The following is a 57,671-nucleotide window of genomic DNA, read 5'->3' on the forward strand; positions in this document are numbered from 1 at the left end:
AGAGCTAATAGGTTACCTAGAAAACGCGCTTAATAGCGGTCAGTCTGTATTTATCCCTGGCTGTGGCGCTGCTTATGAACTTAGCTCTTTTATTCAATATGGGCATGACGTGATCGCGATGGATTACAGTGAACAAGCGGTGAAAATGGCGCAATCGACATTAGGTAAGCACAAAGATAAAGTCGTGTTGGGGGATGTATTTAACGCCGACTTTACGCACTCATTTGATGTGATTTACGAGCGTGCCTTTATCGCTGCCCTGCCGAGAGACAAATGGCCAGCATACTTTGCGATGGTGAATAAATTGCTGCCAAGAGGCGGTTTGTTAATTGGTTATTTCGTTATAGATGATGACTACTGTTCTCGTTTCCCACCATTTTGTTTGCGAAGTGGGGAGTTGGCGCAACATTTTGAACCAACGTTTACACTTATTGAATCTTCACCAGTTACAAATAGTGTGGATGTATTTAAAGGTAAGGAGTATTGGATGGTGTGGCAGAAGTGTTAGTCGCTTTTAATCTTTTTGAAGAAGTATTCGCGGAAACTTTCTGGCTCTTTTTTAATCGCTGAAAAGTAAGTCACAAATGTATGATATTTGGTCGATGCCATGAGCCAGAGAGCGATAATAGGAAAAAGTACAAAACTAACAAAAAAAATTTATGTTCATCTTCAAGAAGGAATAGGCCAAGAGCGTAAACAAGGAGCTGAAAGTAAATATTGATTAAGTTGATTTCTGCCGCTTTAGGTTTGCCTCTAACAATCATCATGTTTGGGATAACAAGCAGTAGAGTCATGATCCCAGCAAAAGAAAAGTTTAGAGCCAAGAAAGCATCAGTTGTTAAGTGCTCAGACGACTGGTCAATCAATATTGCCAGCAACGTTACTGCCATGCCGCCTCCCATCATAATCAAGGTAATGACTGCCACGCCAACAAGAAAAACCCAAATAGAAAGGTAATGGTTGTCAAAAAACTCTTCTGCCTTCAATCTCTTAAACCTCATCGATACGTGCTGTGAAATAACAGAGGCTACTTCACTCTATTCTTGTAGAGGGGATGCTCACATAGAAAGAATACGTATGTAAAATATCAATAAGCGTTAGTTTTAAAGGCGGGAGTTACCCCCATAATAGGTCGAAAGGTATTTCAGAATGGCTTCGCGATCATCACCCGGCAGTTCATCCATCCCTTGCTCTTCAATCATCCAGTCTAAGGTTTCATCCCATCGTTGGCGGCTTAGTCCTTGTTGTGTGACCATGTGTAACGAATGACAGGCTGAGCAGATTGCCGCGACGAGCTCCATATTCTCTCCCGGCCTTAATATCCCATCACCTGGCGATTTAACCTCCAATCCTGATGACGTCATATTCCAATTGGGTGGTGTCGGGTTTTTCGTTGCAAGCCATGCAATGATAGCCGCGCGCGCACCGGGATCTGTTACGCTAGGGAAGATCATGTTGGTCCCTGGCGCGAAGTCATTCGGAGCGGATAAAAATGCGTCCAACTTTTCTGCGTCCGATTTTCCTTGATGTTGTCTAATTCCGTTGCTGTAATTGAAGCCCTCAAAACTGGCGATATTGCGCTCTGCTAGCCCCCATAAGGGCGGGCCAACCACCGTTACGCCATTCGGCTCAAACTGATAGTAAGCTTTACAAACCATGGCTTGCTGCTCGCCTGCTGCAATCAACTCGTCGTTACTCGCAAGGACAGGGTCGCTCAACAAAGCCAAAAGGGTGAAAGCGAGCGGGAGTACCCGCTCTGATGGTTGTTTTGTTCTCACCTTGTTATGTCCCCTAAGTTCTCACTATTCTGCTACTGACTCTTTAGCTTCGTACAATCAATGCGATGCGGTGGAAAGTGTTGTTGAGGTAACCTTTCGGATTCCATGCGATGGTAAAGGCTGGCTGACACCTTGATCGTCAGTTGCTTTCGCCCACACTTCGTAGTAACCCGCTTGAGGGCACTTCACCTTAGCATTGAACGTTTGCCAAGCACCGTCATTGGTAGGAGCTGCGAGGTCGGCATCCATCCATGTTGCGCCAAAATCAATCCTTTCTCGCTGCACTACCGAGAGACCAGTGGCCAGATTACTTTGCTATGGTGGATAAATTGCTGCCAAGAGACGGTTTGTTAATTGGTTATTTCGTTATAGATGATGATTACCACTCTCGCTTCCCTCCATTTTGTTTGCGAAGTGGGGAGTTGGAGGGTTATCTAGAACCGACGTTTAAGCTTGTGGAATCCTCAGTGGTGGCAAACAGTGTTGAGGTTTTTAAAGGTAGAGAGCGCTGGATGGTGTGGCAGAAAAGTTGCCGTATTTAAACGCTATGGCATCGAATAATGAATACAAAATCAGCGTCACATAATGCATATTTTAAAGACAATTATTCTTGTGGTAACGATAAGTGTTGTGAATTGGCGAAGTTGTGAGAAATGTAGATCATGTCCTTTGAAAACATAAGGATATATAATATGGACAAATCATTTTCTCTCATCGATAAGCCTACCTTCTTAGGCTCACTCTTTCTTTTACTCAGCGTCGTTATACCTTTAATTTTATTTCCCACACAAGGTGCGGATTGGATAGCTTCGGCCAAATTTTTCATGACCGATAAGCTTGGTGTGTTATACCTCGCACTGGGTATCGCAGCAATGTGTTTTATGATTTACACGGTGTTCAGCGATCTTGGCCAAATCAAACTTGGTGAAGCCGACGAGCAACCAGAATTTGGTAACGCCTCATGGGCTGCAATGCTATTTTGTGGAGGTATTGGTGCAAGTATTCTGTATTGGGGGTGTATCGAGTGGGCATACTACTATCAATCACCACCATTTCAGTTGGAAGCAGGCAGTGAAGAAGCCATTCGCTGGGCCGCGACGTATGGTCTGTTTCACTGGGGACCGATCGCTTGGTCAATTTACCTTATTCCTGCTCTGCCTATCGCTTACTTCTTTTATGTACGCAAACAACCTGTTTTGAAAATCTCTAGTGCGTTAATGCCTGTATTAGGAGAAAAGCGCGCAAACGGTGGTATTGGCAAGTTTATCGATGTGCTGTTTATTTTTGGTATGTTGGGTGGCGCGGCGACTACGCTTGGCTTAGCGGCGCCTCTTATCAACGGTGGTCTACATCATATCTTCGGTCTTCCAAACAATACCTTCAGCCAAGTGGCTGTATTACTTCTCTGTACTGCGATTTTTGGTTACTCCGCGTATGCAGGGCTTGAGAAGGGGATCAAATTCCTTAGTAACATTAACTTCTGGGGGGCGATGGGCTTGTTACTCTTTGTACTTGCCGTTGGGCCAACCGTGTTCATGTTAGAAACGGGCTTAGATTCTATTGGTCGTATGTTGTCTAACTTCTTTGTTATGGCAACCTGGGCGGAGCCGTTTGGTGGTTATGGTGAGTTTACAGATACACACTTCCCGCAAGACTGGACTATTTTCTACTGGGCATGGTGGTTGGTCTTTGCTCCTTGCATGGGATTGTTTGTTGCGCGTATCTCGCGTGGAAGAACGATCAAACAGATGGTCGTAGGTTCGATATTTTACGGTTCTTTAGGTTGTTTCTTATTCTTCATTGTTTTAGGTAACTACGGGTTATCGTTGCAATTGACGGGTGAGCTTGATGTCATCGCAATCCTCAACGAATCAGGCGCACCAGCGGCTATTTTTGCAACGTTAGACACATTACCGTTAGGGCCAATCGTTATTGGTGTTTTTACACTATTGTGTATCATTTTTACGGCGACGTCGTTTGACTCTATCTCGTACATTCTTGCGTCTGTGGTTCAAAATGATGTCACGGAAGAACCGATGCGCTGGAACCGTTTGTTCTGGGCGTTTACTTTGTCTTTTCTGCCAACCGTCCTAATGTTCATGGGAGGTTTATCGACATTACAAACCGCTGCGATCGTGGGAGGTTTACCGTTGTTAGTTATCTCGGTGATGTTGATGGTGTCCTTTGTCCGCGCGGCGAGCCTAGATATTAAACATCAAGCAGAATACGAAGAGCCAACCATTAACATTGAAGAACTGCCGGAAATTGACCCTTGGTCAACAGAGGGAATGGCTTTGGCGAAATTTGAGCGCTTTAAAGACTTAGCTCAACAGGCGGCTGAAGAAGAGCGCGAAGCAATGGCGGCCCTGATGAGCATGCGTAAGAGAATTCGCGCATTCGCCTTAGAACACAGCTGTGAATCTGGGTTTTCGGACCATCATTTACCAGAAGATATGCAAACAGAGCTACAGCAACTAACCGAAGCGCTTGAGTTGGCTCAACAGAAGAAACAAGAACTGTCTGAACAAGCCCAAGAATCTCGAATGGAATTTAATCATGTGTTATTAGGCGGCGCGTCGGCAGGTTTAGCAACGTCTCAGGCTTAAGAACAGACACACAAGAGCCGAGTACAAACTCGGCTCTTTTTTTGCGTGGATACCTTACAGTTAAAGATTCTGCTCAGTCAGTGTTAATGCTTATACTATTTTAGGTTGACCATCTGATGCGGTGGCACCGCCGTCTACAGGTAGGTTTACGCCATTAATGAAAGATGCGTCATCACTTGCCAAGAAAGTCACGACAGACGCAATTTCTTCAGGTTCTGCTGCTCGGCCAAGCGCAATGCGCTCATTGAATTTATCGCGGATTTCCTGCGGCCAGCCGTTCGTCATGTTGGTTTTTACTAAGCTTGGGCATACGGCGTTAATTCTTACACCCTCCGCACCATGGTCCAATGCCATCGCTCTAGTCAGGTTGACCACAGCGCCTTTACTCGCGCAATAGAATGCGGCACCCCAGTCACCACCCAAACCAGAAACGGACGCGGTATTCACCATACAACCTTTCGTTTTTAAGAGTTCAGGTAACGCAAACTTCGCGCAATAAACGACGCCGTCAATGTTTACACCAGAGATCTTCTTCCAGTCTTCCACACTACCTTCAATCACTGAACCTGGTACATGTACGCCAGCATTGTTTACTAAAATATCCAGTTTACCGAAACGGGTAACAACATCAGAAATCAGTGCTGCGACTTTGTCTGGATCAGAAACATCAATGGAATGCGCAGACACACGTTGTTTATCAAAGCCCTCAACGGCGTTTGCCAACTGCTCTTCATTCCAATCGGCAAGAGCGACGTTTGCGCCTTCTTCATACAAACGTTTTGCGATGGCCAAACCAATACCATTGGCAGAACCAGTGACGAGTGCGACTTTATTTTTTAATCCTCTCATGCGATTTCTCCTTCGAAACTTACAAAAACGGGATCTTGATTTTTCTCTGTGCGCGGCAACATCAGTTTGTCGTTGTCGCTGTAATCTACGGGGATAGCCACCACTGCTGGTCCTTCAACGTCCATGGCTTTATTCAATGTCGGTAGCAATTCGTGTTGACTAGTCACTGCGAAGCCTTTCGCGCCAAATGCTTCGGCGTACGCCTTGAAATCAATTGGTCCAAATTTCACACCAGAGCAGCGCTGATATTTGTTGATCTCTTGCATTTCTACCATGTTGTAGGCGTTATCAACCCACACAATATGGACGATATTGCAGTTCAGTCTAACCGCGGTTTCTAACTCCATGCTCGATTGCATAAAACCGCCGTCTCCCGATATCGATACCACTTTGCTACCAGGTTTTAGTAGGCTGGCACCAATGGCCCATGGCAGTGCAACGCCCATCGTTTGTTGGCCGTTAGACACCAGCATTTGGCGAGCTCGAAAACAACTTAAGTAACGAGCGATCCAGATGTGGAAGCTCCCCATATCAAGACATAGCGTGGTATCTGGTGTGATGATAGATTGCATGGCTTTAATCAGTGCCAGCGGATGAAACCCTTGCTTGTTATAGACATTGGGATAGGTCTTGATCACTTGCCGTTGCAGTGCTACCTCTTCCAGTACTGAAAGTGCCGTTGGGGAAAGGCGAGCATATTCAGAGATATAGCTGCCCATTTTGTCTAATGACTGCGCAATGTTTCCGACGATTTCAACACAAGGCTGATAATTAAGTTGGTACTCAGCCGGTTCAATATCGAGGTGAATCACTGGGTTACGGTGGCTGTTCCAAAGCTCAGGGTCATACTCTATTGGGCTAAAGCCGATGGTGAGAATTAAATCGGCATCACGCAGTAAAACATCGCCGGGTTGGTTGTTAAATAAACCAACACGACCAGCAAAGTGGTGATAGTAGTTGATGTCTACCGTGCCGGCGGCTTGGTAAGTGCCGACAACGGGTAGCTGCGTATTTTGAAGAAATCGGGCGATAGCAGCAGCGTTTTGGCTGCGGCTCGCGTGAAGGCCAAGTAAAACCACACAGCGCTTTGCTTTACTGATTCGACTGACCGCTTCTTCGATTGCTGCGATGTCTGCGCAACCAGGCTGTGTGTAAGGCGAGGGGACAATAATGTCCGTTTGGGTTTGCTCGGATAAAACATCTTGGGGGAGACTCAAAAAGCAAGCCCCAGGACGACCTGACTCTGCGATACGAAATGCGTTCGCCATGATCTCGCTTGCGGCGTCCACATGCTGCACTTCAGCACTGAACTTGGTTATAGAGCGAAAAATACTGACGGTATCCATGCTCTGGTGTGTTTGTTTTTGCTGGTCAGTTCGTTTCACCGCACCACCGATAGCAATCAGCGGATCGCCTTCGGAGTTTGCTGTTGCAACCCCCGTAACTAGATTGCCACAGCCTGGACCTGACGTAACCATTGTGACGCCTGCTTTGCCGGTTAGTCTTCCCATAACGCCCGCCATAAATGCGCCGTTAGCCTCGTGGCGTACCGGAATCATTTGGATGTTAGTGTCTTCAATCGCATCGAACAGTCGATCGATTTTTGCACCGGGAATACCGAATATGTACTTAATGCCGAGAGACTCTAGCTGTTGAGCGATCAACTGAGCTCCATTCTTATTTGAAGGTTTGGATTGCATTTGTTGTCCTTATTATTTGCCTGACTTTGTTACTTTTCCGCCTTTTCTATGGCGGTATTTATATCTTCCGGAGCCAAATTGGCACTGAGGAAGTCTGTCGATACCGGGGTATCAATTACTAGCCGCGAGACTTTGCCAATCTGGAGGAACCCTGACGAAATGCTGTAATCCTGAATATGACCACCTCCTTGGCGGTCATCGGTAATAAAGTGTTCGTGATAGCCGGGCACATTGATGCCAGTCGTATATTTAGGACTGCGAAAGCCGGCGACCACGCCTTGCTTATGCGTGAAGCGGAACGTTGGTTGTTCTTTAACCACTTCAAGCATTGGTCGATAAGGGCGTGTTTGTTTAGGTACGGTGCGAGTACGAACTGAATCGAAAACGCCATCAATGCGCACTGCGCAAAATAGGTTATCGCTTGGAACCATGTCGTCTATGAGGCTATGGACTTCATGACGTGACATGCGCGATGTTAGTGGCAGCTCGATATCAGGCTTAAAAAAAGTCATGACAGCAAAGGGCGTTTTTTGCGCCAGGTCTGCCGGGTTTGCGGAGCCATCCGACTTGAGTTGAAAAACTTCCTTATCAAAAGCAATCAACTCACCATCCAATTCATTGAACGTACCTAAACCAAAATCCCCATGTTTCAGCAGTTCTTCTATGGTTGTTGAGCCTTCGTAAACACCAGCGATCAAAGCACTCATCAACGAAGTCTGATAAATCTCACCATCTCCGGTAACGTGATGGTATTCAGAAAATTCTTTCGCTACTTCAAGCGAACAAGCACATAGAGGGTTATAAAATCCACGCATGAGTAAGACCAGTTATGCAATGAAGAGTATATTTAGATTGACTTCTACACGGTGCTAAATCCAATATAAAAAAGATTTATTTTGATATGGAAAATATATGGAATTTCGCTACCTGAAGTATTTTGTCGCGGTCGCCGAGACTCGTCACTTTACCCGAGCCGCTGAACAGTTAGGGATTGCGCAACCTCCTTTAAGTCAACAAATCAAAAAGTTAGAGCACGAGCTTGGTGTGGACCTATTTAAGCGCTTGTCTAGAGGGGTAGAACTGACCCATGCTGGGCAAGTCTTCTATACGGAAGCGGTAAATATTCTTGCTGATGTGGAACGCGCTAAAGCAAAAGCCCGACAGATTGCCCGTGGTGAAAATACGCAGGTTAAAATCGGGTTCGCAACGTCAACATCAACCTGCATTAAGGTATTAGAGAGGGTGGGGCGTATTCAAGAGAATGGGGTTCATTTACAGGCGGCGGAACTGTCAATGCCAGAGCTTGCCGCTCAGTTAAAAAGCAAACAACTTGATCTCGCAATCATGCGGCTACCCTGCTACGCCAGTGAGCCTTTTGAGCACAAGGTGTTGTTTAACGACCCGTTTGTCGCGGTGATTCCGGCGGGGCACGAGCTGGCAAAGTATCCCTGTATCCAGATGAAACAGTTGAGAGACCATAAAATTTTACTGTTTCCACGAGAGACTGGACCTGCATTGTTTGATGGCATGAGCACACTTTTTGCCGACGCAGGAGTAAGACTCGAACCACAGTTCGCAGCACCGCAACTTCGTACGACGATTGCCATGGCGCAGGCTGGGTTAGGTATTGCTCTCGTTCCGCGTTCACTGGCTGAACATCTCGATGATTCTGCGACAGTCGCCGAGATTGATGATATCCCTCTCACTAGTCGTGTTGTTGTTGCTTGGGAGGCATCTAATCTCAATAAACAAGCGTTGAAAGTAGCCATGAACATCGGTCATGTTGAGGTCTAAAGATGAGTCATCGAACTGGCTCTGATAGCCACAGGCAAATGTGATACTCTCCCTCGTTATATGCAAAGCTATGCTTTGGTTGAATAGACAAATCTTACTCAACGAATAGAACTTACTGAGGATGTACCAATGATATACGCTGCGGTCTTTGATATGGACGGGTTGCTGATTGATTCAGAACCTTTGTGGAAGGAAGCGGAAAAGCAGGTGTTTTCATCAGTTGGCGTCCAGGTGACCGAAGTACTGTCAAAGCAGACTGCAACGATGACGACAGATGAAGTAACAAGGTTTTGGTATGAACGTAATCCTTGGCAAGAAAAGAGCCTAGAGGAAGTAGAGAATGCTGTTGTGGATAAAGTGGAGGCATTAATAATTGAAAAAGGATGCGAATTAGAGGGTGTTACAGAAACACTCAAATTGCTTAAGGAAAAAGGGTTTAAGATAGGGCTGTCTACTAATTCACCTTATCAACTCATTCCCACCATTTTGAACAAACTCGGTATTGCCAGTTACTTTGACGCGATATCATCGTCAGACGATGTAGAACAGGGCAAGCCAGAGCCAGATGTCTACCTTTCAACAATCAATAAACTAGGTGTAGATTCAAGTAACTGTATTGCCTTTGAAGACTCTTATTCGGGTATGCTTGCGGCAACACGAGCAAACATAAAAACAGTCGTGATACCTCAACCTGATAAGTTCTACCAAGAGTTTAATGAAGCCAGTCTAAAGCTGCAAAAGCTATCAGAGTTTAATGAAAGCCATTTAGTGGATTTAATAGGGTAAAGCTATTCATTACGATTAGTAATATTTATGACAGATGTCATACCATATGGAGAACTTTGATGAGATATTAGTTGCTTATGTGTGGGAGTGGTGAGGGATGAAATGAAGCTTAATGTCGTTGCATATTTAATCAAAGAAGGCTACGAAGAGGCCGATGTAATCAACCCTAAGAAACAGAAGAAAGGTGAAGTGCACTTGCCATTTTTTCAAAAGTCAACCTGCGTCATCACAGTAGACGGTTACAAAACATGGGTTTTACGGTTGAACTAGCCAAGATAGATGCATAAAAAGACTAACAAAGCATTTAAGAGGGACTCCCGAGGCTTGTCATTTTTTGGTTTCGGGTTAATGATAGCGTTGTTCACAACTTAGTGCAGCGTTAAACCGCAAGGATGATGGATGATTAAAGCGCAAGTATATGATGTATTTTGTGATGAATTGGCTCAAGGTAACCCTTGTGGTGTTGTCGAACTAAATCACTGGCTGAGTGATTCTGAGTTACTTCAAATCACTCATCAGGTCGCTCAACCTGTCACATCATTTGTGGTTCAGTCTGGCAGCGACTACCACATTCGTTGGTTTACTCTAGCAGGGGAAATCAACTTATGCGGACATGGGAGTTTAGGCGCAGGAGCCGCGCTCATTTCTAAATATCATCGAAATGAGGTCATTCTTCAAAGTTCGCATGGTCATATTACGGTTTCTGAACTGGATGGAATGTACAGGATTGTGATGCCAAGTTGGCAAGCCAAGCCTCATGCCATCCCCTTGGATATTTCAGGCTTTTCCAATCACCCCGTAGATGCTTTTACAACGCGTGATTTGGTTGTTGTTCTCGAATCCGAAGATGATGTTGTTCGCTATCAACCTAACTTTGATGAGCTGATTAAAATTGATGAGTTTCATGCTGTCATCGTGACGGCTCAAAGTTCTGATAGTGGCTATGTGTTGCGTTACTTTGCACCTAAAATCGGTATTTCAGAAGATCTTGCCACAGGCTCGGCTCAGTGCTCATTGGCACCTTATTGGTTTGAAAAGCTGGGCAAAGAAAAACTGATGGCTCGCCAGCTATCTCGCGCTGGTGGCTATTTTGAAGTGGCTCGCGGTTTAGAATCTACGATCGTATTGTCTGCACACGTGAAAAGTCGGACTTGAATGTAAACACCTCTAGCTCTTACACAAGATCTAGAGGCATCTATTTTTTATTGACTTAAAAGTGCCGAGTTAAGATTTTAATCCTGCAGCGGTCATCATGACGCGAAATAACATAGACACTAACCCTAATGCAGCGACGCTAACGACCCAAATTCCAACCATCCACGCCCATTGGCGGCACCAATTTTTGATTTTCATACTCACTCCTCATCAACTCGTTAATGGTACGCTTCGCCTTCTTTTACTTTTCCGGAGAAGACGTAGTAACTCCAAAAGGTGTAAGCCAGAATGATCGGGATGATGATCACCGCTCCAACGAGCATAAAGCGCTGACTGCTTGCAGGAGCCGCTGCTTCCCATATAGATATGCTAGGAGGAATGATATTAGGCCAGATACTGATGCCAAGCCCAGCGAACCCGAGAATCACGATCACCAATGCCATCACGAAAGGGCTGCGATCTTTACGCTTTTTAACGGAGTCGGCAATCTTCAAACATACCAGTCCAGTAATGACAGGTACGGGCAGTAAGTAGAACAAATTAGGCAGAGAAAACCATCTTTCCGCAATGGCAGGGTAAGCAAGTGGAGTCCAAGCGCTCACAATGACTAATGCGGAGATCATCGCCAGTAGTGTTTTGTTAGTGAAGCGGTACATCGTGTTTTGCAGTTCACCTTCCGTCTTCATGATGAGCCATGTGCTACCGAGCAGCGCGTACGTTGCGACTAAACCCAAACCGCAAAAGATGGGAAAAGGGGTAAGCCAGTCTAGTTGGCTACCCACGAAAACGCGGTTTTCCACCGTAAAGCCCTGAATTACCGCGCCAACAACGATGCCTTGGAAAAACGTGGTTAAAATCGAGCCGACCATAAAAGAGCGATCCCAGAACTTTAAGTGGTTTTCCAATGCTTTAAAGCGAAACTCAAATGCGACGCCACGAAAGATCAAAGCAATCAACATCAACGTCAAAGGGATGGTTAGCGCTTCAATAATTACCGCGTAAGCCATGGGAAAAGCGCCAAATAGAGATGCGCCTCCAAGCACAATCCAAGTTTCGTTGCCGTCCCAAACTGGCGCGACACTGTTAACCATGACGTCTTTTTGTTTTTCATCCTTGATGAAGGGCATCAGTATTCCAATACCTAAATCGAAGCCATCCATGATGATGTACATCAAAGTGGCAAAAACGATGATCGCGAACCAAATCACGGATAAATCAAAATGCATATTCTTTACCTTCACTTTGTGACAAATTCTAAATGCGACCTGAAACGGTCGTCATGTCGTGCTCATCGTGCTCGATTGCATCGGGGCCTTTCTTGATTTGGTGGATCATGTAGTAATAACCAAAACCAAATACCAAGCTGTATACAACAAGGAAACACAGCAGGCTGATGCTCATTTGTAGGTCTCCATGTGCAGAAACCGCATCACGCGTTTTTTGTACGCCATACACGACCCAAGGTTGCCGACCAACCTCTGTCGTAAACCAGCCAGCAAGTATTGCGATAAGACCAGATGGCCCCATAAACAATGAAAACTTGAGGAACCAACGCGAGGTATAAAGCGTGTTCTTTTTTCGTAACCACATGCTGTAGAAGCTTTGAAAAATCATCAGAAGTCCTAGTCCGACCATGATTCGAAATGACCAAAAGACGATAGGTGAGTTCGGTCGTTCCTCTTTCGGGAAGTCTTTCAGCGCCGGGATTGGCTCAGTTAAACTGTGGCGTAGGATCAAACTTCCTAGAACAGGAACTTCTATGGCATAGTCTGTGCGTTCTTGTTCCATGTTTGGCATGCCGAACAATATCAATGGGGTTGGTTTGCCATCGCTGTTATCCCAATGTCCTTCGATGGCGGCGATTTTGGCAGGCTGGTATTCCAAGGTGTTTAGCCCGTGCACATCGCCAATCACGGCTTGGAGTGGCGCAAGGAACACTAAGATCCCGAGCGACATCGAAAACATGGTTTTTACCGCAGTCGATTGATTGCCTCTCAATAAATGCCAAGCGGCTGACGCGCCTACAAAGAGTGCTGAACTGACGAAAGCCGCGACGCTCATGTGCGCCAAACGATAAGGAAATGAAGGATTGAAAACGATAGCAAACCAGTCGGTTGGCACCACACGTCCGTCGACAATTTCATAGCCTTGTGGCGTTTGCATCCAACTGTTGGAGGCGAGAATCCAGAACGTCGAAATGATCGTGCCTAACGCCACCATCGAGGTTGCAAAAAAGTGCAGCTTTTCGCCGACGCGACGCCACCCAAACAGCATTACGCCAAGAAATCCGGCTTCGAGAAAGAAAGCCGTTAACACTTCATAAGTCAGTAATGGGCCAGTGATAGAACCAGCGAAGTCGGAGAAACCACTCCAGTTGGTGCCGAATTGATAGGCCATGACAAGACCAGATACAACACCCATTCCAAAGTTAACCGCAAAAATTTTCGACCAGAAGTGATAGAGCTTTTGGTAATCGGGATTACGTGTTTTTAGCCATAAGCCTTCCAGCACGGCGAGATAGGTGGCCAAACCTATGGTGATAGCGGGGAAAATAATATGAAAGGATACCGTAAAGGCGAACTGTATCCGTGCAAGCATAAATGCGTCGAGGCCAAACATTAAACTTCCTTTGATCTTTTAAGTTTTATGAGAGAGCTATTTTAAAAGGAGCGGAATGAGGGAAGTAGGTACAGACAGTGACCATAAACCTATAACAGATTAAATATTGAAGTGTTATTATTTGAATTCAGCTTTATGGAGGGGGATCCGCGTGTGGCGAAGTATCAAGAGTTAGTGGAACAGCTTAAAAGGCAGATAAAATCGGGGATATGGCATCCGGGTGACAAGCTGCCTTCTCTGCGTCGCCAATCTGAACACTCGGGTTTAAGTTTGATGACGGTGTTGCATGCCTATCAAATTCTGGAATCTCAAGGCTGGGTGACGTCACAGCCGCGCTCTGGTTATCGAGTCGCTCCCAATATTAAGAGTTCAAATGAACCCCAAGCGCCAGCCGCGGTTTCGTGGACAGAGCAGGTAGACATCAATGAGTTTATCTTTGATGTGCTGCAGGCGAGTAAAAATCCATCCATGATCAATTTTGGCTTTGCCTATCCAGATCCAAGTTTATACCCACGATATCACGTGAATCGGGCGATGGGCGCAGCCGCTCGCAATATGCCGATTTCCACCACCTTTGATAACTTACCGCCGGGAAACGAACAATTACGCACCATCATCGCGAAGCGTTATGCTGCGAAAGGCATTGAAATTTCACCCGATGAAATTATCATTACGGCAGGCGCGCTGGAGGCGTTAACGCTCAGTTTGCAAGCCTGCACAAGACCGGGAGATTGGGTGGTTGTGGAGTCGCCTGCATTCTATGGCGCATTGCAATCCTTAGAGCGGTTAGGTTTGAAAGCGCTCTCAGTAAGAACAGACCCAGTCACGGGTATTGACCTAGATTCATTGGAACGAGCGCTGCAAACACACGATGTGAAAGCATGTTGGCTGATGTCGAACTTCCAAAATCCTCTGGGTTTTACGCTCTCCAACGAGAAAAAACAAAAGCTGATTGAGCTGACACAGCGATATAACGTGCCAGTGATTGAAGATGATGTGTACAGCGAACTGCATGCAGGGAATGACTCGGTTTACCCACTAAGAATGTTTGATGACACGGGCAATACCATGTTGTGCTCCTCGTTTTCAAAATCATTAATCGCAGGGCTACGTATTGGTTGGGTTGCGGCGGGAAAGCGGGCGCTAGAGGTACAAAAGTTACAGTTAATGAGTACATTAGCGACGAGTGCACCAGTGCAAATGACATTGGTGCACTATTTAACAAGCCGCAATTATGAATCGCATTTGAAGCAGTTACGAAAAAAGTTGTTTGAACGTAAAAGTAAGATGACGGATCTGCTTAGTGAGCTGTTACCTGGAGAAGTCAAAGTGTTAAGCCAAAGCGGCGGGTACTTTATTTGGTTAGAGCTTCCCAAGCATATCGACGCCTTGCAGATATATCGAGAAGCGCTAAAAGACAATATCAGTATCGCACCGGGAAAGATGTTCAGCCTGACAGAACAATACGATCACTGTATTCGTCTTAACGCTTCTTTTGAGCTCAATGACAAATACGTCCATGCTCTCAATCTGCTTGCCAACATTATTCGCGAACATTTGGCAAAATAGCGACTTTCTTCAGTTTTTGGGTTTAATGGAGCGCGCCGGATTTCCAGCAACTCGATCGCCTGGCGCAACATCTTTGGTTACGACAGAGCCAGCGCCGACGACGGCCTCATCGCAAATGGTCACGCCTGGCAGTATGATTGCGCCCCCACCAATCCAAACGTTATTGCCGATTTTGACCAGTTTGGCGATCTCATCTCCGGCTAAGCGTCTTTGTGTATCGAGTGAATGAGCGGCTGTGTAAATTTGCACTCTAGGCCCAATCATGACGTTCGCACCAATCTCAACCTGTCCATTGTCCAGAATAATGGCATCCCAGTTGATGTAGGTGTTTTCCCCGATGGACAAGTGGCAACCGTAGGTAAGTTGAAGCGGTGGCTCTATACAGGCGCTGTTTTCTAATTGGACGCCCATTTCCGCCAGCAGTTGCCTACGGATAATTGGGTTTGGCTCGTGATTAAACTGGAAGACAAGCTGCGCGGTTTTGGCGCGCATTAGCTTTAGTTCTTCATCCAGACAATTATAGGTTTTTCCAGAGCGCATCCGAGTCAGTTCTGACATAACAATCATTCCATTAATGGTTTTGCAGTTGAGGCCACAATGATAAGTGAGTGTTTCAGTCAATAGGAGATTTTTATTATTAAATCAGATGTTTATCACTGATTTATATTCAATAGGTTAGTTTTGAGTAAGCACTCGTTAAGAGCCATTCAAATAGAGAAGTGAAGTGAATTGGGTAAGTTCCTTTTAGCAGGGGAGGAAAGTATAGATTGGATGTTGCTTTCCTCTCCACAGCTTGATTTGGAGCATTTATTGGCTGTCCCACATCACTTCGCACTCTTCTTTAATAGCCGATTTTAAAAGCTCAATAAGTGGAAATGCTCTGCGTCCTAAACTGACCGTTTGTTCCTCTTGCTCTTCATCTTCTTCCGTTGCTTGACTGTTGTTCTTCTCTATCGCTTCTTGTGCTGCGAGAGCGGAGGTCAATCTAGATAGAGCATCAGGGATGTCTTGAGCGGAAATTGACCCTGGTACTGAGCCACTATGCCCCATCATTTTGATCATCTTTATCGCAATATCGCCAAACATAGTGACGTTCGAGTGGCTATGGCAACGAAATATAATAAGCATTTACCTGCTCCTGTTGTAGGTGTTCATTTGAGTATAAATGGTATCTGAGACACGAGGCAATTTAATCCGATAATTCGCAATCTTTCAGATAGCTATCTATCTTTAACGAAAGACAAACATAAGGAGATGATTTTGTTGAACTCCCAATTAAAGACGTTGATTTGGCGGCTTCACAAGCGAATATTTACGTTGCTTATGGTGTTATGCATATGGTCACCTTCTGTCGTTGCTCAACCTTCCATTGTTTTTGGTGTCGTACCGCAACAGTCGGCGACCAAACTAGTGCAACAATGGCAGCCATTACTGCAACGCTGGGGAGATCTTGCTGGCGTTGAGATTAAGTTTGCCACGGCACGTGATATTCCCACATTCGAAGCTCGCTTGATGGCTGGAGCCTACGACATTGCATACATGAACCCATATCACTTTACGTTGGTGAATCAAAACCCAGGTTATACGGCGTTAGCAAGAGCGAAAAATAAGCGGATCACAGGCATTATTGTAGCAAGGCGAGGGAAGTCGGTTTCCCTTGATGAGCTGCAAGAAAAGACCATCGCTTTTCCTGCTCCACGAGCATTTGCTGCTTCTATCATCACACAATCAGAGTTGGCGCAGAAAGGCATCAAGTTTACGCCTAAATACGTCGGCTCGCACGACTCAGTTTATTTGGGGGTACTTAAAGGTTTGTACATTGCTGGTGGTGGCGTGAAGCGTACCTTTGAGAGCTTACCGAGTGAAATAAAAGACCAACTTAGCATCATTTATACAACTGCTGGTTATACGCCTCATGCTATTGCGGTTTCAAATAATGTCGATGAAGAGATTACTCTTGCCTTACGGAAGGCAATTTCGCAACTTAATGATGATCCAAAAGCACAGGAGAGTTTTACTTTACTCAACATTGACGGGTTACAGCTTGCACAAGACCAAGATTGGCAAGATGTTGTTCAATTGGGAATCTCAAGATAAATGGTTGTCCTATGACGCTGCGTTCGAAAACGATACTTGGCATTGCTCTTATTGAGGCCCTTGCGCTCGGTGTACTCATCATTAGTGGGCTTAATTGGTTGGAAAGTTCCAACGAGACTAGCCTCGAGGTTGGGAGCCAACACTTGGTGAGTGTATTTGCTCAGGCGTCGAGAGATGCGGTGATTGCGACGGACTTAGCCTACCTAGACAGTTTTGCTCGTTCTGTCGTGAGTGAGCACGAGCTGGCTTATATTCGTATTGTTAATCAAGATGGCGTCGAGTTGACGCTACAAGGGGATTACAGCGATGTTGATACTGGTGTGAGACCGTTTGATGTGACCGATGGAGTTTACGATGTTGCGCAAGAGATTACTCTTGGAGAGCAGGCTTTCGGTAAGGTTGAAATGGGTGTGAATGTTGAACATGTACATCAAGTACTTTCATTTGCGGCTCATGCAAGTTTGGTTATCGCCTTTATTGAAATGTCGCTGGTGGCCATGTTTTCGTATGCTCTCGGTAGCTATTTGATGAAGCGGCTCGATCTTCTTCGTACTGGGGTAATCAAGGTTTCACAGCAAGGTCCAGGTTCGCAAATTTCGATTTCAGGCAATGACGAAGTTACACGTGTTGGCGAAGCGTTTAACCAAATGTCACGCTCTTTAGCGCAAGCGCAAACTAAACTTCAGCAAGAGCATCAAACCCAGCAACAGTTATCGGCCAAAATATCGCAGCTTGCTGAGGTTGCTGAACATGCGCGTGATACCATCATCATTACTCACCCTGACGGCACTATTGCATGGGTAAACCCTGCGTTTGAACAGCTAACCGAATATACGTTGGAAGAAGTTATTGGCAAATCGCCGGGCGAGTTACTCCAAGGGCCAGACACAGACCCAAATACGGTGGCATTGCTCTCAAAAAGTGTCCGTAAGCACTCTCCTATTAGGGTTGAAATACTCAACTATACCAAGTCGAAGCACCCGTATTGGGTCGAGTTGGAGCTCTCTCCTGTGTTTGATGAAGATGGCGGGCTGTTACGTTTTATTGCGGTAGAGCGTGACATCACCGACAGGCGCAGGATGGAGAGGCGTCTGTCGTCTGCTTTAGATAAATCGAAAAAGGCGATGCAAGCCAAATCGGAATTTTTGGCGAACATGAGCCATGAGATTCGCACCCCAATGAACGCGATCATGGGGATCAGCGAGATATTGCTTGAGAACGAAAACCGTCGAGAGCCAAGGGAGTTATTACTCTTGCTGCACAAATCTGCCAACAACCTTGTGACGATTATTAACGACATCCTCGACTACAGCAAAGTAGAAGCGGGCAAGTTGACGTTAGTTGAAGAGGAGTTTGACTTGCGTTCACTCGTCGAGAGCTGCACCGCTTTGTGTGCCTATCAGGCGGATAAAAAGAACCTTAAGTTGTTGGTTGATATGCCATTGTCTATGAATACGGTCGTGGTCGGCGATAAAGGTCGGATTAATCAAATCTTGCTTAACTTGATCGGTAATGCGGTGAAATTCACGGACGAAGGTCATGTGCTACTCAAAGTCAGAGAAAGTGAGCACGGTTTTGATTTTTCCGTGAGTGATACGGGCATTGGTATCCCCGAAGATCGATTGGCTCATATTATGGATAAGTTTGAGCAGGTCGATACCTCCGCGACAAGACGCCATGAAGGTACAGGCTTGGGGTTGGCAATCTCAAAACGTTTGATCAGCATGTACAACGGCGAGCTTTGTGTGCATTCGGATTTTGGCAAAGGGTCGTGTTTTAGCTTTAGTTTGCAGTTGCCTAAGCAAAGTCAGCTTCTTTCCGAACCGATAGAGCTGAGTGCAAATCGACTATTGTTGATTGATGATTATCAACCGCGCGTGCAACACTTGATACATTTAGCTCAAGAGATTGGCATTGAAGTTACTCATGCCAGCGATTGGTCAACTGCGCAGTCTTTGGGTAAAAAATTGGATGGTTTTGATCGTATCCTCGCGAGTGTAAACAATGCTCAAGATAGAGATGCGCTCTATGAGCTTGATGCGACAGAATCCGCCGCCAAACGGGTAATGTTTCTTGCACCTTGCGTGATGGAGGAAGGGCATGCTTGGTCGTGCGAGCGGGATCGTTTATTGCCGCAACCGGTCACGCAGCATAAACTGCAAGCTCTGTTTTCTACTAAGACACAAAAGCGTCGAGAACTTTCCTCAGATGAGAACCCTGACTTTTCTAGCCTGCACCTATTAGTCGCAGAAGACAGCCATATCAATCGAATATTGATTGAAAAAATGTTGCAAGACACAGGCGTTAAACTGACGTTGGCGGAAGATGGTGTTGAAGCCGTTGAACTTTATAAACAGCTTTCTCCGGACTTGGTGATTACCGATATTTCTATGCCAAACAAAGATGGTTTTGGCGTGACAAAAGACATTCGTGAGTTACAGGAAAGTGGTGCGTTTCCTTGGTGTCCAATCGTTGCGTTTTCCGCACATGCGATGCAAGAGCAGCAACAAAAAAGTATCGCATTAGGTATGGATGATTACCTGACAAAACCAGTTCAGAAAAGTGATTTGCTTAATATGATCGCGAAGTGGGGGGCCACACCCTTGCAGAGGAAAAGCACGCTTCTGTTTAGTGTTTCGGTTAGATTAAATCGGCTCAAAGAAAACGAGCATGTTATTAAACATGCTCGTTTGTAGTTGTTTATCGCGGGTTGAGCAATTTACAAGCTGTTTGGGTCACCCAAAGCGAGTGCTACTTTGGAAGACGGACGTTTACCTAATGCATGGCAAATTTGCCAACCCGCTTCATTGATGATGTTGAGATCAATCCCCGTTTCAATCCCAAGTTGCTCACAAAGATAAAGCACATCTTCCGTTGCAACATTGCCACTGGCACCTTTGGCGTAAGGGCAGCCGCCCAAACCAGCAACCGCACTATCAATGGTGTTGATGCCCATTAACAAGGCTTGGTAAATATTGGCCAAAGCTTGTCCATAGGTGTCATGAAAATGTACCGCGAGCGCGTCTTTTGGCAGTTGCGTTAACAGCGAATCCAGCATGGCGATAACGCGATTAGGCGTTGCTTTACCGGCAGTATCGCCCAGAGATATTTCATAGCATCCCATATCAAAAAGCGCATTTGCGACCTTGGTAGTTTGCTCTGGTTTTATTTCTCCCTCGTAGGGACAAACCATAGTGCAAGACAAGTACCCGCGCACAGGTATGTTGTGCTGGTTCGCTAGTTGGATAACGGGTTCAAAGCGGGCTAGGCTTTCCGCAATACTGCAGTTGATGTTTTTTTGGCTGAACGCCTCCGAAGCCGAACCAAACACCGCAATTTGCTTTACGCCACTTTCCAGCGCACGCTCTAACCCTGCGAGATTTGGTGTGAGCGCGCTGTAAACCACGTCAGGCTTTTGCGTGATACCAGCAAACACCTGATCAGAGTCTGCCATTTGAGGCACCCATTTGGGCGAGACGAAAGAACCCGCTTCAATGTGCTTTAAGCCACTGCTGCTTAACTGGTTGATCAAACGGATTTTATCAACCAGCGTCACCGCCGTCTCATTTTGTAAGCCATCACGCGCGCCAACTTCGACGATATTAACCTTCGCTGGTAGCATATTCTCGCTCCTTATCGACATAACCACTCTCTGGCGCAGAAGCCAAATGCAGCAGTATTGAACCGTGCTGAATTTGGTCTCCGTGTTGATAAAACACTTCATCAACGATCGCTGCTACTGGAGCTGTGATGGTGTATTCCATTTTCATCGCTTCAAGAACTAACAGCGGATCGCCAGCCGCTACTTCGTCTCCCTTATTCACCATGACCGCCGAGATCACGCCGTTCAGTGGCGCGGTTGGGCTAAGTTCATCGTCTTGACCTTTTGAGGATTCAAAACTTGGTTGGTGAGCAAAGGTACGTTGCTGACCAAGATAAAATAGCGTTGTCTTTTGTTTGTCGTTGAGCGCGTTAAAGATGTAACGCACTCTATCGATATCGACGATAAACTGATTGCCACTTTTAAGCAGGATGACCTGATGTGAATCCTCACCACATCGGACAGTGAATTGGTTCAAATGCTGAGGTCCTGTTTCCTGAGAGGATTGCTGCAGGCATATCTGATGATTGGCATTGGCATCCGTGAAGTTAAATCGATAAACGTTGTCAACCGACAGCCTAAAACCTTGTGCGGTTGGGGCGGGTAACGTTGAGCTGCCTGATTTAGCAGTGGGAGCATTCCAGCGAGCGACCGCTGCCAACGTTAGCCAGATAGAATCTGACACATTTTGCTGCGCGCTAATGCCTTGCTGATGTTTAACCAGGAAGTCGGTATCAAGTTCGATATTGGCAAAGGCTGGCTGCGAAATAATGCTGTGCAGATAACCAATGTTTGTCGTTACTCCACGTACGTGATATTGAGTTAACGCCTGTTTAAGCTGTTTGAGCGCGATATCACGTGTTTGGCCCCAGACGATCAGTTTGCTGATCATCGGATCGTAGTATTCGCTAATGGTATCGCCCTGGGTAACACCGCTATCAACGCGCACGCACGCTAAGCGGACATTACTGTCTGATACGGGTTCTTTTAAATAATCAATGCGGCCAGTCGACGGCATAAAGTCGTTGTCGGCATCTTCGGCGTAAATTCGCAGCTCGATTGAATGGCCGTTATGAGTGATTTCGGATTGCGAGATCGGTAAACACTCACCAGCTGCGATTTTGAATTGCCATTCAACCAAATCAACGCCAGTGATCAACTCGGTGACAGGGTGTTCAACTTGCAGACGGGTATTCATTTCCATGAAGTAGAACTCACCGCGGCTATCGAGTAAGAATTCAACCGTACCAGCGCCAACATAATCGATCGCTTGAGCGGCCTGAACAGCGGCTTCACCCATTTGTTTTCGCAGTTCATCACTAAGACCGGGGGCAGGTGCTTCTTCCACAACTTTTTGGTGACGACGTTGAATGGAACAATCGCGATCAGACAGATAAACACAGTTGCCATGTTGGTCAGCAAATACCTGAACTTCAACGTGGCGAGGCTGCAATATGCATTTTTCGACAAGAAGCTGCTTATCACCAAAGCTTGAAAGTGCTTCACGCTGCGCACCGTCGATGGCCAGCGGCATTTCGGCTGCGCTGTTGACCACTCGCATGCCTTTACCGCCGCCACCTTGAGTCGCTTTTAGCATCACCGGATAACCAATTTTTTCCGCTTCAACTAATAAGTGCTCAACGCTGTTGTCTGTACCGTGATAGCCCGGAACCAAAGGCACGTTCACCTCTGACATGATTGCTTTGGCTTGCGATTTCGAACCCATCGCTTCAATTGCGCTGGTGGAAGGGCCAATAAAAACGATGCCATTTTCGCTGCACGCTTTAGCCAGTTTTGGGTTCTCGGAGAGAAAACCATACCCAGGGTGGATAGCATCAGCTTGCCATTTTTTTGCAGCATTGATAATTGCATCGATATCGAGGTACGACTCACTCGCCGGAGCAGGGCCGATAAATTCAGCGAAATCTGCTTGTTTAACATGTAAGCTGCTGCGATCCGCTTCGGAATAGACGGCAACCGTCTCTATAGCCATGCTTTTTGCGGTTTTAATAATTCGGCATGCAATTTCACCGCGGTTTGCGATCAGTATTCTTTTAAACATGATTCCTCCAATTGGCGGCGCGCTTTTCAAAAAATGCACTCAGTCCTTCCTGTCCTTCGCTGGACACGCGGGCGGTTGCAATCGCTTGGCTGGTGTATTCAATTAATGAGTGATCGATAGGTTGGCTATCACAACGTAAGCAGAGCGTTTTTGCTGCCTGCATGGCTTGTGGACCGTTGTTGAGCAGGTGATCAATGGTGCGATTGACAGCTTCACGTGGTTGAGAGTCGATCTGATGAAGAATATTCATCGATAGCGCGGTTTCGGCATCGATCAGTTCCGCGGTTAAAAAGTAGCGTCGGCTTTGTCGTTGTCCAATCGCTCGGATTACGTAAGGTCCGATGGTAGCGGGTAATAAACCGAGCTTCACTTCACTCAAACAGAAGCGACTTTCAGGTGTACCGATTGCGATATCGCAGCAGCAGATAAGCCCAAGTGCGCCGCCAAATGCAGCGCCGTGCACCATAGCAATGGTTGGTTTGCTAAAGGTATCCAGCGTATGCAAAAGTTTTGCTAGTTGCTGTGCATCTTGCAGGTTTTCACTTTCGGTTTTGGTTGCCATTGATTGCATCCAGCCCAGATCTGCTCCCGCAGAAAAGTGTTTTCCCTGTGCAGTTAACACCAGTGCACGGAGAGAATCTTCCTTTTCGAGTTGTTCTAGTGTCTCAATCAGTGAGGCAATCAATTCGTCATTAAACGCGTTGTGTTTTTCTGGCCGATTCAGGCTCAACCAGGCAACGCCATTGCTGTCTTTTTCAAGCAGTAGTCCGGTCATGTGACTTCCTTTGTCTGACATTTCAGTCTCTATTCCAATACTCGCTAGCCGTTATTTGTATAAACATCGGTATTCGCGAGGAGTTAAGGGTTGCTTTGTATCCGACTACATACGGAAGATGCCAAACTTACTGTCTGGTATTGGCGCATTGAGTGCAGCAGACAGAGCAATGCCGACAACATCGCGAGTTTTAGCGGGATCAATAATGCCGTCGTCCCACAGTCGCGCACTGGCGTAATAAGCGTGGCTTTGGACTTGATATTGCTCCGCAATTGGACGTTTGAACGCTTCTTCTTCCTCTACGCTCCAGCTTTCACCTTTGCGCGTTTTGATATCGCGGGTCACTTGCGCCATCACGCCAGCCGCTTGCTCTCCACCCATTACGGAGATGCGTGCGTTTGGCCACATCCACATCATTGTTGGGTCATAAGCTCGGCCACACATACCGTAGTTACCTGCACCATACGATCCACCTATAACCACGGTAAACTTCGGTACGTCTGCACACGCAACAGCGGTCACCATTTTCGCGCCATGCTTGGCGATGCCTTCGGCTTCGTACTTCTGGCCGACCATAAAGCCAGTGATGTTCTGCAAAAATAGCAGAGGAATTTTGCGCTGTGCGCACAGCTCAATAAAATGCGCACCTTTCTGCGCCGATTCCGAAAATAGAATGCCGTTGTTAGCGACAATGCCAATCGGCATTCCGTGAATATGAGCAAAGCCACAGACCAAGGTTTCACCGAACAAGGCTTTAAATTCATCAAATTGTGAATCATCAACAATTCGGGCAATGACCTCTTTGACATCAAACGGCTTTTTAAGATCGGTTCCGACGATGCCGTACAGCTCTTGCGCAGTAAAGCGTGGTTCCTGTGGCGCTTTTTGCTTGAGTTGGACGGGTTTCAAGTGGTTGATTTGAGAGACAGCTTGTCTTGTCAGTTCTAACGCGTGGTGATCATTTTCAGCATAGTAATCGGCTACGCCAGACGTACGGCAGTGAACGTCTGCGCCACCAAGATCTTCCGCGCTGACTTCTTCGCCTGTTGCTGCTTTTACCAGAGGAGGGCCAGCTAAGAAGATCGTACCTTGTTCTTTGACGATGATGGAAACGTCACACATGGCAGGAACGTAAGCACCGCCAGCGGTACATAGCCCCATGACCACCGCAATTTGCGGGATACCCTTGGCTGACATTCGAGCTTGGTTATAGAAAATACGGCCAAAATGGTCTTTGTCTGGAAATACTTCATCTTGGCGGGGTAGGTTAGCACCGCCAGAGTCGACCAAGTAAACACAAGGCAACTGACACTTCTCTGCGATTTCCTGTGCGCGTAAGTGCTTTTTAACCGTGAGCGGGTAGTAACTACCGCCTTTTACCGTCACGTCGTTGGCAACGATCATACACTCGGTGCCGTCTATTACACCCACGCCAGCAACCACGCCAGCGCATGGAACGTAATCTGGATACACATCCCAGCCAGCAAACTGACCGACTTCTAAAAAGGATGAGCCAGGGTCGAGTAGGGCAAGAATACGCTCACGAACCGGAAGTTTGCCTTTCTTCTGCTGATGCTCTCTTGCTTTCTCGCCGCCACCATCTTCGATTTGCGCGGTCACGGTATAGAGTTGATCCACAAGAGACGCCATAGAGCGGTAGTTTTCCTGATACTGCTCTGAATGGGTATTAATATTGGTCGTCAAACAAGCCATAAATAGCCGATCTCCATTCGGTAAACGGGTGAGAACACCCGCCTTTATTTAGGTTGAATAAGATTTGGGTTGATTAAGAAAATGTTTTTTAGTCAGAACGCCTGGGCTGATTATTAGGCGCTTTCGTTAAACAATTCGCGACCAATAAGCATACGGCGAATTTCTGAAGTGCCGGCTCCGATTTCATACAGCTTGGCATCACGAAGTAAACGACCGGTATCAAACTCATTGATATAGCCGTTACCACCGAGTAGCTGAATGGCATCTAATGCCATTTTGGTTGCCAGTTCTGCGCTGTAGAGGATCGCACCAGCAGAATCTTTACGTGTGGTTTCACCGCGATCACAAGCAGCAGCAACGGCGTAAACATACGCTTTAGCGGCATTCATTTGCGTGTACATATCAGCGATTTTTGCTTGAACTAGCTGGAATTCACCGATGGATTTGCCAAACTGTTTGCGGTCGTGAATGTAAGGCACAACGATGTCCATGCAGGCCTGCATGATGCCAAGCGGACCGCCAGCAAGCACCACGCGTTCGTAGTCGAGACCGCTCATCAACACTTTCACGCCTTGGTTTTCTTCGCCGAGAATGTTTTCCGCAGGGACTTCGCAGTTTTGGAAGACCAGCTCACACGTATTCGAGCCGCGCATACCCAACTTGTCGAGTTTTTGTGCTTGAGTGAATCCAGGAAAGCCGCGTTCTACAATAAATGCCGTGATGCCTTTGGAGTGCTGGCTTGGGTCGGTTTTGGCGTAGACAACATAGGTGTGTGCATCAGGGCCGTTAGTGATCCACATTTTGTTGCCATTTAGCAGGAATATATCGCCTTTACGTTCCGCTTTAAGTTGCATAGAGACTACATCAGAACCTGCTCCGGGCTCACTCATTGCTAGTGCACCAATATGTTCGCCAGAGATGAGCTTAGGTAGGTATTTCTCTTTTTGCGCTTGTGTGCCGTTGCGGTGGATTTGGTTGACACAAAGATTGGAGTGAGCACCGTAACTTAACGCAACCGAAGCGGATGCTCGACTGATTTCTTCCATAGCGATGACGTGGGCGAGATAACCCATGCCTGCTCCACCAAATTCTTCGCTGGTGGTCACACCTAAAAGACCCATGTCACCCAGTTTGGACCAAAGATGGTTTGGAAAGTCGTTAGATTGGTCGATAGATTGCGCTAGCGGCGCAATTTCTCTTGCAGCAAAACTATTGATTTGTTCGCGAAGCAAATCGGTATTTTCGTCATAAACAAAGTTAAGGGAAGAGTAGGTAGATTTCATTGCGTGTCCTTGCCTTTACGTCACCTACATCCCAGAGTTGAGGTGTTAGGTGACTTTTTCGCCTTTCATGGATCTCAGTGTGTTTTGGCATCGCAACTGCGCAGCATTTAACTCCATCATTACCGCTTGAATGTCGTTTGCTTGCTGTTGCAATGCTGCCTTCTTCTCTTCGATCAACCGAATCATATAGTTCAACTGCTCAGTACTTTGATCGGTATCGTAGAGTTCAAATAACTCTTTGATATCTGCAAGAGAAAAGCCCAATCGCTTACCTCGCAAAATCAGTTTTAGTCGAATTCGATCGCGACCATTGTAGATTCGTGTGTTGCCTTTACGTTCCGGAGTTAGGAGACCTAAATCTTCGTAGAAGCGAATACTTCGGGTAGTAATGTCGAACTCTTTCGCGAGCTCGCTGATCTTAAATGTGTTCATTCCTTAACCTTACGACTTTCGTATAACATTCATACGAATATACAATTCGTTAACGTTAAAGTAAATAAACAACATCCACTCTTGAGCCTTGATATCACTCGCATTTACTCGAAATAAAATAATCACTCGAACAAACAATAACCTCAAACTTGACGTTAACGTAAATGTTAGTATAGTTATGACGTAAACGTCAACAAAAGGTTAATGGAATGAAAAATGAAACATGGATTGTTGCCGCCAAGCGAACGCCTATCGGCTCTTTTCAAGGTGCATTAGCTTCAACAGATGTCACGGAACTCGGTGCGAAAGCCATCCAAGGGGCACTAGCCGAAAGCCAACTTGATGTGCAAAAAATAGGCGAAGTGTTGATGGGATGCGTTTTACCCGCTGGCGTGGGGCAAGCGCCAGCAAGACAAGCAAGTCTTAAAGCAGAAATGCCACAATCGATCGGTTGTACGACACTGAATAAAGTCTGTGGTTCGGGTATGAAAACCGTGATGCTGGCACATGATCTTATTCAATCTGGTAACGCGCACGCGGTTATCGCTGGCGGTATGGAAAACATGTCCTCTTCTCCTTATCTACTTAAGAAAGCGCGTGATGGTTTCCGCTTAGGCCATGAGCAAGCGCTTGATCATATGTTTTATGACGGTTTGCAGGATGCCTACCAAGGCGAATTGATGGGTGTCTTTGCCGAACAAACCGCGCAAAAGTATCAGTTCAGCCGTGAAAGTATGGATATCTGGGCGCAGCAGTCGGTGACTCGTGCGCAGCAAGCGATTGAGCAAGGTTTGTTCAAAGAAGAGATCGTGCCTGTTAACGTAAAAAGTCGACGCGACGAAACCTTGGTGGTAGACGATGAGCAACCGAGCAAACTCGATGTCAATAAAATTCCCACCTTACGACCTGCGTTTGCCAAAGATGGCGGCGTAACGGCAGCAAATTCCAGTTCTATTTCTGATGGTGCATCGGCAATGGTATTGGTTGATAGTGAATTTGGCCGTCAGGAAAACCTTCAACCTCTAGCCAAAATTGTCGCGTACAGCACGCATGCAAGACAGCCTGATGAGTTCACCATCGCACCCGTATTCGCGATTGAAACGCTGCTGGAAAAAACGGGCTGGGACAAATCGGACGTGGACCTTTGGGAAATCAATGAAGCCTTTGCTGTTGTGACTCAATACGCGGTGAAAGTACTCGAATTGGACGAGAACAAAGTGAACCCTCGCGGCGGTGCTTGCGCGTTGGGGCATCCAATTGGTGCGAGTGGTAACCGAATCCTCGTGACTTTGATTCACGCTCTTAAACAAACAGGCGGCAAACGTGGCGTTGCATCGCTTTGTATTGGCGGCGGCGAGGCAACCGCTATCGCGATTGAAATCTGCTAAATCACTCTCAACAAAGTTTCACTTACATAACAGTAGTCAGTAACAAGCTGAAAAATACAAGGATGTCATCATGACAGAACAAGTAAAGCAGTATATCGGTGGTGAATTTGCCATCTCCGATTCAAAACAATGGCTAGATGTAACCAACCCGGCAACCAACGAAGTGATTGCACAAGTACCTTGTGCCACGGAATCGGAAATGAATGCGGCGATTGCCAGCGCAACAGAAACGTTCAAACGCTGGAAAGAAGTTGCAGCGCCGGAGCGTGCTAGATTGATGCTGCGTTACCAACATTTGCTAAAAGAGCAACACGATGAGTTGGCGATACTGCTTTCAAGTGAGACAGGCAAAACCCTCGCTGATGCGAAAGGCGACATTTGGCGCGGAATTGAAGTGGTAGAGCAAGCTGCAAACATTTGTAGCTCAATGATGGGTGAAACGGTTGAGAATGTCGCAACCAATATTGATGGTTACTCTTACATTCAACCGCTCGGTGTTTGTGCTGGCATCACACCGTTTAACTTTCCTGCGATGATTCCATTGTGGATGTTCCCAATGGCGATCGCTTGTGGCAACACCTTTATTTTGAAGCCGTCAGAGCAAGTGCCACTAACGGCAATGAAACTGGCGGAGCTGTTTGAACAAGCAGGTGCACCAAAAGGTGTTTTGCAAATTGTTCACGGCACCAAAGAGCAAGTCGATCGCATTCTGACTGATCCAGTCGTTCGTGCGATCTCTTTTGTCGGCTCAGTGCCCGTTGGTGAGTACATCTACAAAACAGGTACAGACAACCTGAAACGCGTGCAGTCATTTGCAGGTGCTAAGAACCACATGGTCATCATGCCAGATGCAAACAAGCAGCAAGTCATCAATAACCTAGTTGGCGCGTCAGTCGGTGCCGCAGGCCAACGCTGTATGGCGATTTCGGTGGCGGTATTTGTCGGCGAAACCAAAGAATGGATTCCAGAGCTTAAAGAGGCGTTAGCTCAGGTTCAACCTGGCGCGTGGGACGATGAAACTGCCGGTTATGGTCCGCTGATTAGCCCTCAAGCGAAGAAGCGAGTGGTGAATCTGATTAATGAAGGCAAAGCGTCTGGCGCGAACTGTGTTCTGGACGGGACAGATTGCCAAGTACCTGGCTTCCCGAACGGTAACTGGGTGGGGCCAACACTGTTTACCAATGTGACCACTGACATGTCGATCTATCAGGAAGAGATTTTCGGCCCAGTGCTGTTAACTATGGAAGTGGATGACCTAGATGAAGCGATTGAACTGATCAATACAAACCGCTTTGGTAATGGTACGTCTATTTTTACGGCGAACGGCGCAGCCGCGAGAAAGTATCAGCACAATATCGAAGTGGGTAACGTAGGCATCAACGTGCCGATTCCGGTGCCATTGCCATTCTTCTCATTTACGGGGTGGAAAGGCAGTTTCTACGGCGACCTGCATGCTTACGGTAAACAAGCGGTTCGCTTCTACACCGAGACGAAAACTGTCACCGCGCGTTGGTTTGAAGATGACATTCCAAGCGGTCCAAACATGACCATTCAACTTAGCTAATTAATGGATTAGCTACACCTCTAGCCAAGCCCTTCATCCTTTTAGAGGGCTTGGCTTCAAGTGCAACGAATTAGACCTTAGGACTTCAAGATGGATTTTGAATTAAACGAAGATCAACTCGCGTTTGCCGAAGTAGCAAAGCAGTTTGCAGACCAAATGTTAGCGCCGCACGCGGCCGAGTGGGATAAAAACCATCATTTCCCTAAAGATGTACTGCGTCAGGCGGGTGAGCTGGGTTTTCTCAGCATCTATACGCCGCCAGAGCATGGTGGTTTGGGATTGTCTCGTTTGGATGCGGCGATCATTTTCGAGCAGTTGGCTATGGGTTGTACCGCGACGACGGCGTTCATGACCATTCACAACATGGCGACGTGGATGATCACCAGCTTTGCCAAAGCGGAAGTGGCGCAGCAATTTAGCGCGGATTTAATTTCGGGTGAAAAGCTCGCTTCCTACTGTTTAACCGAGCCCAATGCAGGCTCTGACGCCGCTTCACTGACGACCAGTGCAGTGCGTGACGGCGATGAGTTTGTCCTGAATGGCGCAAAAGTGTTTATCTCTGGCGCGGGTGATACAGATGTTCTCGTCGTGATGGCGCGTTCGTGCGGCGAAGGAGCGGGAGGCGTTTCTGCGTTCGTCGTTCCTGCTGATTGCGAAGGCATTAGCTACGGTAAGAAAGAAGCCAAAATGGGTTGGAACTGCCAACCAACGCGCATGATCACCTTCGAAAATGTCCGCATTCCGGCTGACTATCTGTTGGGTGAAGAGGGCGAAGGCTTTAAGTTCGCCATGCTTGGTCTGGATGGCGGCCGAATCAACATCGCTACTTGTTCAGTTGGCACTGCGCAACAAGCGCTGAATGAAGCCAAACAATACATGACTGAACGCAAACAGTTCGGACGTTCACTGGCGCAATTCCAAGCCCTGCAATTCAAGTTGGCCGATATGGCGACTGAGCTGGTTGCTGCACGTCAAATGGTGCGACTTGCTGCAGCTAAACTCGATGCGCAACATACAGAAAAAAGCGCGTACTGTGCCATGGCAAAACGCTTTGCTACTGATGTTGGCTTTAAAGTCTGCGATCAGGCGCTTCAAATTCACGGTGGCTATGGCTACATCAAAGAATATCCAGTCGAGCGCCATTTCCGAGACGTTCGTGTTCACCAAATTCTTGAAGGCACCAACGAAATCATGCGTCTGATCGTCGCAAGACGATTACTAACGGAAGGCGTTGAGCTGCTTTAGTCAGCGAGACACAGCCTTACCTAAAGAAATTAAAAAGGACTGAAAGATTATGACGGCACAAATCAAATTAGAGCGCGAAGCGCATATTGCCAAGCTCACGATTAGTAATCCGCCAGCGAACACTTGGACGCTTGAATCCCTAAATCAGCTCAAAGAGTTGGCGATTGAACTCAGCAATGATCGCTCTATTTATGCGTTGGTTTTAACAGGCGAAGGCGAGAAGTTCTTCTCTGCTGGAGCAGATCTTAATAACTTTGCATCGGGTGATAAATCACAAGCAGCAGACATGGCGTTCGCATTTGGTGAAGCGTTTGAAGCGCTTTCTGCATTCGATGGGGTTTCTATCGCAGCGATTAATGGCTATGCGATGGGCGGCGGTCTGGAAGTGGCGATGGCGTGTGACATTCGTATCGCAGAAGAACAAGTACAAATGGCACTTCCTGAAGCATCGGTAGGTTTGTTGCCGTGTGCGGGTGGGACGCAAAACCTGACCGCGTTGGTAGGTGAAGGTTGGGCGAAGCGTATGATTCTGTGTGGTGAGCGCGTGACGGCCGAGCGAGCGGAAAAAATTGGTTTAGTCGAAGAAGTGGTGGCGAAAGGCCAAGCACTAGAAGCGGCGATAGTACTTGCACAGCGTGTTGCTGGCCAATCGCCGAAATCCGTGTCTGCGTGCAAAACGCTCATTCAAGGTCGACGCAGCCAAACTCATGCGGCTGGATTGGTTTTGGAGCGTGAACTGTTTTTACAGCTGTTCAATACACAAGATCAGACTGAGGGTGTGAACGCCTTCTTGCAAAAGCGTAAGCCACAATGGACAAACAGCTAGCGGAGGCCAAATGACAGGTACAGTAAATGTTTCAAAACTTGAGTGCGCTGATGGTTCTGTTATTGGTGTGCTGGAACTTGATAATCCAGCTGCTCTCAACGCGTTGAGTTACGTGATGATTGAGAAGTTGTACAAACAGCTTAATGAATGGCAAACGGACGACAGCATCGTCGCGATATTCTTGCATGCTCAAGGTGAAAAAGCGTTTTGTGCTGGTGGTGACATTCAAGCGATTTACCGTGCACTTGAAAACAAAGAGCAAGACTTTGATTCCGCGTTTTTAGCGATGGAAACCTTCTTTGACCTCGAATATCGCTGTGATCATCTTATTCACACTTATCCAAAACCGATCATCGCGTGGGGGCATGGTTATCTGATGGGCGGCGGTGTGGGCTTATTTATGGGCGCAAGTCATCGCGTAGCAGAAACCACCACACGCTTTGCGATGCCAGAGATTAAAATCGGCCTTTACCCAGACGTAGGCGCGACGTACTTCCTAAATCAGTTGCCAAAACATTTGGCACTTTTCTTAAGTTTGACGGCTTGCCAAATCAACGCGACAGACATGAAAGCGTTGGGATTAAGCCAATGGATTGCAAAGCCAGAAAGCAAACAAGCACTGTTGGATCTGCTCGCATCGGTAAGTTGGAAAGGTGAAGCAAACATCAACGAAAAAATCGCCACTACGCTACGTTCGGTACAAGTGGACGAGCCAAGCGAAGGGATGTTGATGCCATATGCGGGATTGATTGAGCAGCTTTGTTCGGGTGATTTAGATTCGATTGTTCGCGCAATCAGCAGTGCCGACGTTGATGATAAGTGGTTCATCAATGCGCAAAAAGCATTGAATTATGGCAGTCCGTTGTCGCTCAATATCACTTATCAGCAGCTAACGCAGTATCAAAACCTCTCTTTGAAAGCGTGTTTTGATATGGAATTTAATCTGACGTTACGTTGTGGCTTAGAAGGTGATTTTAGGGAAGGGGTTCGTGCGCTGATTATCGATAAAACCAATCAACCGACTTGGCAACATCGCACGGTTTCTGACGTAACGCCACAAGTTTTGGAACGCTTCTTCGCGCCAATTGATTCAGCAGAATACCCACTGACCGCATCCTCGGTTGCCACTGTGGCACTTTAGACAAGGAAGAAATACGACATGGATAAAATTGCATTTATTGGCCTTGGCAACATGGGCGCGCCTATGGCTAAGAACCTACTCACAGCGGGCTTGAACGTCGAAGTGTTTGATTTGAATCCAAACGCTGTGGCAGAACTTACCGCACTTGGTGCGTCGAGTGCAGATTCGGTAAAACAAGCCGTTCAAGGTGCGAGCGTGGTGGTCACCATGCTACCTGCTAGCCAACACGTTCAAAGTGTTTATCTTGGTCAAGACGGGATATTAGATAGCGTAGATTCTGGGACGCTGCTAATCGACTCTTCGACCATCGATCCAGCGACCGCTCGTTTGGTTGGCGAAAAGGCGCTGCAGCTTGGCATCAGCTTTGTTGATGCACCGGTATCTGGTGGCGTTGCGGGCGCAGCGGCAGGTACGTTGACTTTCATTGTTGGCGGCTCACAAGAGAACTTTGTTCAAGCCAAGGTGGTGCTTAGCCACATGGGCAAAAACATTTTCCATGCAGGTGATGCCGGAGCCGGTCAGGTGGCGAAGATCTGCAATAACATGATGTTGGGCATTTTGATGAGCGGCACTTGTGAAGCACTCAATTTAGGCATGGAAAACGGACTCGATCCCAAAGTGCTGTCTGACATCATGCTGCAAAGTTCAGGCCGTAACTGGGCGCTAGAGCTTTACAACCCGTGCCCAGGTGTGATGGAAAACACGCCTGCAAGCAATGGTTATCAGGGCGGCTTTATGAGTCAGTTAATGGCGAAAGATCTCGGTCTTGCGATGGAAGCGGCGGTTGCCAGTCAAACATCAACACCAATGGGCAGCTTAGCTCGTAACCTGTTTAATTTTCACAACGGTCAGGGCAACGGACAAAAAGATTTTTCAAGCTTGTTTGAGTTCTACCAAAAGCAAAATCAGGCCTAAGGAGTGCTTATGGATTTAGCAAATAAGGTTATTGCGATCACGGGGGCCGGGCAGGGGCTTGGTAAACAAATGGCGCTGTCGCTAGCGGAAAGCGGTGTTCACCTTGCGCTTATCGACCTCAATTCAGACCAACTGGCTGAAACGAAAGCGGAGTGTGAATCTTTCGGCGTCACCACTCGTTTTTATGTAGCGAACGTGACGGAAGAACAAGAAGTGTGCGCTGCTTTTACGCAAATTGAAGCGGATTTCAAACAGCTCAATGGCGTGATCAATAACGCAGGCATTATGCGCGATGGTATGTTCATCAAAGTTAAAGATGGTCAGGTTAATGCGATGTCGCTGGAACAATTTCAGTCTGTTATGGATGTGAATGTGACAGGTACTTTTCTGTGTGGCCGCGAAGCGAGCAAAGTAATGCTGAACACCGATAGCAAAGGCGTTCTGATCAACATATCTAGCGTCGCGCGTGCGGGGAATATTGGTCAAACTAACTATTCTGCATCCAAAGCGGCGGTAGCCACCATGGCGACGGTGTGGGCGAAAGAGTTAGGGCGTTTCGGAATTCGCTCAGTAGCGATTGCTCCGGGTGTCATCAAGACTGCCATGACGGACCAAATAAAACCTGAAGCGATGGAGCGTTTAGTGAAAATGATTCCTGTCGGACGCTTAGGTCTTGCTGATGAAATTTCTTCGACCATCAAATACGTGTTAACCAATGAGTTCGTGACTGGAAGAGTATTCGAAGTCGATGGCGGAATGCGAATGTAGCCCCTCCTCATATTAAAAAGGGGAGCGAGCTTGATTGTCCGCTTCCTTCCTCTTTTCTTATATTGTTTCTATCGATAATTATTAATGGATGTTTTAGTAACGGCTGCTGTACCGATTACATTTACAACTCTTTTGTATTTTTGGTATGAATAAGTGCTCTCGTGTTAATTTTTATGTAAATGCATTAATTCACAATCAAGACAATTTTTTGTCTCATCGATGAGATTTTGCTTATTGGGGTATGAAAAACACTCTTATTGATTATATTGTGACCGAAAACCATTTCGACATCTAAAGATGGTGATTTATTATTCAGCGCAAAATACATGGGAATATGAGGCTGGCTGAATAACCTTCAGCTACCTTAATAATAAAATAACCAGAATTCTCTATTACACTGAAGTAACTACCCATTAGGGAAGAGCAATAATGTCACTATTTCATTCGCTTAGGACGATGCCACTACTATTGGGGTGTCTGTGTCTTTCTATTCAGGCATCCGCAGAAAAGGTTGAACAAGAAGGTAAGTTTTTACAGTCGCTAGAAGGCATTGAAAATCAAATTTACGCATTACCTCAGAGCTCTTTAGCTTTGATTGAGGCGTTAGAAGAAGACTCTCTACTACAAAATCAACCAACAGAGCTACTGGTACGTTATTGGCTTGCAAAGTCCACGGTTCTAGAGCTACTTGGGCGCGCGGAAGAGAGCCAAAACGTCGCACAAAAAGGGTTGGAACTTGTGCGTCCACAAAGCCATGAGTATCTCTTATTTAAGTTGATTCAGATGCGAACTATGGTCGGAAAGAGCGATATCGATACCGCGCTTTCTTCGTTGGATAGTTTGTTGGAAACATCGCGTGAAAATGGCGATAAGCAGCTCGAGTCGGAGATCCTGTTGCTAAAAGGACGTTACTACGATGAGCAGGGCGAGTTTAAAAAATCCTATGCCGCAATTATGTCGTCAATGGATGCGGCTGAGTCCTCTGGCGTTCAAGGATTGGTCGAACGGGCGGCGCTAGAGCTTGGTGACGTACTGGTCAAAATTCAGGGCTATGACCGTTCAGAAGCATTGTTGGAACAAGCGTACCGTTATTTTAGGGATAGACGCATGTCGTTCAATGAGCTGCTGAGCGTCTTAACGATAGCAAAGCTTCATAAGGCACAGTTCCAATACGAAGAGGCGATTGTATCGTATCAGAGAGCGCTAAAGCTCGCGCAAATCATCGGTGACGGGCGCTTTAGGTTTCGAGTTAACCTCGAGCTTGCTGCGTTATACCGTGAGACGAACCAAGAAAATAAGATGGTTCGCCACTTAAAGCTGGCGGAGAACTTACAATATAGAGAAACCTCTAGCGCCTACTTAGCTACATTTAAGCTGTTGCAAGCCGAATATATGCTAGAACAGAAGCAGTTTGAGACACTTCTAGCGATGATCGCGCCTATGTTGCCGGAAATTATCGAGAGCCGATATGTTAAGCAACAGCAAATGGAACTACTAAAAGTGGCTGCCATGGCCTACGCGGGAAGCAATGACTTTAAATTAGCGTATAAAACTTACGGCAACTATCACGATAAATTCATCCAATTTAGCAACCAAAGAGAAGTTGAAAATCTTGAGCGTCAACAGACGCTATTTGAGCTAGAAAGACTTGAATATGAGAACGAAGATCTCAACTGGAACAACGTGTTGCAGCGTATGGAACTGGAAAATAACCGTCGTACCTTTTATCTATTGGGTGAAGCGCTACTAGCACTCATTGGTGTTCTCTTTTTGATGGCAGTGGTATTCCTTGTTGTGAATCGATCACGTTTAAGAATGCGCCGCCTAGCAAAGACAGATACGTTGACAGGGTTATTCAATCGCCGTTTTTTAGAAGATTGGTTCACTAAACCCGTAGAGACGAAACGTGAACGCAAAGAAAAGCCGACGCCTCAATCTAAGCAAGAAAAGGTCCAGCATTTTGTGTCTGAACAAGTCGAGCAAGTTAAGTACGGCTACCTAGCTTTAAACAAATGGGTGGATAGCAAGCTCGATAAGCAGAAAATGGTGCCAAAGAAGCCGCAGTCGGGGCCGGTAAGTTTAGCACTAATCGATGTAGATTATTTTAAACAGGTAAATGATACCTATGGACATGTGTTCGGTGATGCCGTACTAACAGGCGTTGCCAAAGTGCTAGAAGAGACGGTGCGTGAAAATGACATTGTTGCACGCTTTGGTGGTGAGGAGTTTGTTGTTGTGATGCCCAATGCCGATCATGAAGACTCTCTCATTACCGCTGAACGATTACGTAGCGCTTTATCCTTACATGGGTTCGTCACGGAACAGAATGAAGAAGTGAGAGTGACCTGTAGTTTTGGTGTTGTGACGACAGAAGATAGCGAGATGAATTTTAAATCACTCTGTGATCAGGCAGATAAATTACTTTATCAAGCTAAATCGGATGGACGTAACTGCGTGAAAGGGCGCAAGCTGACCTAATAAAATCAAGAATGCAGGCTCATCAAACGGTGAGCCTGAACTCATCCTTCCTACTGATTACTCCAAAATCGCTTAAGAGTATCGAATTACATACTCATAGCGTTCAGTATTTTCTACTCGTTTTATCTCCCCCATTTTCAAAGTACTAATGTCACTTGTGTATACGAAGCTATAACACACGAGTATGTCTGTTTTTTATACAAACAAAGCCGATACAGGTGAAATGATTAGTGGTCGATGTAAAATTTTTCTGGTGTGGATTTTTGTGGCACGAAAAACAATTCTCTGAAAGGTGTATTAAAAATTGATGTTTCAATAAGCTATTGGTTTATTTGTGTTTTTATTTGGATCTTTAAACACATCTTTGACTTTTACGACAAGTTATCGCATGGAAATTTTGCGTACACCATCAACTTTCCTTCCTTTGTTAATAACCTTTTTCTTAAAAAATGATTTGAGTTCGAACTAATTTTCAGGCATTTTATATTTAACTAACCGTTCAATTAAAAATAACAAGGACGCAAAATGCCAAAGGTGGGGATGCCTGAAATCAGAAAACCACAGCTGGTGAAAGCGACAATGTCAGTGATTGATAGAGTCGGTTTACACGCTGCGAGTATTTCGTTGATCAGTAAAGAAGCAGGTGTATCAACGGGAATTATCAATCACTATTTTGGTGGTAAGCATGGGTTGTTGGAGGAAACGATGCGAGAGATCTTGCGTCAGCTTTCGTCCACCATCACGCAGAAGTTGCGTGAGCTGCCAAGCGATGCTCATCATCAGAGAATTAATGCCATCATTGACGGTAACTTTGTCGGCTATCAGGCAGAAAACCAAGTTGCTAAGACTTGGCTAGCGTTCTGGTCGTACTCAATGCATGACGAGCAGCTTAAGCGTTTGCAGCGTGTCAATGAACGACGTTTATTGTCCCACCTAAGAAAAGAACTCAAAGCATTATTAAATGCAGAGCAGGCCGAACTGGTTGCTCATGGTATTGCGTCACTTATCGATGGTATTTGGCTGCGCGGAACGCTCAACCCGCAAGGTATTGATGCCGAAAGAGCGAGAATCATCATCAACGACTATCTCGACAAACAACTTACGTTTTATTCTGAAAAAATATAAAAGTCACAGGTCTTCAAAATGGAAATGAAAGCACACTATATCAATGGTGCGATGTACAACGGGTGTTCAGATGAGCACTTCACCACTTACAATCCGGCGAATGGTGAGCCATTGGCCAACATTAAACAAGCGAACCAAGACGATCTCGAAGCGGCGATTGAGTCGGCAAAGAAAGGTTTTGCTGCATGGTCAGCAATGACTGCGATCGAGCGCAGCCGTATTTTACACAAAGCCGTTGCCATTTTACGTGAGCGTAATGACGAGCTTGCTTCATTAGAAGTTGCAGATACTGGTAAGCCAATTCAAGAAGCTATCGCGGTTGATATAACAACAGGTGCCGATGTTCTTGAGTACTATGCGGGTCTTGCTCCAAGCTTGCAAGGTGAGCAGCAGCCACTCAGCGAAGACCAGTTTTTCTACACACGTCGCGAGCCCTTGGGCATTTGCGCAGGTATTGGCGCTTGGAATTATCCAATCCAAATTGCGATGTGGAAATCGGCGCCAGCACTGGCTGCGGGCAACGCTATGATCTTCAAACCATCAGAAGAAACACCATTAACAGCGCTTAAGCTAGCAGAAATTTATTCAGAAGCGGGCATGCCAGATGGCGTATTTAATGTCGTACAAGGGGATTACCGAGTAGGGCAGATGCTAACGGCGCATCCTGACATCGCAAAAGTATCGTTCACGGGCGAATCAGGCACCGGTAAAGTCGTCATGAGTGACAGCGCTAAGACACTAAAACAAGTAACGATGGAGCTGGGTGGTAAGTCTCCACTGGTTATTTTTGATGATGCAAAGTTAAACGATGCCGTTTCTGCGGCCATGGTGGCGAACTTCTACACGCAAGGTGAAGTTTGTACGCACGGTACACGCGTGTTTGTTCATGAAGGTATTTATGATGACTTTATCGCACAACTTAAAGCTCGAACTGAATTGTTAGTTGTCGGCGATCCGCTTGATGAGAACACGCAAATTGGCGCGCTGATCTCTAAAGATCATGAATCGAAAGTACTAGGAGCGATTGAAGCCGCGAAAGCGAGTGGCGCGACGTTACTGACTGGTGGCTACAAAGTAACAGAGAATGGCTTAGCCAATGGTAACTTTGTTGCTCCAACCGTATTTGTCGATTGCGATGATGACATGAGCCACGTTCAGCAAGAAATCTTTGGTCCGGTAATGTCAGTGCTGAAATTCCGTGATGAGTCGGAAGTGATTGCGCGTGCAAATGGCACCGATTATGGCTTGGCTGCAGGGGTATTTACTCAAAACCTATCTCGTGCCCACCGCGTGATTCATCAAATTCAAGCTGGTATTTGTTGGGTGAATACATGGGGCGACTCACCTGCGGAAATGCCAGTTGGTGGCTACAAACAATCAGGTGTTGGCCGTGAAAACGGTGTCGAAACCCTTAAACATTACACGCAAACGAAGAGTGTTCTGGTTCAGCTAAGCGACTTCGAAAGCCCTTACAAATGATACCAATCGTAGTAGATAACTGACCACTTTAGCTTGTTAAAATGCTCGATAACTGCGTTGTCAATTTTGATTGTAGGCTAACTACTTATCGAAAATTTCCGCCTTGTTCTCAAGCATTTTTCCTACGCTAATTTCGTTCACTTATCTACTGTGATTGGTATTAACTCCTAGGAGAATCAAAATGCAACAACACTACGATTATATCATCGTCGGTGCGGGTTCGGCCGGCTGTGTGTTAGCGGATCGCTTAAGTGAAAGTGGTCAATATTCGGTCCTATTACTCGAAGCGGGTGGGTCGGATAAAAGTATTTTTATCCAAATGCCGACGGCGCTTTCTTACCCTATGAACACTGAAAAATACGCGTGGCAGTTTGAGACAGTTGAAGAGCAAGGGTTGGATGGCCGTCAACTTCATTGTCCTCGCGGGAAAGTTCTGGGCGGTAGTTCGTCGATCAACGGCATGGTTTACGTTCGTGGACACGCTTGTGACTTTGACCAGTGGGAAGAGGAAGGCGCGAAAGGTTGGAATTATCAATCGTGTTTGCCTTATTTCCGTAAAGCAGAGTCTTGGATTGGTGGTGCTGATGAATATCGAGGAGATAACGGTCCAGTCGGCACATGTAACGGCAACGATATGAAGCTCAATTCGCTGTATCAAGCTTTTATTGATGCAGGCAAAGAAGCGGGCTACCCAGAAACAAAAGATTACAACGGTTATCAGCAAGAGGGCTTTGGCCCAATGCATATGACCGTTGACAAAGGCGTACGCGCTTCAACCTCTAACGCCTACTTAAGCCGTGCAAAAAAACGCAAAAACTTCACCCTAATGAAGAGGGTGACGGTTCATCGAGTTTTATTAGAAGAAACAGGTGCAGAAGGCAAGAAAGCGGTTGGTGTTGAATTCGAAAAGTCAGGTTCAGTTCAGCAATGTTTTGCGAATCATGAAGTGATTTCGAGTGCTGGCTCGGTAGGCTCTGTGCAGCTACTACAGCTTTCAGGCATTGGCCCTAAAGCAGTATTAGAAAAAGCTGGCATTGAGGTGAAACATCCGTTGGAAGGGGTAGGTAAAAACCTGCAAGATCACTTAGAAGTGTACTTCCAATATCACTGTAAGCAACCTATCACGCTCAACAGCAAATTAGGTTTGGTGAGCAAGGGCTTGATTGGCACTGAGTGGATATTAACTCGCAAAGGCCTTGGGGCTACTAACCACTTTGAATCATGTGCGTTTATCCGTTCTCGTGAGGGACTAAAGTGGCCAAATATTCAATATCACTTTTTGCCAGCGGCAATGCGTTATGACGGACAAGCTGCTTTTGACGGTCATGGTTTCCAAGTACATGTTGGACCTAACAAGCCCGAAAGTCGCGGTTCGGTCGAAGTTGTCTCTGCGAATCCGAATGATAAGCCGAAGATTGAGTTTAACTACATTTCCACTGAACAAGATAAGCAGGATTGGCGTGATTGTATTCGCCTTACTCGCGAGATCCTCAATCAGCCAGCCATGGATGAGTTTCGTGGTGATGAGATCCAGCCGGGTCTGAATATCACAACGGATGAACAAATTGATGAATGGGTGAAGCAGAATGTCGAGAGTGCTTACCATCCATCTTGTACCTGCAAAATGGGCGCAGACAATGACCCATTAGCGGTTTTGAATGAGCGATGCCAAGTACGCGGAATTCAAGGCTTGCGTGTGGTGGACTCTTCTATTTTCCCAACCATTCCGAACGGTAATTTAAATGCGCCAACTATTATGGTGGCAGAACGCGCCGCGGACATGATTTTGGATAACGCCCTGGAAACGTCGAACAACGCACCAGTTTGGATTGCACCGAACTGGCAAGAGATGCAACGAATGCATCCGCCAAAAAGAGATCTCGATTCGATCTCATAAAAACGAAAAAAGTCAGTAATCATTACAAGGAATTCAATATGTCTAAGATGACAAAAATCTTCTCAACAATCGCACTAAGTACTTTAGCAACAGGCGCTTATGCCAACCAATGTGAAACGGTACGTTTTGCAGATGTAGGTTGGACCGACATTACGGCGACCACCGCCGTGACATCTGAGCTGCTAAAAGGGTTGGGGTACAAAACGAAGACCGATTTACTATCGGTACCTGTTACTTACTCTTCTATGGCCAATGGCGATATCGACATTTTCCTAGGTAACTGGATGCCAACAATGGAAGGTGACATCGCGAAATACCGTGATGCAGGTACCGTTGAAACCGTACGAGCGAACCTCGTCGGCGCAAAATACACACTCGCGGTTCCAAAATACGTTTATGACGCAGGCGTGACCAACTTCGCTGATCTAGTAAAACATGCCGACAAATTTAAAGACCGCATTTACGGCATTGAACCAGGTAACGATGGTAACCGCTTAATTCAGTCAATGATTGATAGCAACGCATTCGGCCTAAAAGACTTCAGCCTAGTTGAATCCAGTGAAGCTGGCATGGTGTCTCAAGTATCACGTGCTGCGCGCCGCAACCAATGGATTGTGTACCTAGGTTGGGCCCCGCACCCAATGAACAGCAACGTTGAAATGGAATACCTAGCGGGTGGTGACGACTTCTTCGGCCCTAACTACGGCGGCGCGAATGTGTACACAAACGTACGTAAAAACTACCTTGCTGAGTGTCCAAATGTAGGTCAGCTAGTGAAAAACCTAGAATTCAACCTAGAAATGGAAAACGAATTGATGGAAGCGATTCTCAACCAGAAGCAGAAACCGTCGAAAGCAGCGCAAGCATGGTTGAACGCAAACCAAGAACAAATTGAAGAGTGGCTAGAAGGCGTTAAGACGGTGGATGGTCAAGACGCAGTAACAGCAATTACAAACTATTTAAAAACTAACGCTTAATTAAGCGGTTTTTAAGCGAGTTTTTTTGAAAAAGAAAGTGGGCAGTCATGCCCGCTTCATTAACACAAAGGTTTTATTTTGAATTTTATTACGGACAACAAACTACCGTTGGGCCAATGGATGGAAACTGGCGTCGATTGGTTAACCATCAATGCATCGGGTTTCTTCGATGCAATCTCTATTACACTTGAAACGATCATTCTTTTCGTGGTGGACATTTTTAAATGGATGCCACCTGCAGCGCCAATCATTATGACGGCGGCAATTGCTTGGTTCTTACACCGCAGCATTCCGCTTGTTGTATTCATCGTGTTGGCCTTGCTCGCAATTCTCAACCTTGGTTACTGGCAAGAAATGCTGGAAACCTTTGTCCTTGTGTTTGCAGCGACAACGATTTCCGTATTAATTGGCGTGCCGTTGGGCATTATGGCGGCACACCGTCCTTGGTTATACACCTTGTTGCGACCAATCCTCGATTTGATGCAGACCGTACCGACATTCGTTTACCTAATTCCAACCTTGGTTCTGTTTGGCTTAGGTATTGTCCCTGGCCTAATCTCGACCATCATTTTCGCTATCGCTGCGCCAATTCGATTGACTTACCTCGGTATTATTAAAGTGCCGGAGGAGCTACTGGAAGCGGGCAAAGCATTTGGTGCAAGCCGCATGAAGTTGCTGTTTAAGGTGGAATTACCTGCGGCATTACCAAGTATTATGGCCGGTGTTACGCAATGTATTATGTTGTCTCTCTCTATGGTGGTCATTGCGGCACTTGTTGGTGCTGATGGACTTGGTAAGCCAGTCGTACGTGCACTCAATACCGTAAACATCTCGCAAGGTTTTGAAGCGGGTTTAGCGATTGTACTGGTCGCCATCATTCTTGACCGCTTGTGTAAAGCACCAAACCAGAAGGAGGCTTAATCATGGACGCTATTACTATTCAAAATCTTGATGTGGTTTTTGGTCAGCAGCAGTCACAAGCGTTAGCACTACTAGACCAAGGCAAGTCTCGACAAGAAATCATCGACGAAACTGGCCAAGTGGTTGGGGTTGATAATGTTTCGCTAAACGTGAAACAGGGTGAGATCTGTGTTTTGATGGGGCTTTCAGGCTCGGGTAAATCAAGTTTGCTGCGAACAGTTAACGGGTTGAACGAAATTTCTCGTGGCTCTCTGAAAATTAAAGACGGCGACGACATGGTTGAGCTCTCTAACTGTGACGAACAGAAGTTGCGCCACCTTCGTACTCACCGCGTATCCATGGTGTTTCAGAAGTTTGCATTGATGCCATGGTTAACGGTATTAGATAACGTTGCGTTTGGTCTAGAAATGCAAGGCATTGGCAAAGCAGAGCGCCGTAAAAAAGCGCGTGAACAGCTCGAAATGGTCGGTTTGTCTGAGTGGGAAACGAAATTCCCGCACGAGCTCTCTGGTGGTATGCAGCAGCGTGTTGGCCTAGCGCGAGCGTTCGCGATGGACACAGATATCTTGTTAATGGATGAGCCGTTTTCAGCGCTTGACCCATTGATTCGTGCTCAGCTTCAAGATGAATTGATTCTGCTTCAAGAAAAGCTAAACAAAACCATTCTTTTTGTGAGCCACGACTTGGATGAAGCGCTAAAAATCGGTAATAACATCGCCATTATGGAATCAGGAAAACTGATTCAACACGGCAAGCCCGAGCAGATCATTCTTGCTCCAGAAAACGATTATGTGGCTGACTTTGTAGCCCACACTAATCCATTGAACGTACTTAAGGGACGCTCTTTGATGCGTGACGACTTAGTTCGTGAAGATGAGCGTGTTCTGATTTGCCCTGACAAAGATATTTGGGTGACCCAAGAGAGCAAAGGCTTAAGCTTAGCGGATACAGATAAGTCGTTGGTTCAATGGAAGAGCGATTCTTCGAACCTTGATGAGGTAAACGAAAACTCTCTGGTTCAGGTTAGCCCGGAAATCAGTATGCGAGAAGCGATTGAGCTTAAGCAGCGCAGCAATCAGCCTCTGCTTATGGTGGAGGACAACCAGTTAGTTGGTGTGTTAAGCGACCACGAGCTTTACGATGCATTGCTTGGTAACTTTAAGTCCGAGCAAGTGGCATAAAGTTAGAGTAGAGTTGAAGCCAAGCTAAAAAAGAGCCGCACATTAGTGCGGCTCTTTTGGGTTTAAACAATGAGTTAAATAGTTAAGCTAAGGAAACGGTCGACTATAGCGTCGTAATTACATCATCCATCGCAAGGCGAGCTTTTGGTAGACCATGATTATAATCTTCCCCGTCTTTGTGGTAGCCAATCGCCAGTGCAACTTCACAGACATGGCCTTCTAATTCTTCTTTGAATACTTCTCCAATCAGTGTTGGATCTATCCCTTCCATCGGCGTTGAGTCAATACCCAGACGAGCCAAGGTGTGTAGTAGATTGCCTAGCGCTAAATAGACTTGTGCTTTTGTCCAGTTCCCGTTAAAGCCATTTTCGTCCGTATTTGCATCGGCAAAAGCGTAGGCGCCCATAAAGTTGTTGTACATTTCCGCCGGTAGGTGGCCAGACGTTACTTCGGCATCCACACGTTTCGCGAACTTCTCTTTGGTGAAGTTTGGATCGTACGCAAACAGAATCGTATGTGACGCGGCTTTCGCGTGTGGCTGGTTAAATTGGTGCATATTTGCAAATGTATCGTGGAAGCGTTGCTTGGCCTCATCACTTTCAATCACGATGAATTTCCACGGTTGCGAATTAATTGAAGACGCTGAAAGACGGAGTGCTTCTTTGATGATTGCCATATCTTCTTGAGAAACGCGTTTGGTTTCGTCGTATTTTTTAGCAGTGTAGCGGCTGTTTAGATCAGTAATGATTTGATGAGACACGTTTGTATCCTTTTTATTTTTGTGACAAATGAGGATGCGCTTAGCATCGACAACCATGCGTACCTCGAATATGGATTCATAATACGGGATATTTTTTCATTGATAAGAGGGCGTTTATTTGAATCACTTTTTACTTTTTATTGAAAATTGGTGTGCTTCATAGGGTTAGGCATCATCATTTAGATGCTTTTGATGATTATTAAATTACACTCATATTAAGAGAGTAATGGAGAGCAACATGAACGTGATTCAAGTTTTCAACGATAGTTATGAACGTTGTATCGCGAACCAAGGCTTTTTCGACTTGTTTTACAAGAATTTATGGTCAAAAAGTACAAGCTTCAGACAAAAGTTTGATGGTGTCGACATGCACCAACAGGTGCGAATGCTTAGAGGATCTATCGTGTTTTTTATGATGGCCGATACCTCTAACGAGGCGCACAAGATGGTGGAGAAATATGGTAAGAAGCATGCGAGTTCCGATATTGGCATTGAACCACAGGATATTGATGTTTGGTTTGAAAGCCTTATCGAAACGGTTCAAGAGTGTGATTTTGAATACGACGATGATGTCGAAACAGCGTGGAGAGCTTGTTTTAACACAGGTTTGTCGGTAATGAAGCGGGAGTGCTCCAAACACTAAAAGAGAAACTAAATACTCTTCGAAAACAAGCAAGTTAAAGCAAGGAAGTAACGTGTAAGGTTGTTACTTCCTTGAATATGGTTTTTATTTATCTTGTGTCTCTTTATTCTTTTTTACCGCTTCGGCGATATCACTGACGGCTTCGACAAGGTTGATCGGCATAGGGAAGATAATAGTCGATGTTTTGTCTGTCGTGATTTCCGTGAGTGTCTGCATGTAACGCAATTGCAGCGCATTCGGCGCTTCGTTGAGCATTTGAGCTGCCTCTTTTAATTTATTAGAAGCTTCTAACTCACCGGTAGCGTGAATTATTTTCGCACGACGGTTACGTTCTGCCTCAGCCTGACGCGCTAGCGCTCTGACCATGCTGTCATTTAAATCAACATGTTTGACTTCAACCGTGGCAATCTTGATGCCCCAGTCATCAGTCTGTTGATCGAGGATGGATTGTAAATCCTTATTGAGACGCTCGCGCTCTGATAGTAATTCATCCAGTTCATGTTGACCTAATACTGATCGCAGCGTGGTTTGCGCTAACTGGCTGGTGGCATCGCTGTAACTTTCAATGTTGTTAATTGCCATTTGAGGATCGACTACGCGAAAATAAACAACCGCATTGACGCGCACAGACACGTTATCTTTGGTTATCAAGTCTTGTGTCGGCACATCCAAAACGACAGTACGTAAATCCACCCGTACCATTTGTTGGATAAATGGGATAAGAATGATTAAGCCAGGGCCTTTTACTTCTTGAAAGCGACCAAGAAAGAATACAACCCCACGTTCATACTCTCTCAAAACCTTAAACATTTGGGTCGCAAGTGCGAACAACAGCACCACGATCACCGCAACAGTATAGAGCATCATAAAGCGCCTCCTATTTATTTTGGCGGTCATCAGGCATCACGGTTAAGGTCAGCCCTTTCACATTCACAATGGTGACATGATCACCTTGTTTGAGTTGTTGATGGTCTTTGGTTTTGGCTCGCCATAGCGCACCGTCAAGTTGAACGCGCCCTTCGCCATCGATAAAGTCATCGCTCACGACAGCGATTTTCCCAGGGTAAGTTTCTAAACCTGTTGTCACACGTCGTCGGCGTATTTTGAGCAGCAGGCCGACCGTCAACACGATCAGCGCGACAGAAAAGATGGAAATACCGAAAATTAAAGGAAGGGCGATCTGAAATCCTGGCAACTCACTGTCCATGAGGAAGATGGAACCGAGCACAAAGGCTACAACGCCACCTAAGCCCAAAATGCCAAAGCTCGGGCTGAATGCTTCCGCGATCATCAGTGCAATTCCGAGTAACAGCAGACCAAGCCCAGCGTAGTTCACAGGCATCATTTGTAATGCGTACATGGCGAGGAGCAAACAAATACCCCCCAACACGCCGGGTAAGCCAATGCCCGGGTTGTAAAACTCAAGAAGCAAACCGTAGATGCCAATGAGCATCAGGATGTAGGCGACGTTTGGGTTTGTGATAACGGCTAGCATTTCTGCTCGCCAATCGGGTGTTCTTTCAATCCATACGGGATTTTCCAGTGACAATGTCACATTACGATTGTTAACTTTAACAGTTTGTCCATCAATGGCTTTGACTAAATCCTCTGGTGAGTTGGCTATATAATCAATAACGTTTAATTCTAATGCCTCTGTGGCGTCCAAACTCGCTGCTTCACTTACTGCTTTCTCTGCCCACTCTGCATTTCGGCCATGAAGCTTTGCTAAGCCTTTAATATAGGCTCTAGCATCATTAATCACCTTTTTCTCCATTGCGGTTTTCGCGGGAACTTTCTCTGAACCTTCGTTGGTTCCTTCTGACGTTTCTTCCGCTTTTTGATCTTTGCCATCATCCGATGAAGGGGCTGAGGGGCACCACCTAACGCGACGGGTGTTGCCGCGCCAAGGTTGGTGGCTTCAGCCATTGCGGCAACGTGGCTTGCGAGTAAAATGTATGTCCCTGCGCTAGCCGCTCTTGAGCCTGACGGGCCAACCCAAGTCGCAACTGGAGTGGAGGAGGTGGTAATCGCGTGAATAATATCTCTCATTGCGCTGTCTAAGCCGCCAGGAGTGTCCATCTCTAAGATCACTAAACTGACACCGTGGAGTTGTGCTTCTTCTATCTCACGAGACAAATAGTCGCTGGTAGCAGGACCTATAGCGCCTTTGACGGGAACAATCCAGACAGTACTGGCCAGTGCTTGACTAGCAAACAAAAGTAAAGGTAAGACCCATATCCATAGTCGTTTCATGCAGTCCTCCTTGTGCGGTCACAGGGACTTTTTGAAAACCTAATTCAAGTATATACGCAGTAATACTAGTGCAAATAAGTAATTGATCACTCGAATTAGTCATATCAGCATTTATCTTGGCACATCTGAGGCTACGGGCCTTGATATGAATATCGGTAGCCACTAACCGTGGGGCGTCTGGTGTGAAGAGGCTCAACAAAAAGGCAAAGTGACGGGAAGCACTTTGCCTTCCTAATGTGTTTTAGAGGAGAGAGACTAACTGTTTACGTGGCGAGAAAATTGAACAAGTGCTTGCTCGGCAGGCATCGGTTTGTGGAAGTAAAACCCTTGCAACTCATCAATATTCCAAACTTTAAGCTTGCGTACTTGGCTCGCGGTTTCAACACCTTCGGCGACAATCGTTAACCCTAATTCTTGAGACATGTTGGCAATGTTTCTTACCAGTGTTTTCGCTCTGTCATTGGTTTCAATCTCGTCGATATAAGATTTATCCAGCTTCACAATATCCAATGGAAAATTACATACGCTACTGAATGATGCGTATCCAGTACCAAAATCATCCAAAGCGAGTCCAACACCAAGTCGCTTGATGTCTTGAATGCTTTGGATTGATTCTATTTCTCCGCCCATCAACATACTTTCTGTAATTTCAAGCACAAGCTGGCCCGCAGAGAGGTTGTATTGAGCCATCACTTTTTTTAGGTAGGGCATCAGTCCTGAATGATAAAAGTGCTGCGCGCTTAAGTTCACATGCACGCTTAACATCGACAGACCTTGCGCATGACGAACTCCATTGAGCCGACTGATAAATTCGCACGATTGTTTGAGAATGGACTCTCCCAATTCGACGATAAGTTTTCCTTGTTCTGCCATCGGAATAAATACTTCTGGTGAAATCATCCCTAATGTTGGATGTTGCCAACGAGCAAGTGCCTCAAAGCTAATGACTTCAGTGGTTTTAGCATCCACGATAGGCTGGAAAAAAGGTTTAATCGCATCTTGTCTAATGGCATTTTCTAAATCGCGATTGATCACCATAGACGTTTCCGCTTGCTCTGATAGTTCTTCATCAATGACTAATACTTCGTGAGAGTGACGACCCTTAGCGGATTGTGATGAGAAACGTGCTGCAAGCAGCAAATGCTCGACAGATTGGTGAGTAATGTTTAGGTCCATCATCACCGCTTTACTGTCTAATGACATCATGATCCCAGAGAGCTGGACCTTATGTGACAAATGATTCAGTAATCGATTGGTAGCATCTATCGCTTTTTGGTGGTGCTCGATATCTGGAATCAAAACGATAAATTCATGCTCACTAATTCGGCCTATTTGGAATGCCCCTAATTGCTCGCGTATTGCGGATGCGATGTATTGAATCACTTCATCAAAAATGAGGTGACCGTATACCCCTGCAATTTGCTTGAGAGTCTTACTGTTAATGTACACAAACGAAAAATGGTTTGGCCGTGTCTCTACGAGCTCGTGCAGTGCATTGAGAATGACAGGACGATTACAGAAACCGGATACCGGATCAAAGTCGGTGAGTTTTTGGATCATTTCTGCTTGCTGTTTTGTCTCTCTCATATCCTGAAGCAACAACATCAGCGCACTTTGACCATGATGTTGAATGAGCGTGGCTTCTATCAAACAGTCGATTTCTTCTGTATTGCTATCGAGCACCTGCGCTTCGAATTGTGTTTTACCGTTTTTCAGCTCTCTGAACATTGCGTCAACTCGACATTCATCGTCCTCCGATGGGCACAAGGTGTCTAGAGGACGATCTATCAATTGCGATTTGCTGTAGCTCAACAGATCTAACGCTCGTTGGTTGACATCGACTATTTTACGATCGATAACAATTAGCATGCCTAGTGAGGAGCTATGGTACAGAGCACCAAACTTTTCCATCGAGTCTTTCAATTGCAGTTGGGTTAACGATGTATTTTCAGAGAGCTTTTGTACCAGTTTTGTCGCTAACTCTAATTCGTCTACTTTTACAGAATGCAAGCCTTCAAGCTGGTATTGAGAGGCGATTTCGCTTATTCCTTCAGCAAAATGATTAAAGCGAGTGGCGACCTTATTTTTAAACGTGATGTAGGTACCCGCAGCGATGATTGATGCCACAACGCCAACCGTTGCAAACAGGTACATGAATAGCGTATTACCTTTCGCATAATGCTCTCGCTGTGTTTTCGTTTTTAGCCATGCGATTGGTTCACCAGATAAATCAGAGAGTGAGGCCCATTTTGTTATTGACCGCGAGGTCTTCTCTATATCCCGCATCTCACTACTGTCTGATCCACTTACCATCTGCGTCTCTAATGAGTTTTCCGCAGTTAAAATGGATTTAAAGTCTCCAGGAAAGCGCAAAGATAGGTTTCTTCCCCAAAGCATCCATCCGTTAGAAGGGCGGTCGCCTTCACTATTTCTAACTGGGCTGAGGCTAAGACCCCAAATAGTATCGTTGATTTTAAACAACCCTGAGATGCTCTCTCTATGGATATCAAGCTTGTGATTCATGGACTTGATGTAATCTTGAAGAGTAGGTTGATTCGCCATTTTAGCGGTGAGTTCTGAAGAAGTGTCGGGGTTATCCTCACGAGTTAAGGAGAGCAGGGTTTGCCCATTAGTCGTGATAAACGCCATCATATCGAGGTTTAACGCATCAATGCTCTCTGTGTAAAGGTTTCGCTCGGTATATTTCGCAATATCACGATCAACAAACAGATCGTACGTTTCGTCCCAGTACGCCCAGTCGTATGAGGCGCTTTCTTGCTGGCTCACCATCATGTCGATGACAGCGAGTGCTTGCTGATTCGCATGGTTAATTTCCATGTCTTCGAGCTCATCTAAGCTATACAGGAAAAAATAACGGCTAATAAAAAGGAAGCTGATGACCATGCCCAGCAGTCCTAATGAAAAGTATAGGGCGGTTTTATAGCGAAGATTCAAGTTAAACAAGCGAAGTGTTTTCATTAAAAAATAGTTATAGATGTTAATTCACTGAAAGTGTACGACATGTTCTAACAGAAATTGTTGATATAGATTCAAATTATAGAGATAAAATGAAGGATTTGCTGAGCTGATATGGTAAGTGAAACGTTTGCTCTAATTACTAGATTTTCGTGTTTGCAATTAAAATGCTCAATAACGTACCGCGCATTCAAATTACGGTTTAATCGTTCAGCTAGTAAAGGTGTAAATCTTTTTATAAAACAGTCTATTAGTGTAACTAGTGCTTTTCTTCTGTATCTAAACTTCTTTTGTAATAGTAAACCGCGAAAAAATGATGGGTAATTATGATGTTTATTGTTCAACGCTTGGTCAAACTGGCCATTATCTGTGCCATTTTCTTTACTATCTTCGATCTCATCTCTTATGGTGAGATTACTTGGGTTCAAAGGTTGTTGGCTTCTATAAGCTAAATCTAGAATTCAATATGCACACATAACTCCACGAAGCGAGTCAATTCTTCGTTACTCGCCTTCGTCATTTGCTCCTTATCTGAGCTTTAAATAAAAGTCCCTCCGCGTGCAGTTCTGGTAACCGTTTTCCATTAATGGAAAAAACCTAAAAATGCAACTAACTTCATACTAATGGCAAGTGTAAGGTATGCAGTTGATGAGGCAATTCAGCATAATCACATTAGTTGTTGTGGCACTCATTTTGAGCCAAGCAACAATCGCAAGAAATGCTAAGGTGCTAGGTGATATTTCGTTAGTTCAGCCGATAGAAGGTGACCCTGTCGTAGATATTAAGCTGGCGAGAATTGGCTGGCATCTCTTTCGTGATCCTCAGCTATCTTCAAACGGTAGAGTCAGTTGTGCGACGTGCCACAACTTGCAAACCAATGGCGCTGAAAATACCCCCGTCTCTACAGGGGTGAAAGGTGATGGAACTCGAAATTCCATCACAGTGTTTAATGCAGCGTTAAATTATCGTTTTTTATGGGATGGTACCGAAAACACCTTGATGGCTCAGATTGATGGGCCAATCCACAATCCAATAGAAATGGACTCAAACTGGCAAACAATAGAGCAGTACGTGAAAGGAAGCGAACGTTATCAAGCGCTATTTAGTCGTGATGGTGAGCTACCGATTAATATTAACAATATTAAGTCCGCCATTGTGGAGTTTGTCGAAGGGCTCCAAACTCCAGGTGCACCATTCGATGCCTACTTACTGGGTTACACCCATGTCCTCAGTGAGCAGCAAATTAGGGGTGGAAAACATTTCAGTCTTCAGGTTGCGTACAGTGTCATCAGGGCAAAAATATTGGCGGAGCGATGATACAAAGGTTCGCCTATTTCAAAGATAAGCCAGTAGTAGAGGATTCGGGACGGCACCTGATTACGACGGAAAGTGAAGAACAATTCTATTTTAGAGTCGCCAGTTTACGTAATGTCGCCCTAACAAGCCCTTATTTTCATAACGGACGAGTTGACCAGTTATCTGAGGCGATACAGATTATGGCGAAAACGCAGCTCGGAATTACGATGAGCGATGAAAGTGTCGCTGATATTGAAGCGTTCTTACAGTCTTTGACAGCACCCAGACCCGTGATTTTAGAGGTGTTGGAAAATGAGTAAATTCAAACTCGTTAATATCTGCTTTTTTATTGCCATGCTGACGTGTTGTGTATTGGCGTACATGTCACATGTGAATTCAAAAAGTGCACAAGAATTCCACGCGGAGTTGACGGATATTGGGCACAAGTTGATTGAAGAGCGCGATGTTATCGTGAATCGATATGCGGTTGAAGATAGGAAGAATTATGAACTGACGACATCTTTAGTGGATATAGAAGTCGCAGCTGAGAACTTGCTAAATTCATCAAGGGAGTCAGTTTGGTTCCCTGTTACGCCCAATCATAAAAAAGTTGAGGATACGCTCAATCTATTCAAAAACCGTGTGCTTGATACAACGCTGAAGCTCGATATGTTGATTGGCGTTCAGGTGGAGAATCAATACGCGTTATTGATGCTATTCAACTTATATCAGCAAGATATTTCTACCGATACCCGAAAGACGTTGAGTGGGCATCACTATTTTGAGTTTCTCAACCAACTGCTTTTGACACAAAACGTAGTTGAGAGTGAAAGTGAAGCCAATTTCTTAGATCGGCTTCAAGCGAGCGATAAAAGGATAAAACTACTCACGAATGAACTGCTTGATCATGGATACTTTGTTTTTATCGAGGATGCGGAGCATCGGCTGCTCAATATTGCCCAAAGTGAAGCGCGTTTTACTTGGTTGTTTGTTTTTATTGCCGTGATGTTGTTAGTCAGTGCATTCTTGTATCAGTCGCAATATCGAATGTACAACTTGAAACAATTAAACCTCGAAATCGAGGAGGCGCGAAATAAAGCCGAGCGAGCAGCAAAAGCCAAATCAAGTTTTCTCGCCGCAATGAGTCACGAATTAAGAACGCCGATGAATGGTGTATTGGGCCTTTCTCAAATGATTGCAGAGGAAACTAAAGAGCCGACGACTAAAGAGTACGTGAAAGTCATTCTTGATTCTGGCCAACACTTGATGACGATTCTCAACGATATTTTGGATTTCTCTAAAGTTGAAGAAAACAAACTGGAATTTGAGCAGGCTAAGTTCAATTTAGATCAAGTCATTTCTCCTGTGTGTAGCGCAATAAAACCGCTCATCGATGAAAAAAATATCGAATTGATCGTGGAAAATGAAGTGCCTGAATACGTTGAATTTACCGGAGACTGCGCACGTTTACGACAGATCTTGTTTAATCTTGCTGGCAACGCGGTGAAGTTTACCAGTGAAGGGCATGTGTTAATCAGAACAGAACTTGATAAGGTAAATCATTGCTTGGTGATGATTGTGAGTGATACTGGTATTGGTATCGCGCTAGACAAGCAAGAACATGTTTTCAACTCGTTTGAGCAAGCCGATTCTTCAACTACCCGAAAATTTGGAGGCACAGGGCTTGGTTTGGCAATAGTTAAAAAATTAACTGGCTTGATGGATGGCAAGATTACATTGAAAAGTGTGGAGGGCGTCGGAAGTCAATTCATCGTCGAACTGCCCATTCCTTGGGTTGAATGCGAACTTCCAAAGGCACAAGAGCCACCAAAAACGCGCAAGAAAACACACAATTTGCAGATATTGCTTGCTGAAGATAACCGAGTGAACGCCATTGTGGCGAAAGGGTTTTGCGAAAAGTTGGGACATGAAGTGGATGTTGCTGAAAACGGATTGGTGGCGGTTAAAAAGGCGAGAGATAACGAATATGACCTGATTCTAATGGACAATCACATGCCTGAGATGAATGGTGTTGAAGCGACGCGTGTGATTCGACAAGAGTTAGGTATCAAAACATTACTCTTTGCGTATACGGCAGATGTCTTTCGTGAGGCGCATGATAGCTTTATTGAAGCCGGAGCGGATCATGTGCTTACAAAACCGCTACAGCAAGAGAGCTTTTCGGACGCTCTTAAACAGTTTGCTGCGAGGCTCGAACCAAAAGAGAATTTACCATTAACGAATGACAACAACGTTCTCCAGTTGCAGCGCAAGCCAATAGAGAAGTTACGGCTGACAGAAGAAGAGTTATCCAGTTCAGAGATGCTCATTTCTTTGCAAGAAGCGCCGGAAGCGATAGATGAGCTACTAAAAAGTATTATTGTCGATTTTGAATCATCGGTTGATGAACTTATTGATTATTTTATGGCTGAAGATTTCGCGTCTCTAGAAGACACATTGCATAAAACAAAAGGTATGGCATTGAACCTTGGTTTGCCGATTTTAGCTGGACAAACGGAGGCGCTAGAAAACACGCTCAAAGCGAAGCAAACTCCTGAAATTGAGCGGTTACAGATGCTAATCAACCGATTACAAGTTAACATCCATCAGGCTAATCGACTTCTGGATGACATACAGAAAAAAAACGTCGATCCTCAACAAATTTTGTAACCTCTCTGAGTTCATGCGTTCCTTACCTCGTTTCGTTATGGTTTACTATGACGTGAATGGATGTGTTGATTCGTCAATGAGAAAATCAGGGAGTTAGAATGAGTAAGCATTCCGCTTTAATCGAATGGCATCGCGAAGCTGACGAAGTATTCAGTGATAACCAGTATAGTCGGGCGCACATTTGGAAGTTTGATGGCGGGTTGCAAGTCCCTGCGTCACCATCTCCACACGTAGTGCCGTTGCCATTATCTGTAGAAGAAAACGTTGATCCGGAAGAAGCATTTGTTGCGGCACTTTCCAGTTGTCACATGCTTGTTTTTCTTTCTATTGCGGCGAAACGACGTTACGTTGTGGATCGCTACCTAGATGAAGCAGTAGGGGAGCTGAAAAAAGGTGAAAATGGAAAAGAATGGGTGTCTAAGGTAACACTAAACCCTAAGATAACATTTGCTGGTGATAATCAACCGACACGATCTCAATTAGAAAAAATGCACCACATGGCTCATGAGAATTGTTTTATCGCCAATTCGGTTAAAACTGAAGTGACGACGCTTATTGCAGATTAAATGAAGCTCTTTGTCAAAGCGCAGTGTATCGCCGAATAGTGTTAAGCCAGCAGTCAGGCTGCTGGCTATTGTGAACTAAACGATGCCTTGCTCGATCATCGCATCAGCGACTCTTCTAAAGCCGGCAATGTTTGCACCTAAAACTAAATTACCAGGTTGACCAAACTCTCGACTGGTTTCGTTTGCATTAATAAAGATGTTTTTCATGATGGTCTGTAACTGGATATCGACTTGCTCAAAGGTCCAGTTTTGCATGCTGGCATTTTGTGCCATTTCAAGCTGACTGGTTGCAACGCCGCCTGCATTGGCTGCTTTCGCTGGCCCATAAGCCATTTCGGAATCCACGATGATATTGGCCGCATCACGAGTGGTTGGCATGTTTGCGCCTTCACTAATCAAAACACACCCATTATCGATAAGAGCAAGAGCATCGTTTGACGTTAGTTCATTTTGGGTCGCGCAAGGGAATGCGGCGTCAGCTTGATATCGCCATACAGCATGCCCTTCATTAGGATTGTCACCCAACGGCGTATACTCTGCTTCAGGGTAAGTGTCTAAATACTCTTCTAAACTTGCTCTTTTCACTTCTTTAAGTTGCTTGAGGAGCTGCAGGTCAATACCGTGCTCATGATAGATCGTGCCTCTAGAATCGCTGCATGTTACTGGGGTTGCTCCCATGTGGTATAGCTTTTCAATTGCATAGATAGCGACGTTACCTGCGCCAGAAACGAGGCAAGTTTTGCCTTTGAGTGAATCATTACGGTCATTGAGCATGCATTCCGCAAAATATACGGTTCCATATCCCGTTGCTTCTTTCCTAACAAGTGAGCCCCCCAAAGAAGGCTCTTGCCTGTAAGTACCCCTTCGTAGCGGCCCGTCAATCGCTTATATTGACCAAACATATAACCAATTTCACGCGCACCGACGCCGATATCGCCAGCAGGAACATCGGTAACAGGACCAATGTGGCGGTATAACTCGTTCATAAATGATTGGCAAAATCGCATGATTTCACCGTCAGATTTTCCTTTAGGATCGAAATTTGAACCGCCTTTTCCGCCACCAATTGGAAGGCCAGTAAGCGCGTTTTTAAAAATCTGTTCAAAGCCGAGGAACTTTATGATGCTCGCGTTCACTGAATGATGGAACCTCAGTCCGCCTTTGTATGGACCTAACGCGGAGTTAAACTCGACGCGGTAGCCTTTGTTTACTTGCACATTCCCTGCGTCATCGACCCAAGGAACTCGAAACATGATTTGACGTTCTGGTTCTACGATTCTTTGGATAATCGCTTGTTCTTTATATTTATTATTGCTTTCTATGACTGGAGCGAGAGAAGTTAATACTTCTTCTACGGCTTGGTAAAACTCTTTTTGAGCCGGGCTACTGTGTTGCAACGCAACAATAGTATCGTGTATGTGTGACATAGATCTCTTCCTTGATATGAATAAGCAATCAGTTTATATGAATTTATTCCCATTAAATAGTGATTTTGACCAATTCTCAATGGCTATAATGGTCTTTCCTGCGGATGAGAACGCTCAATTTCCAACTTCTGGTCGTATTGATGAGGAAGATTAAGTGAGTGACATGATTGGATGGTTGAGTGATCGGTTTCACATATAGCGAGCAGAAGCCAAATTAGTCGATATTGTTGTGCTGTCACGCAAACTGTTTTTGTTAACTCGGTGTTAACATTTGAGCGTGTTGACTCGAAAAAGATAAAAATATGCATGAGCTTAAGACTCTGGACTCGTTTATTCAGCAAAACGGTCTACCAGTG

General features: G+C 45.7%; 47 protein-coding genes and 4 pseudogenes (2 of these 51 running past the window's edge). 29 read left to right on the forward strand and 22 right to left on the reverse strand.

The window, feature by feature from the left end:
- Window positions 1-508 carry the 3' portion of a methyltransferase domain-containing protein gene (locus tag P4S59_RS19565; RefSeq protein ID WP_337168900.1) on the forward strand. It extends 89 nt beyond the left edge of the window, so 508 of the gene's 597 nt are visible here — the last part of the coding sequence; its start codon lies beyond the left edge, outside the window; the stop codon is at window positions 506-508.
- Window positions 509-578: 70 nt separating this feature from the next.
- Here the strand turns inward: P4S59_RS19565 and P4S59_RS19570 are convergent, their stop codons facing one another.
- From P4S59_RS19570 to P4S59_RS19580, 3 genes and pseudogenes are all read right to left on the reverse strand, one after another.
- Window positions 579-986: a hypothetical protein gene (locus P4S59_RS19570; protein WP_337168901.1), complete on the reverse strand. Its 408-nt coding sequence runs from the start codon at window positions 984-986 to the stop codon at window positions 579-581.
- A 117-nt stretch (window positions 987-1,103) separates the two neighbouring features.
- A complete protein-coding gene (locus P4S59_RS19575) occupies window positions 1,104-1,778 on the reverse strand; it encodes a cytochrome C (RefSeq protein WP_337168902.1) in 675 nt (224 codons plus the stop codon).
- Window positions 1,779-1,821: 43 nt separating this feature from the next.
- Window positions 1,822-2,045: pseudogene (locus P4S59_RS19580) on the reverse strand (molybdopterin containing oxidoreductase); the annotation flags it as partial.
- On the opposite strand from P4S59_RS19580, the gene P4S59_RS19585 reads away from it, so the two are divergent.
- Together P4S59_RS19585 and P4S59_RS19590 are read left to right on the forward strand one after the other, a co-directional pair.
- Window positions 2,030-2,320, forward strand: coding sequence for a TPMT family class I SAM-dependent methyltransferase (locus P4S59_RS19585; RefSeq protein ID WP_256898750.1), 291 nt, complete (start codon window positions 2,030-2,032; stop codon window positions 2,318-2,320). The pseudogene P4S59_RS19580 and the gene P4S59_RS19585 sit on opposite strands and share 16 nt — an antisense overlap.
- A gap of 150 nt (window positions 2,321-2,470) precedes the next feature.
- Window positions 2,471-4,384, forward strand: coding sequence for a BCCT family transporter (locus P4S59_RS19590; protein WP_301660769.1), 1,914 nt, complete (start codon window positions 2,471-2,473; stop codon window positions 4,382-4,384).
- A gap of 90 nt (window positions 4,385-4,474) precedes the next feature.
- On the opposite strand, the gene P4S59_RS19595 is transcribed toward P4S59_RS19590, so the two are convergent.
- From P4S59_RS19595 to budA, 3 genes are read right to left on the reverse strand one after another with little or no spacing between them, the layout of a single operon-like run.
- Window positions 4,475-5,233: an SDR family NAD(P)-dependent oxidoreductase gene (locus P4S59_RS19595; protein ID WP_005392589.1), complete on the reverse strand. Its 759-nt coding sequence runs from the start codon at window positions 5,231-5,233 to the stop codon at window positions 4,475-4,477.
- Window positions 5,230-6,933 carry an acetolactate synthase AlsS gene (gene alsS, locus P4S59_RS19600; protein WP_237310900.1) on the reverse strand — a complete coding sequence of 568 codons (1,704 nt, stop codon included), beginning with the start codon at window positions 6,931-6,933 and terminating at the stop codon, window positions 5,230-5,232. Before alsS ends, P4S59_RS19595 begins: the two co-directional genes overlap by 4 nt.
- 29 nt (window positions 6,934-6,962) lie before the next feature.
- Window positions 6,963-7,748 (reverse strand): acetolactate decarboxylase, encoded by a 786-nt coding sequence (gene budA / locus P4S59_RS19605; RefSeq protein WP_005392587.1) that lies wholly within the window; start codon window positions 7,746-7,748, stop codon window positions 6,963-6,965.
- A gap of 97 nt (window positions 7,749-7,845) precedes the next feature.
- Here budA and P4S59_RS19610 point away from each other — a divergent pair, with 97 nt between their 5' ends.
- The 4 genes from P4S59_RS19610 (at window position 7,846) to P4S59_RS19625 (ending at window position 10,668) form a co-directional block, all read left to right on the forward strand.
- Window positions 7,846-8,727, forward strand: a complete 882-nt coding sequence (locus P4S59_RS19610) for a LysR family transcriptional regulator (RefSeq protein WP_337168903.1) — start codon at window positions 7,846-7,848, stop codon at window positions 8,725-8,727.
- Window positions 8,728-8,856: 129 nt separating this feature from the next.
- Window positions 8,857-9,513, forward strand: coding sequence for a hexitol phosphatase HxpB (hxpB, locus tag P4S59_RS19615; RefSeq protein WP_053807854.1), 657 nt, complete (start codon window positions 8,857-8,859; stop codon window positions 9,511-9,513).
- A 218-nt stretch (window positions 9,514-9,731) separates the two neighbouring features.
- Window positions 9,732-9,800: a hypothetical protein gene (locus P4S59_RS19620; protein ID WP_318652618.1), complete on the forward strand. Its 69-nt coding sequence runs from the start codon at window positions 9,732-9,734 to the stop codon at window positions 9,798-9,800.
- Window positions 9,801-9,912: 112 nt separating this feature from the next.
- Window positions 9,913-10,668 (forward strand): PhzF family phenazine biosynthesis protein, encoded by a 756-nt coding sequence (locus P4S59_RS19625; RefSeq protein ID WP_337168904.1) that lies wholly within the window; start codon window positions 9,913-9,915, stop codon window positions 10,666-10,668.
- A gap of 69 nt (window positions 10,669-10,737) precedes the next feature.
- Here P4S59_RS19625 and P4S59_RS19630 read toward each other — a convergent pair whose 3' ends face one another.
- The 3 genes from P4S59_RS19630 to P4S59_RS19640 are packed head-to-tail and all read right to left on the reverse strand — an operon-like array spanning window position 10,738 to window position 13,287.
- Window positions 10,738-10,866, reverse strand: coding sequence for a DUF2474 domain-containing protein (locus tag P4S59_RS19630; protein ID WP_005373267.1), 129 nt, complete (start codon window positions 10,864-10,866; stop codon window positions 10,738-10,740).
- 20 nt (window positions 10,867-10,886) lie between these two features.
- Entirely contained in the window at window positions 10,887-11,894 is a 1,008-nt protein-coding gene (gene cydB / locus P4S59_RS19635; RefSeq protein WP_337168905.1) for a cytochrome d ubiquinol oxidase subunit II, read from the reverse strand.
- Window positions 11,895-11,922: 28 nt separating this feature from the next.
- Entirely contained in the window at window positions 11,923-13,287 is a 1,365-nt protein-coding gene (locus P4S59_RS19640; protein WP_170901804.1) for a cytochrome ubiquinol oxidase subunit I, read from the reverse strand.
- 153 nt (window positions 13,288-13,440) lie between these two features.
- Between P4S59_RS19640 and P4S59_RS19645 the strand changes: the two genes are divergently transcribed.
- Window positions 13,441-14,856, forward strand: a complete 1,416-nt coding sequence (locus P4S59_RS19645) for an aminotransferase-like domain-containing protein (protein ID WP_443089049.1) — start codon at window positions 13,441-13,443, stop codon at window positions 14,854-14,856.
- Window positions 14,857-14,865: 9 nt separating this feature from the next.
- Here P4S59_RS19645 and P4S59_RS19650 read toward each other — a convergent pair whose 3' ends face one another.
- Together P4S59_RS19650 and P4S59_RS19655 are read right to left on the reverse strand one after the other, a co-directional pair.
- Complete coding sequence (locus tag P4S59_RS19650) at window positions 14,866-15,414, reverse strand: sugar O-acetyltransferase (protein WP_337168906.1); 549 nt, start codon at window positions 15,412-15,414, stop codon at window positions 14,866-14,868.
- 249 nt (window positions 15,415-15,663) lie between these two features.
- A complete protein-coding gene (locus P4S59_RS19655; RefSeq protein ID WP_337168907.1) occupies window positions 15,664-15,984 on the reverse strand; it encodes a DUF1840 domain-containing protein in 321 nt (106 codons plus the stop codon).
- Window positions 15,985-16,116: 132 nt separating this feature from the next.
- Between P4S59_RS19655 and P4S59_RS19660 the strand changes: the two genes are divergently transcribed.
- Both P4S59_RS19660 and P4S59_RS19665 read left to right on the forward strand, forming a co-directional pair.
- A complete protein-coding gene (locus tag P4S59_RS19660) occupies window positions 16,117-16,953 on the forward strand; it encodes a phosphate/phosphite/phosphonate ABC transporter substrate-binding protein (protein WP_170901800.1) in 837 nt (278 codons plus the stop codon).
- Between the two features lie 11 nt (window positions 16,954-16,964).
- Window positions 16,965-19,649, forward strand: coding sequence for a hybrid sensor histidine kinase/response regulator (locus tag P4S59_RS19665; protein ID WP_337168908.1), 2,685 nt, complete (start codon window positions 16,965-16,967; stop codon window positions 19,647-19,649).
- Window positions 19,650-19,672: 23 nt separating this feature from the next.
- Here the strand turns inward: P4S59_RS19665 and P4S59_RS19670 are convergent, their stop codons facing one another.
- The 6 genes from P4S59_RS19670 to P4S59_RS19695 form a co-directional block, all read right to left on the reverse strand.
- Window positions 19,673-20,575 carry a hydroxymethylglutaryl-CoA lyase gene (locus tag P4S59_RS19670; protein ID WP_337168909.1) on the reverse strand — a complete coding sequence of 301 codons (903 nt, stop codon included), beginning with the start codon at window positions 20,573-20,575 and terminating at the stop codon, window positions 19,673-19,675.
- A complete protein-coding gene (locus tag P4S59_RS19675; RefSeq protein WP_337168910.1) occupies window positions 20,556-22,616 on the reverse strand; it encodes an acetyl/propionyl/methylcrotonyl-CoA carboxylase subunit alpha in 2,061 nt (686 codons plus the stop codon). The genes P4S59_RS19670 and P4S59_RS19675 overlap by 20 nt, the downstream gene beginning before the upstream one ends.
- A complete protein-coding gene (locus P4S59_RS19680; RefSeq protein ID WP_337168911.1) occupies window positions 22,609-23,391 on the reverse strand; it encodes an enoyl-CoA hydratase-related protein in 783 nt (260 codons plus the stop codon). Before P4S59_RS19680 ends, P4S59_RS19675 begins: the two co-directional genes overlap by 8 nt.
- Window positions 23,392-23,496: 105 nt before the next feature.
- Window positions 23,497-25,104, reverse strand: coding sequence for a carboxyl transferase domain-containing protein (locus P4S59_RS19685; RefSeq protein ID WP_337168912.1), 1,608 nt, complete (start codon window positions 25,102-25,104; stop codon window positions 23,497-23,499).
- A 113-nt stretch (window positions 25,105-25,217) separates the two neighbouring features.
- Window positions 25,218-26,387, reverse strand: coding sequence for an isovaleryl-CoA dehydrogenase (locus P4S59_RS19690; RefSeq protein ID WP_006741040.1), 1,170 nt, complete (start codon window positions 26,385-26,387; stop codon window positions 25,218-25,220).
- A 45-nt stretch (window positions 26,388-26,432) separates the two neighbouring features.
- The gene (locus tag P4S59_RS19695; protein ID WP_005373242.1) at window positions 26,433-26,819 is read right to left on the reverse strand and encodes a MerR family transcriptional regulator; all 387 of its coding nucleotides are present in this window, start codon (window positions 26,817-26,819) and stop codon (window positions 26,433-26,435) included.
- A gap of 209 nt (window positions 26,820-27,028) precedes the next feature.
- Here P4S59_RS19695 and P4S59_RS19700 point away from each other — a divergent pair, with 209 nt between their 5' ends.
- From P4S59_RS19700 to choV, 14 genes are all read left to right on the forward strand, one after another.
- On the forward strand, window positions 27,029-28,207 hold the full coding sequence (locus P4S59_RS19700) for a thiolase family protein (protein WP_337168913.1): 1,179 nt from the start codon (window positions 27,029-27,031) through the stop codon (window positions 28,205-28,207).
- A gap of 70 nt (window positions 28,208-28,277) precedes the next feature.
- Window positions 28,278-29,771 (forward strand): CoA-acylating methylmalonate-semialdehyde dehydrogenase, encoded by a 1,494-nt coding sequence (locus P4S59_RS19705; RefSeq protein WP_337168914.1) that lies wholly within the window; start codon window positions 28,278-28,280, stop codon window positions 29,769-29,771.
- Window positions 29,772-29,861: 90 nt separating this feature from the next.
- Complete coding sequence (locus tag P4S59_RS19710) at window positions 29,862-31,016, forward strand: acyl-CoA dehydrogenase family protein (RefSeq protein ID WP_337168915.1); 1,155 nt, start codon at window positions 29,862-29,864, stop codon at window positions 31,014-31,016.
- A 49-nt stretch (window positions 31,017-31,065) separates the two neighbouring features.
- Window positions 31,066-31,842: an enoyl-CoA hydratase gene (locus P4S59_RS19715; protein ID WP_140074837.1), complete on the forward strand. Its 777-nt coding sequence runs from the start codon at window positions 31,066-31,068 to the stop codon at window positions 31,840-31,842.
- Window positions 31,843-31,852: 10 nt separating this feature from the next.
- Window positions 31,853-32,983 carry an enoyl-CoA hydratase/isomerase family protein gene (locus P4S59_RS19720; RefSeq protein ID WP_337168916.1) on the forward strand — a complete coding sequence of 377 codons (1,131 nt, stop codon included), beginning with the start codon at window positions 31,853-31,855 and terminating at the stop codon, window positions 32,981-32,983.
- 18 nt (window positions 32,984-33,001) lie between these two features.
- Complete coding sequence (gene mmsB / locus P4S59_RS19725; RefSeq protein ID WP_005392560.1) at window positions 33,002-33,898, forward strand: 3-hydroxyisobutyrate dehydrogenase; 897 nt, start codon at window positions 33,002-33,004, stop codon at window positions 33,896-33,898.
- A gap of 9 nt (window positions 33,899-33,907) precedes the next feature.
- Entirely contained in the window at window positions 33,908-34,666 is a 759-nt protein-coding gene (locus P4S59_RS19730) for an SDR family oxidoreductase (protein ID WP_005392559.1), read from the forward strand.
- A 456-nt stretch (window positions 34,667-35,122) separates the two neighbouring features.
- On the forward strand, window positions 35,123-37,144 hold the full coding sequence (locus P4S59_RS19735) for a diguanylate cyclase (RefSeq protein ID WP_443089053.1): 2,022 nt from the start codon (window positions 35,123-35,125) through the stop codon (window positions 37,142-37,144).
- Between the two features lie 525 nt (window positions 37,145-37,669).
- A complete protein-coding gene (betI, locus tag P4S59_RS19740) occupies window positions 37,670-38,269 on the forward strand; it encodes a transcriptional regulator BetI (protein WP_005392557.1) in 600 nt (199 codons plus the stop codon).
- An 18-nt stretch (window positions 38,270-38,287) separates the two neighbouring features.
- Entirely contained in the window at window positions 38,288-39,748 is a 1,461-nt protein-coding gene (gene betB / locus P4S59_RS19745) for a betaine-aldehyde dehydrogenase (protein ID WP_337168918.1), read from the forward strand.
- Between the two features lie 181 nt (window positions 39,749-39,929).
- Window positions 39,930-41,645, forward strand: coding sequence for a choline dehydrogenase (gene betA, locus P4S59_RS19750; RefSeq protein WP_337168919.1), 1,716 nt, complete (start codon window positions 39,930-39,932; stop codon window positions 41,643-41,645).
- Window positions 41,646-41,683: 38 nt separating this feature from the next.
- Window positions 41,684-42,622: a choline ABC transporter substrate-binding protein gene (locus P4S59_RS19755; RefSeq protein WP_337168920.1), complete on the forward strand. Its 939-nt coding sequence runs from the start codon at window positions 41,684-41,686 to the stop codon at window positions 42,620-42,622.
- A gap of 78 nt (window positions 42,623-42,700) precedes the next feature.
- Entirely contained in the window at window positions 42,701-43,543 is an 843-nt protein-coding gene (choW, locus tag P4S59_RS19760; RefSeq protein WP_005392552.1) for a choline ABC transporter permease subunit, read from the forward strand.
- Between the two features lie 2 nt (window positions 43,544-43,545).
- The gene (choV, locus tag P4S59_RS19765) at window positions 43,546-44,724 is read left to right on the forward strand and encodes a choline ABC transporter ATP-binding protein (protein ID WP_104970601.1); all 1,179 of its coding nucleotides are present in this window, start codon (window positions 43,546-43,548) and stop codon (window positions 44,722-44,724) included.
- Window positions 44,725-44,827: 103 nt separating this feature from the next.
- Here choV and P4S59_RS19770 read toward each other — a convergent pair whose 3' ends face one another.
- A complete protein-coding gene (locus P4S59_RS19770) occupies window positions 44,828-45,484 on the reverse strand; it encodes an NAD(P)H-dependent oxidoreductase (RefSeq protein ID WP_237285001.1) in 657 nt (218 codons plus the stop codon).
- A 238-nt stretch (window positions 45,485-45,722) separates the two neighbouring features.
- Here P4S59_RS19770 and P4S59_RS19775 point away from each other — a divergent pair, with 238 nt between their 5' ends.
- A complete protein-coding gene (locus P4S59_RS19775) occupies window positions 45,723-46,127 on the forward strand; it encodes a globin (protein ID WP_005392547.1) in 405 nt (134 codons plus the stop codon).
- Window positions 46,128-46,211: 84 nt separating this feature from the next.
- On the opposite strand, the gene P4S59_RS19780 is transcribed toward P4S59_RS19775, so the two are convergent.
- The 3 genes and pseudogenes from P4S59_RS19780 to P4S59_RS19790 form a co-directional block, all read right to left on the reverse strand.
- Window positions 46,212-46,994: a slipin family protein gene (locus P4S59_RS19780; RefSeq protein WP_005373196.1), complete on the reverse strand. Its 783-nt coding sequence runs from the start codon at window positions 46,992-46,994 to the stop codon at window positions 46,212-46,214.
- Between the two features lie 10 nt (window positions 46,995-47,004).
- Window positions 47,005-48,380 (reverse strand): annotated as a pseudogene (locus tag P4S59_RS19785) (NfeD family protein).
- A gap of 255 nt (window positions 48,381-48,635) precedes the next feature.
- Entirely contained in the window at window positions 48,636-51,359 is a 2,724-nt protein-coding gene (locus tag P4S59_RS19790; RefSeq protein WP_101911934.1) for an EAL domain-containing protein, read from the reverse strand.
- A gap of 645 nt (window positions 51,360-52,004) precedes the next feature.
- On the opposite strand from P4S59_RS19790, the pseudogene P4S59_RS19795 reads away from it, so the two are divergent.
- From P4S59_RS19795 to P4S59_RS19805, 3 genes and pseudogenes are all read left to right on the forward strand, one after another.
- Window positions 52,005-52,972, forward strand: a pseudogene (locus P4S59_RS19795) (cytochrome-c peroxidase).
- Window positions 52,965-55,322: an ATP-binding protein gene (locus P4S59_RS19800; RefSeq protein WP_337168921.1), complete on the forward strand. Its 2,358-nt coding sequence runs from the start codon at window positions 52,965-52,967 to the stop codon at window positions 55,320-55,322. The pseudogene P4S59_RS19795 and the gene P4S59_RS19800 overlap by 8 nt, the downstream one beginning before the upstream one ends.
- Before the next feature lie 98 nt (window positions 55,323-55,420).
- Entirely contained in the window at window positions 55,421-55,888 is a 468-nt protein-coding gene (locus P4S59_RS19805; protein ID WP_005392541.1) for an OsmC family protein, read from the forward strand.
- Between the two features lie 75 nt (window positions 55,889-55,963).
- On the opposite strand, the pseudogene gdhA reads toward P4S59_RS19805, so the two are convergent.
- Window positions 55,964-57,315 (reverse strand): annotated as a pseudogene (gene gdhA / locus P4S59_RS19810) (NADP-specific glutamate dehydrogenase).
- Between the two features lie 302 nt (window positions 57,316-57,617).
- On the opposite strand from gdhA, the gene P4S59_RS19815 reads away from it, so the two are divergent.
- On the forward strand, window positions 57,618-57,671 hold the 5' end (the start) of the coding sequence (locus P4S59_RS19815; RefSeq protein ID WP_104973594.1) for a DUF2804 domain-containing protein. The gene runs 957 nt beyond the window's last position; 54 of the gene's 1,011 nt are visible here — the first part of the coding sequence; its start codon is at window positions 57,618-57,620; its stop codon lies beyond the right edge, outside the window.

The sequence above is a fragment of the Vibrio sp. M60_M70 genome (assembly GCF_037162085.1).
In the GTDB taxonomy this organism is placed as follows: Bacteria; Pseudomonadota; Gammaproteobacteria; order Enterobacterales; family Vibrionaceae; genus Vibrio; species Vibrio diabolicus.

Bases quoted from the DNA above. Each gene is read 5' to 3' on its own strand.
- P4S59_RS19650 (WP_337168906.1), bottom strand. From the start codon at position 15,414: ATGTCAGAACTGACTCGGATGCGCTCTGGAAAAACCTATAATTGTCTG.
- P4S59_RS19775 (WP_005392547.1), top strand. From the start codon at position 45,723: ATGAACGTGATTCAAGTTTTCAACGATAGTTATGAACGTTGTATCGCG.
- P4S59_RS19595 (WP_005392589.1), bottom strand. From the start codon at position 5,233: ATGAGAGGATTAAAAAATAAAGTCGCACTCGTCACTGGTTCTGCCAAT.
- P4S59_RS19630 (WP_005373267.1), bottom strand. From the start codon at position 10,866: ATGAAAATCAAAAATTGGTGCCGCCAATGGGCGTGGATGGTTGGAATT.
- P4S59_RS19685 (WP_337168912.1), bottom strand. From the start codon at position 25,104: ATGGCTTGTTTGACGACCAATATTAATACCCATTCAGAGCAGTATCAG.
- P4S59_RS19735 (WP_443089053.1), top strand. From the start codon at position 35,123: ATGCCACTACTATTGGGGTGTCTGTGTCTTTCTATTCAGGCATCCGCA.
- P4S59_RS19715 (WP_140074837.1), top strand. From the start codon at position 31,066: ATGACGGCACAAATCAAATTAGAGCGCGAAGCGCATATTGCCAAGCTC.
- P4S59_RS19610 (WP_337168903.1), top strand. From the start codon at position 7,846: ATGGAATTTCGCTACCTGAAGTATTTTGTCGCGGTCGCCGAGACTCGT.
- P4S59_RS19680 (WP_337168911.1), bottom strand. From the start codon at position 23,391: ATGACCGGACTACTGCTTGAAAAAGACAGCAATGGCGTTGCCTGGTTG.
- P4S59_RS19780 (WP_005373196.1), bottom strand. From the start codon at position 46,994: ATGATGCTCTATACTGTTGCGGTGATCGTGGTGCTGTTGTTCGCACTT.
- P4S59_RS19755 (WP_337168920.1), top strand. From the start codon at position 41,684: ATGTCTAAGATGACAAAAATCTTCTCAACAATCGCACTAAGTACTTTA.
- P4S59_RS19675 (WP_337168910.1), bottom strand. From the start codon at position 22,616: ATGTTTAAAAGAATACTGATCGCAAACCGCGGTGAAATTGCATGCCGA.
- P4S59_RS19625 (WP_337168904.1), top strand. From the start codon at position 9,913: ATGATTAAAGCGCAAGTATATGATGTATTTTGTGATGAATTGGCTCAA.
- hxpB (WP_053807854.1), top strand. From the start codon at position 8,857: ATGATATACGCTGCGGTCTTTGATATGGACGGGTTGCTGATTGATTCA.
- P4S59_RS19800 (WP_337168921.1), top strand. From the start codon at position 52,965: ATGAGTAAATTCAAACTCGTTAATATCTGCTTTTTTATTGCCATGCTG.
- P4S59_RS19805 (WP_005392541.1), top strand. From the start codon at position 55,421: ATGAGTAAGCATTCCGCTTTAATCGAATGGCATCGCGAAGCTGACGAA.
- choV (WP_104970601.1), top strand. From the start codon at position 43,546: ATGGACGCTATTACTATTCAAAATCTTGATGTGGTTTTTGGTCAGCAG.
- P4S59_RS19790 (WP_101911934.1), bottom strand. From the start codon at position 51,359: ATGAAAACACTTCGCTTGTTTAACTTGAATCTTCGCTATAAAACCGCC.
- P4S59_RS19690 (WP_006741040.1), bottom strand. From the start codon at position 26,387: ATGAAATCTACCTACTCTTCCCTTAACTTTGTTTATGACGAAAATACC.
- P4S59_RS19670 (WP_337168909.1), bottom strand. From the start codon at position 20,575: ATGCTACCAGCGAAGGTTAATATCGTCGAAGTTGGCGCGCGTGATGGC.
- P4S59_RS19665 (WP_337168908.1), top strand. From the start codon at position 16,965: ATGACGCTGCGTTCGAAAACGATACTTGGCATTGCTCTTATTGAGGCC.
- budA (WP_005392587.1), bottom strand. From the start codon at position 7,748: ATGCGTGGATTTTATAACCCTCTATGTGCTTGTTCGCTTGAAGTAGCG.
- P4S59_RS19730 (WP_005392559.1), top strand. From the start codon at position 33,908: ATGGATTTAGCAAATAAGGTTATTGCGATCACGGGGGCCGGGCAGGGG.
- betA (WP_337168919.1), top strand. From the start codon at position 39,930: ATGCAACAACACTACGATTATATCATCGTCGGTGCGGGTTCGGCCGGC.
- P4S59_RS19705 (WP_337168914.1), top strand. From the start codon at position 28,278: ATGACAGAACAAGTAAAGCAGTATATCGGTGGTGAATTTGCCATCTCC.
- P4S59_RS19695 (WP_005373242.1), bottom strand. From the start codon at position 26,819: ATGAACACATTTAAGATCAGCGAGCTCGCGAAAGAGTTCGACATTACT.
- P4S59_RS19710 (WP_337168915.1), top strand. From the start codon at position 29,862: ATGGATTTTGAATTAAACGAAGATCAACTCGCGTTTGCCGAAGTAGCA.
- P4S59_RS19655 (WP_337168907.1), bottom strand. From the start codon at position 15,984: ATGCTTATTATATTTCGTTGCCATAGCCACTCGAACGTCACTATGTTT.
- P4S59_RS19585 (WP_256898750.1), top strand. From the start codon at position 2,030: ATGTTGCGCCAAAATCAATCCTTTCTCGCTGCACTACCGAGAGACCAG.
- alsS (WP_237310900.1), bottom strand. From the start codon at position 6,933: ATGCAATCCAAACCTTCAAATAAGAATGGAGCTCAGTTGATCGCTCAA.
- P4S59_RS19700 (WP_337168913.1), top strand. From the start codon at position 27,029: ATGAAAAATGAAACATGGATTGTTGCCGCCAAGCGAACGCCTATCGGC.
- cydB (WP_337168905.1), bottom strand. From the start codon at position 11,894: ATGCATTTTGATTTATCCGTGATTTGGTTCGCGATCATCGTTTTTGCC.
- P4S59_RS19720 (WP_337168916.1), top strand. From the start codon at position 31,853: ATGACAGGTACAGTAAATGTTTCAAAACTTGAGTGCGCTGATGGTTCT.
- betB (WP_337168918.1), top strand. From the start codon at position 38,288: ATGGAAATGAAAGCACACTATATCAATGGTGCGATGTACAACGGGTGT.
- mmsB (WP_005392560.1), top strand. From the start codon at position 33,002: ATGGATAAAATTGCATTTATTGGCCTTGGCAACATGGGCGCGCCTATG.
- P4S59_RS19590 (WP_301660769.1), top strand. From the start codon at position 2,471: ATGGACAAATCATTTTCTCTCATCGATAAGCCTACCTTCTTAGGCTCA.
- betI (WP_005392557.1), top strand. From the start codon at position 37,670: ATGCCAAAGGTGGGGATGCCTGAAATCAGAAAACCACAGCTGGTGAAA.
- P4S59_RS19640 (WP_170901804.1), bottom strand. From the start codon at position 13,287: ATGTTTGGCCTCGACGCATTTATGCTTGCACGGATACAGTTCGCCTTT.